The sequence below is a fragment of the Rhodoferax bucti genome (assembly GCF_005876985.1).
Classification (GTDB): Bacteria; Pseudomonadota; Gammaproteobacteria; order Burkholderiales; family Burkholderiaceae_C; genus Allorhodoferax; species Allorhodoferax bucti.
Map to the genome: position 1 here is coordinate 1 of NZ_VAHD01000005.1, position 56,582 is coordinate 56,582.

At 63.5% G+C, this 56,582-nt stretch carries 51 protein-coding genes, 1 rRNA gene and 1 riboswitch (1 of these 53 running past the window's edge); of the genes, 41 read left to right on the top strand and 11 right to left on the bottom strand.

Annotated elements, in window-relative coordinates; translation table 11 throughout:
• A 5S ribosomal RNA gene (gene rrf / locus FDM28_RS15830) occupies window positions 1–111 on the top strand; the annotation flags it as partial.
• Window positions 112–171: 60 nt separating this feature from the next.
• Here the strand turns inward: rrf and FDM28_RS15835 are convergent.
• Entirely contained in the window at window positions 172–894 is a 723-nt protein-coding gene (locus FDM28_RS15835) for an FFLEELY motif protein (RefSeq protein WP_138516869.1), read from the bottom strand.
• Window positions 895–1,165: 271 nt separating this feature from the next.
• On the opposite strand from FDM28_RS15835, the gene FDM28_RS15840 reads away from it, so the two are divergent.
• The 9 genes from FDM28_RS15840 (at window position 1,166) to chrA (ending at window position 11,129) form a co-directional block, all read left to right on the top strand.
• Complete coding sequence (locus FDM28_RS15840; protein ID WP_240792048.1) at window positions 1,166–1,702, top strand: GNAT family N-acetyltransferase; 537 nt, start codon at window positions 1,166–1,168, stop codon at window positions 1,700–1,702.
• 83 nt (window positions 1,703–1,785) lie between these two features.
• Complete coding sequence (locus tag FDM28_RS15845) at window positions 1,786–2,661, top strand: HlyC/CorC family transporter (protein WP_138517192.1); 876 nt, start codon at window positions 1,786–1,788, stop codon at window positions 2,659–2,661.
• Window positions 2,661–4,223 (top strand): apolipoprotein N-acyltransferase, encoded by a 1,563-nt coding sequence (gene lnt / locus FDM28_RS15850; protein ID WP_138516871.1) that lies wholly within the window; start codon window positions 2,661–2,663, stop codon window positions 4,221–4,223. The genes FDM28_RS15845 and lnt overlap by 1 nt, the downstream gene beginning before the upstream one ends.
• 113 nt (window positions 4,224–4,336) lie before the next feature.
• Window positions 4,337–5,242: a glycine--tRNA ligase subunit alpha gene (glyQ, locus tag FDM28_RS15855; protein ID WP_087495186.1), complete on the top strand. Its 906-nt coding sequence runs from the start codon at window positions 4,337–4,339 to the stop codon at window positions 5,240–5,242.
• 20 nt (window positions 5,243–5,262) lie between these two features.
• A complete protein-coding gene (gene glyS, locus FDM28_RS15860; protein ID WP_138516873.1) occupies window positions 5,263–7,383 on the top strand; it encodes a glycine--tRNA ligase subunit beta in 2,121 nt (706 codons plus the stop codon).
• A gap of 14 nt (window positions 7,384–7,397) precedes the next feature.
• On the top strand, window positions 7,398–7,946 hold the full coding sequence (gmhB, locus tag FDM28_RS15865; RefSeq protein WP_138516875.1) for a D-glycero-beta-D-manno-heptose 1,7-bisphosphate 7-phosphatase: 549 nt from the start codon (window positions 7,398–7,400) through the stop codon (window positions 7,944–7,946).
• Between the two features lie 53 nt (window positions 7,947–7,999).
• Window positions 8,000–8,743 carry a lysophospholipid acyltransferase family protein gene (locus tag FDM28_RS15870; RefSeq protein ID WP_138517194.1) on the top strand — a complete coding sequence of 248 codons (744 nt, stop codon included), beginning with the start codon at window positions 8,000–8,002 and terminating at the stop codon, window positions 8,741–8,743.
• 12 nt (window positions 8,744–8,755) lie between these two features.
• Window positions 8,756–9,727: a M48 family metallopeptidase gene (locus FDM28_RS15875; protein WP_138516877.1), complete on the top strand. Its 972-nt coding sequence runs from the start codon at window positions 8,756–8,758 to the stop codon at window positions 9,725–9,727.
• 40 nt (window positions 9,728–9,767) lie between these two features.
• Window positions 9,768–11,129 (top strand): chromate efflux transporter, encoded by a 1,362-nt coding sequence (gene chrA / locus FDM28_RS15880; protein ID WP_138516879.1) that lies wholly within the window; start codon window positions 9,768–9,770, stop codon window positions 11,127–11,129.
• On the opposite strand, the gene FDM28_RS15885 is transcribed toward chrA, so the two are convergent.
• Window positions 11,126–12,331, bottom strand: coding sequence for an MFS transporter (locus tag FDM28_RS15885; protein WP_138516882.1), 1,206 nt, complete (start codon window positions 12,329–12,331; stop codon window positions 11,126–11,128). The genes chrA and FDM28_RS15885 overlap by 4 nt on opposite strands.
• Before the next feature lie 151 nt (window positions 12,332–12,482).
• Between FDM28_RS15885 and FDM28_RS15890 the strand changes: the two genes are divergently transcribed.
• The 11 genes from FDM28_RS15890 (at window position 12,483) to thiD (ending at window position 25,197) form a co-directional block, all read left to right on the top strand.
• Window positions 12,483–12,944 carry a MerR family transcriptional regulator gene (locus FDM28_RS15890; RefSeq protein ID WP_138516884.1) on the top strand — a complete coding sequence of 154 codons (462 nt, stop codon included), beginning with the start codon at window positions 12,483–12,485 and terminating at the stop codon, window positions 12,942–12,944.
• 66 nt (window positions 12,945–13,010) lie between these two features.
• Complete coding sequence (locus FDM28_RS15895; protein ID WP_138516886.1) at window positions 13,011–14,192, top strand: isovaleryl-CoA dehydrogenase; 1,182 nt, start codon at window positions 13,011–13,013, stop codon at window positions 14,190–14,192.
• Between the two features lie 5 nt (window positions 14,193–14,197).
• On the top strand, window positions 14,198–16,201 hold the full coding sequence (locus FDM28_RS15900) for an LTA synthase family protein (RefSeq protein ID WP_138516888.1): 2,004 nt from the start codon (window positions 14,198–14,200) through the stop codon (window positions 16,199–16,201).
• A gap of 9 nt (window positions 16,202–16,210) precedes the next feature.
• A complete protein-coding gene (gene can / locus FDM28_RS15905; protein ID WP_138516890.1) occupies window positions 16,211–16,879 on the top strand; it encodes a carbonate dehydratase in 669 nt (222 codons plus the stop codon).
• Between the two features lie 67 nt (window positions 16,880–16,946).
• Entirely contained in the window at window positions 16,947–18,770 is a 1,824-nt protein-coding gene (aceK, locus tag FDM28_RS15910; RefSeq protein WP_138516892.1) for a bifunctional isocitrate dehydrogenase kinase/phosphatase, read from the top strand.
• Between the two features lie 27 nt (window positions 18,771–18,797).
• The gene (locus FDM28_RS15915) at window positions 18,798–19,319 is read left to right on the top strand and encodes a hypothetical protein (protein WP_138516894.1); all 522 of its coding nucleotides are present in this window, start codon (window positions 18,798–18,800) and stop codon (window positions 19,317–19,319) included.
• Between the two features lie 63 nt (window positions 19,320–19,382).
• Window positions 19,383–19,483, top strand: a riboswitch (TPP riboswitch).
• An 87-nt stretch (window positions 19,484–19,570) separates the two neighbouring features.
• Complete coding sequence (thiC, locus tag FDM28_RS15920; RefSeq protein ID WP_138516896.1) at window positions 19,571–21,460, top strand: phosphomethylpyrimidine synthase ThiC; 1,890 nt, start codon at window positions 19,571–19,573, stop codon at window positions 21,458–21,460.
• 2 nt (window positions 21,461–21,462) lie between these two features.
• Complete coding sequence (locus FDM28_RS15925; RefSeq protein ID WP_206021994.1) at window positions 21,463–22,506, top strand: FAD-dependent oxidoreductase; 1,044 nt, start codon at window positions 21,463–21,465, stop codon at window positions 22,504–22,506.
• Window positions 22,503–22,742 carry a sulfur carrier protein ThiS gene (gene thiS / locus FDM28_RS15930; RefSeq protein ID WP_138516897.1) on the top strand — a complete coding sequence of 80 codons (240 nt, stop codon included), beginning with the start codon at window positions 22,503–22,505 and terminating at the stop codon, window positions 22,740–22,742. The genes FDM28_RS15925 and thiS overlap by 4 nt, the downstream gene beginning before the upstream one ends.
• Window positions 22,743–22,745: 3 nt before the next feature.
• Entirely contained in the window at window positions 22,746–23,639 is an 894-nt protein-coding gene (locus FDM28_RS15935) for a thiazole synthase (RefSeq protein ID WP_138516900.1), read from the top strand.
• Window positions 23,640–23,646: 7 nt separating this feature from the next.
• Window positions 23,647–25,197: a bifunctional hydroxymethylpyrimidine kinase/phosphomethylpyrimidine kinase gene (thiD, locus tag FDM28_RS18025; RefSeq protein WP_138516902.1), complete on the top strand. Its 1,551-nt coding sequence runs from the start codon at window positions 23,647–23,649 to the stop codon at window positions 25,195–25,197.
• Here the strand turns inward: thiD and FDM28_RS15945 are convergent.
• Entirely contained in the window at window positions 25,181–26,656 is a 1,476-nt protein-coding gene (locus tag FDM28_RS15945; RefSeq protein WP_138516904.1) for a Do family serine endopeptidase, read from the bottom strand. The genes thiD and FDM28_RS15945 overlap by 17 nt on opposite strands.
• A 120-nt stretch (window positions 26,657–26,776) precedes the next feature.
• Between FDM28_RS15945 and FDM28_RS15950 the strand changes: the two genes are divergently transcribed.
• The 8 genes from FDM28_RS15950 to FDM28_RS15985 all read left to right on the top strand — a co-directional run bounded on the left by FDM28_RS15950 (window position 26,777) and on the right by FDM28_RS15985 (window position 33,492).
• A complete protein-coding gene (locus tag FDM28_RS15950; RefSeq protein WP_138516906.1) occupies window positions 26,777–27,958 on the top strand; it encodes an acetyl-CoA C-acyltransferase in 1,182 nt (393 codons plus the stop codon).
• A 157-nt stretch (window positions 27,959–28,115) separates the two neighbouring features.
• Window positions 28,116–28,799: an SDR family oxidoreductase gene (locus FDM28_RS15955; protein ID WP_138516908.1), complete on the top strand. Its 684-nt coding sequence runs from the start codon at window positions 28,116–28,118 to the stop codon at window positions 28,797–28,799.
• Between the two features lie 42 nt (window positions 28,800–28,841).
• Window positions 28,842–29,969 carry an acyl-CoA dehydrogenase family protein gene (locus FDM28_RS15960; RefSeq protein WP_138516910.1) on the top strand — a complete coding sequence of 376 codons (1,128 nt, stop codon included), beginning with the start codon at window positions 28,842–28,844 and terminating at the stop codon, window positions 29,967–29,969.
• On the top strand, window positions 29,969–30,889 hold the full coding sequence (locus tag FDM28_RS15965) for an MBL fold metallo-hydrolase (protein ID WP_138516912.1): 921 nt from the start codon (window positions 29,969–29,971) through the stop codon (window positions 30,887–30,889). The genes FDM28_RS15960 and FDM28_RS15965 overlap by 1 nt, the downstream gene beginning before the upstream one ends.
• A gap of 21 nt (window positions 30,890–30,910) precedes the next feature.
• On the top strand, window positions 30,911–31,948 hold the full coding sequence (locus FDM28_RS15970) for an amidohydrolase family protein (RefSeq protein WP_138516914.1): 1,038 nt from the start codon (window positions 30,911–30,913) through the stop codon (window positions 31,946–31,948).
• Window positions 31,949–31,962: 14 nt separating this feature from the next.
• A complete protein-coding gene (locus FDM28_RS15975; RefSeq protein WP_138516916.1) occupies window positions 31,963–32,385 on the top strand; it encodes a rhodanese-like domain-containing protein in 423 nt (140 codons plus the stop codon).
• 31 nt (window positions 32,386–32,416) lie between these two features.
• A complete protein-coding gene (locus FDM28_RS15980; protein ID WP_138516918.1) occupies window positions 32,417–32,824 on the top strand; it encodes a YchJ family protein in 408 nt (135 codons plus the stop codon).
• Window positions 32,821–33,492 (top strand): HAD family hydrolase, encoded by a 672-nt coding sequence (locus FDM28_RS15985; RefSeq protein ID WP_138516920.1) that lies wholly within the window; start codon window positions 32,821–32,823, stop codon window positions 33,490–33,492. Before FDM28_RS15980 ends, FDM28_RS15985 begins: the two co-directional genes overlap by 4 nt.
• Here the strand turns inward: FDM28_RS15985 and FDM28_RS15990 are convergent.
• Genes FDM28_RS15990 through FDM28_RS16000 form a run of 3 tightly spaced genes read right to left on the bottom strand, consistent with a single transcriptional unit; the run spans window position 33,489 to window position 36,884 of the window.
• Window positions 33,489–34,157, bottom strand: a complete 669-nt coding sequence (locus tag FDM28_RS15990) for a glutathione S-transferase family protein (protein ID WP_138516922.1) — start codon at window positions 34,155–34,157, stop codon at window positions 33,489–33,491. The genes FDM28_RS15985 and FDM28_RS15990 overlap by 4 nt on opposite strands.
• Before the next feature lie 12 nt (window positions 34,158–34,169).
• On the bottom strand, window positions 34,170–35,798 hold the full coding sequence (locus FDM28_RS15995) for an AMP-binding protein (protein ID WP_138516924.1): 1,629 nt from the start codon (window positions 35,796–35,798) through the stop codon (window positions 34,170–34,172).
• A 54-nt stretch (window positions 35,799–35,852) separates the two neighbouring features.
• Window positions 35,853–36,884, bottom strand: coding sequence for an AraC family transcriptional regulator (locus FDM28_RS16000; protein WP_240792049.1), 1,032 nt, complete (start codon window positions 36,882–36,884; stop codon window positions 35,853–35,855).
• Window positions 36,885–37,006: 122 nt separating this feature from the next.
• Here FDM28_RS16000 and FDM28_RS16005 point away from each other — a divergent pair, with 122 nt between their 5' ends.
• From FDM28_RS16005 to FDM28_RS16025, 5 genes are read left to right on the top strand one after another with little or no spacing between them, the layout of a single operon-like run.
• Window positions 37,007–38,614, top strand: coding sequence for a carboxyl transferase domain-containing protein (locus FDM28_RS16005; protein WP_138516926.1), 1,608 nt, complete (start codon window positions 37,007–37,009; stop codon window positions 38,612–38,614).
• Between the two features lie 10 nt (window positions 38,615–38,624).
• Complete coding sequence (locus FDM28_RS16010; RefSeq protein WP_138516928.1) at window positions 38,625–39,404, top strand: enoyl-CoA hydratase/isomerase family protein; 780 nt, start codon at window positions 38,625–38,627, stop codon at window positions 39,402–39,404.
• Window positions 39,405–39,422: 18 nt separating this feature from the next.
• Entirely contained in the window at window positions 39,423–41,459 is a 2,037-nt protein-coding gene (locus FDM28_RS16015) for an acetyl/propionyl/methylcrotonyl-CoA carboxylase subunit alpha (RefSeq protein ID WP_138516930.1), read from the top strand.
• Between the two features lie 36 nt (window positions 41,460–41,495).
• On the top strand, window positions 41,496–42,425 hold the full coding sequence (locus tag FDM28_RS16020) for a 2-hydroxyacid dehydrogenase (protein ID WP_138516932.1): 930 nt from the start codon (window positions 41,496–41,498) through the stop codon (window positions 42,423–42,425).
• 5 nt (window positions 42,426–42,430) lie between these two features.
• Entirely contained in the window at window positions 42,431–43,108 is a 678-nt protein-coding gene (locus FDM28_RS16025) for a nitroreductase (protein WP_138516935.1), read from the top strand.
• A gap of 6 nt (window positions 43,109–43,114) precedes the next feature.
• Here the strand turns inward: FDM28_RS16025 and FDM28_RS16030 are convergent, their stop codons facing one another.
• Genes FDM28_RS16030 through FDM28_RS16050 form a run of 5 tightly spaced genes read right to left on the bottom strand, consistent with a single transcriptional unit; the run spans window position 43,115 to window position 47,657 of the window.
• The gene (locus FDM28_RS16030) at window positions 43,115–44,290 is read right to left on the bottom strand and encodes a thiolase family protein (RefSeq protein ID WP_138516937.1); all 1,176 of its coding nucleotides are present in this window, start codon (window positions 44,288–44,290) and stop codon (window positions 43,115–43,117) included.
• Window positions 44,269–45,687 (bottom strand): AMP-binding protein, encoded by a 1,419-nt coding sequence (locus FDM28_RS16035; RefSeq protein ID WP_138516940.1) that lies wholly within the window; start codon window positions 45,685–45,687, stop codon window positions 44,269–44,271. The genes FDM28_RS16030 and FDM28_RS16035 overlap by 22 nt, the downstream gene beginning before the upstream one ends.
• Window positions 45,687–46,253 (bottom strand): biotin transporter BioY, encoded by a 567-nt coding sequence (locus FDM28_RS16040; RefSeq protein ID WP_138516946.1) that lies wholly within the window; start codon window positions 46,251–46,253, stop codon window positions 45,687–45,689. Before FDM28_RS16040 ends, FDM28_RS16035 begins: the two co-directional genes overlap by 1 nt.
• A gap of 33 nt (window positions 46,254–46,286) precedes the next feature.
• Entirely contained in the window at window positions 46,287–46,880 is a 594-nt protein-coding gene (locus tag FDM28_RS16045) for an energy-coupling factor transporter transmembrane component T family protein (protein WP_138516948.1), read from the bottom strand.
• Between the two features lie 3 nt (window positions 46,881–46,883).
• Window positions 46,884–47,657 carry an energy-coupling factor ABC transporter ATP-binding protein gene (locus FDM28_RS16050; protein ID WP_138516950.1) on the bottom strand — a complete coding sequence of 258 codons (774 nt, stop codon included), beginning with the start codon at window positions 47,655–47,657 and terminating at the stop codon, window positions 46,884–46,886.
• Window positions 47,658–47,745: 88 nt separating this feature from the next.
• Here FDM28_RS16050 and FDM28_RS16055 point away from each other — a divergent pair, with 88 nt between their 5' ends.
• The 7 genes from FDM28_RS16055 to FDM28_RS16085 all read left to right on the top strand — a co-directional run.
• Window positions 47,746–48,654 (top strand): hydroxymethylglutaryl-CoA lyase, encoded by a 909-nt coding sequence (locus tag FDM28_RS16055; RefSeq protein WP_138516952.1) that lies wholly within the window; start codon window positions 47,746–47,748, stop codon window positions 48,652–48,654.
• A 25-nt stretch (window positions 48,655–48,679) separates the two neighbouring features.
• The gene (locus tag FDM28_RS16060) at window positions 48,680–49,432 is read left to right on the top strand and encodes a YbaK/EbsC family protein (RefSeq protein WP_240792050.1); all 753 of its coding nucleotides are present in this window, start codon (window positions 48,680–48,682) and stop codon (window positions 49,430–49,432) included.
• A gap of 37 nt (window positions 49,433–49,469) precedes the next feature.
• On the top strand, window positions 49,470–50,126 hold the full coding sequence (locus tag FDM28_RS16065) for a 2-hydroxychromene-2-carboxylate isomerase (RefSeq protein ID WP_138516956.1): 657 nt from the start codon (window positions 49,470–49,472) through the stop codon (window positions 50,124–50,126).
• A gap of 171 nt (window positions 50,127–50,297) precedes the next feature.
• Window positions 50,298–52,034, top strand: coding sequence for an MFS transporter (locus FDM28_RS16070; RefSeq protein WP_420853035.1), 1,737 nt, complete (start codon window positions 50,298–50,300; stop codon window positions 52,032–52,034).
• A 96-nt stretch (window positions 52,035–52,130) separates the two neighbouring features.
• A complete protein-coding gene (locus FDM28_RS16075; RefSeq protein ID WP_138516960.1) occupies window positions 52,131–52,319 on the top strand; it encodes a hypothetical protein in 189 nt (62 codons plus the stop codon).
• Window positions 52,320–52,403: 84 nt separating this feature from the next.
• Window positions 52,404–52,898: a hypothetical protein gene (locus FDM28_RS16080; protein WP_138516962.1), complete on the top strand. Its 495-nt coding sequence runs from the start codon at window positions 52,404–52,406 to the stop codon at window positions 52,896–52,898.
• Window positions 52,899–52,944: 46 nt separating this feature from the next.
• Window positions 52,945–56,582: the 5' portion of an excinuclease ABC subunit UvrA gene (locus tag FDM28_RS16085; RefSeq protein WP_138516964.1), read on the top strand. The gene runs 2,863 nt beyond the window's last position; 3,638 of the gene's 6,501 nt are visible here — the first part of the coding sequence; its start codon is at window positions 52,945–52,947; the stop codon falls past the right edge of the window.

Below are 56,582 nucleotides of genomic sequence, written 5' to 3' on the forward strand. Positions count from 1 at the left end.
TGACGACCATAGCGACTTGGTACCACTCCTTCCCATCCCGAACAGGACAGTGAAACGAGTCAGCGCCGATGATAGTGCGGATCCCCGTGTGAAAGTAGGTCATCGTCAGGCTATTTACAGTGAGAAAAGGTCCACCAGTTTTGGTGGGCCTTCTTCGTTTTGGCGTTCGCTTTACGATTGTTGATGGTCACAAGACATATCACGTATCCAAAGCGTTTCTCGTGTTTGAACGGTATCTAAAAACTGTTCAACACCATTGGATACTCGCGCAAGGTCGGCGAATGTATCAAAACCGATTTCCAAAAACGCCTGCAAATGCGCGAGCTTTGCCGCTTTGGCCGGGCCTCGCATGGCCCTCAGGGTGAATCGAATGCCCGGTAGGCGGACCGCAGACTGAAGACCTTGACCTAGCTCCAGCACACTATTCAACTGCTGCTGGCGTTTGTCGATTACGCCTACATGTTTCCAAGCTGTTCGGTAGAGCGCTTCAGACAGAGGAGCGTTGTCGAGAGACGCGACTTCTGAAGCCAAGGCTGCCGCCATTTGCATGTCCAAGTGTTCCGTGAGGAAGTGCAATTCTGCCAGCGCGACTGCGATCGCCACGATTGATTGCGGGAAGAGGCGTTCCATAGCACCAGCAATTCTCGAGAACTCCGCATCCCGTTGCTCAAAGTCTTTGGCGCTATACAACTCCTGCAAAAAGAAGGTACATGCGGGAGCAAAGACGGGCTGCGCCAAAAGATCTCCATAGCTGGATGCGAAACGCGCACATTGGAATGTTTTGATTTGATGTACTGCGACACGGAGCTCAGGTCGTTGCGCTGAAAGCTGCCGCAAAGCCTGTACTTCATCGATGGCTGCGCGAATTCTTGCAGCGCCAAGAGCGTGATTCATGTGCATCAGTGTAGAGAACGGCTTCCTTTCTGGATGGGCGGCGTTTGAATTAAAGCGGTTGGCCTACAAAAACCAAGGGAAAACCCTTATATTTGTAGCCATGCATGCCTTAAATGAACCGGTCGAATACGATGAGCCTCACGTCCCGCTACGTGGAGCTCCCGCCTATCTCGCGGGGTATTCTTCCTGGGTCAGTATCCGCAGCTTGGGAGCAAATCACCGCAATCGTGTTCTGACGCATTTGCGGAGTCTGGATAGTCAAGATCGGATGATGCGCTTCGGCTACGTGGCGAATGATGTGCAGATTGAGGCATACGTAGACCGGCTCGACTTCCATCACGATGCGGTGTTTGGGGTGTTCAACCGCAAGCTGCAGATCGTGGCGCTGGCGCATTTGGCGATATGTCGCTTGCCAGGCTCAGAGCCCGTGGGGGATTTCGGCGTGTCGGTGTTTCCTGCGTGGCGGGGGCGGGGACTTGGCGGTCGTTTGTACGAGCGGGCCGCATTGCACGCACGTAACGAAGGTGTGGAAGTACTGCAGATCCAAGCGCTCGCATCCAATGTGCCTATGCTCGCCATTGCCCGAAAGCATGGCGCTACGGTACAGCGCATGGGCAGTGAGTCTGAAGCCTGTTTGCGCTTGGCCAAACCGAGCTTGGAGTCCCGCCTGCAGGAAATACTGGAGGAGTACTGGGCCCATCTGCACTACACCGCCAAGGCGCAAGCGCGGGCTTGGTCGGATTGGCTTGCCATATTTCAGTCGATCCGGCAGCGCGCTATTTCAGCAACCACCATCTGCTCTCCGTGAATGCTACTGCCGCCAGGTAGTGTGAAATACAAATCCGCTATCCTAGAGGCTTTGCAACCATGGCCCTATCGGGCGCCTTCCTAGTGTCTGACCCGCATCCCGCGCGAAGCTTTGAAAAAGAAGACAAGCGCACCTTCCTCCAGAAACTCGCTGAATTTATCCATCCCGGCCCAGACTCCACGGCGGAGCTGATCGAGACTTTGGCAGAAGCAGAAGACAACAACATCATCGGCGCCGAGTCCCGGGTGATGTTGGAGGGCGTGATTCGCATGGCGGACATGACGGCGGGTGACGTGATGGTGCCCGCCACGCGCATGGATTTGCTCGACATTCAGTCTTCACCCGATGCGTTGATGCACGCGGTGATCGATACCGCGCACTCCCGCTTCCCGGTATTTGATGGCGAGCGGGAAAACATCATCGGCATTCTGATGGCGAAGGATCTGCTCAAACTGCAGCGCGCGCCAGAGCTCAATATTCGCGCTCTGCTGCGCCCCGCCGTCTTCGTGCCCGAGTCCAAGGGCTTGAACGACTTGCTGCGCGATTTCCGCGGTAATCGCAACCATTTGGCCATCGTGATCGATGAATTCGGCCGCGTGGCAGGCCTGATCACCATTGAAGACGTACTGGAGCAGATCGTCGGTGAGATCGAAGACGAGTTCGATATTGCCGAGGACGAAGGTGACATCTTCGCGTTGGCCGACAAAACATACCGTGTCAGCGGCGACACCCCTTTGGAGCGCATCAACGAGGCTTTCACGGTGCAGATGCAGGCGTCTGACCCGGAAGACAGCTTTGACACCATTGGCGGCCTGATTGCGCACGAGATGGGCCATGTTCCCAAACGCGGCGAGCGCCACTCCCTCTGCGGGCTGGACTTTGTGGTGCTGCACACCAAAGGCGGTGCGGTGAAATGGTTCAAGGTGTCCTACACGCCTGATACCGCTTTGCCGGCCTGATGCGGGGGGCGCTGTTCGGCCTGCTTGGTGGGCGTATCTCCGCCGGATGGTCGGTTGCTATAGTTTTCATAGCTGCTTGCGCACAAGCTACGGGCGCTGGATGGCCATTTAGCACTGTATTTTCGCAAGGGCAGACCTTTTGGTGGCTACAACTCATCAGTTTGTCGGTGTTCTTGGTCGTAGTGTCTGGCTCGACGACTCCACATCAAGCGGCGTGGCTCGCTTGGGGCTTTGCAACTGCATGGCTCGGTAGTACCTTTTGGTGGCTGTTCGTGGCCATGAACACCTACGGAGGCCTGCCTGCTTGGTTGGCCGCATTCGCGGTTCTGGCCTTGGCGGCGGCATTGGGTGGCTACTACGCACTGGCCATTTGGGCTTGGCGCCGCTACGTTCCGGCTGGCGGATGGCTATCTGTTTCAGCCTTTGCCGCGTTATGGCTGATGGCGGAAATGGCTCGCGGCACCTGGCTCACCGGTTTTGGGTGGGGCGCGATCGGGTATGCGCATGTAGACGGGCCGTTGGCGGCGTATCTGCCTTGGGTGGGCAGCTACGGCGTGTCTGCCATCGTGGCCGCGTGGGCCGCTGCGTGGGGTTTGGCGTGGGTGCGGGAGCGCTGGCTAGGTGCCGTCGCGCTGAGCGCGTTGTTGATGACGCCCTCAGTCATGCCCGCTGACTGGAATGCGTGGACCACGCCCACGGGTACCTTGCAGGTCACGCTGCTGCAAGGAAATATTCCGCAGGATGAGAAGTTCGAGGCGGGTAGTGGCGTGCCGCTGGCGTTGCAGTGGTACCGCGACGCCTTGCTGCAAACGACGGGCGATTTGGTGGTTGCGCCAGAAACCGCCATTCCGCTACTGCCCCAGCAATTGCCGGACGGCTACTGGAATGCGTTGGCCGCACGCTTTAGCCAAGGCCACCCCTCCGCGCTCATCGGCATACCGTTGGGGAGCTTTCAGGCGGGTTACACCAATTCCGTCATTGGCCTGAGCCCCAGCGCGCCCGGCGGCTGGCAGTATGACAAGCACCATCTGGTGCCGTTCGGGGAGTTCATTCCGCCGCTGTTCAAATGGTTCACGCGGCTGATGAATATCCCTTTGGGCGACTTCAATCGTGGCCCGCTGGGCCAAGCCTCTCTGCCTGTGCAAGGTGAGCGGGTGGCCCCCAATATTTGTTATGAAGATTTGTACGGTGAAGAGTTGGCCACACGGTTTGCCGACGCGGCGACCGCTCCCACGGTGTTCGCCAACGTCAGCAACATGGGTTGGTTTGGTGGCACGGTGGCTTTGCAGCAGCACCTCAACATCTCGCGGGTCCGCGCCTTGGAGTTTCAGCGCCCGTTTGTGCGGGCGACCAACACGGGCGCGACCGCATTTTTGTCCTATCGGGGAGAGGTGTTGCAGATGCTGCCGCCCCAGACCCGCGGCGTGCTGCAAGGCGAGGTGCAGGGTCGCACCGGCATGACGCCGTTTGCCTGGTGGGCCTCGCGGTTCGGCTTGTGGCCGCTGTGGATTGCGAGCCTGTTGCTGCTCGGGTGGGCTTGGCGCCGCCGCGAGCATCCTTAAAGCCGCCCCAGGTGCCTCAGGGTGCCGCCAGCCACGCGCTCGGCCCCGTAAAATGCCGGGTTTACTTGAACGCTTGCCCTGCACCGGCCGTTGCCGGAGATTGCTCTCACACCATGCTTACTTTTCAGCAAATTATTCTTCGCCTCCAGGACTACTGGGATCGCCAGGGTTGCGCACTCTTGCAGCCGTATGACATGGAAGTGGGCGCAGGCACTTCGCACACCGCGACCTTTTTGCGCGCTATCGGCCCGGAGCCTTGGAAGGCCGCGTATGTTCAGCCCAGCCGCCGTCCCAAGGATGGCCGCTATGGCGAGAACCCTAACCGCCTGCAGCACTACTACCAATACCAGGTGGTGCTCAAGCCCGCACCCGCCAACATCCTTGAGCTGTACCTCGGCTCCTTGGAAGCACTGGGTTTCGACCTCAAGAAAAACGACATCCGCTTTGTGGAAGACGACTGGGAAAACCCCACGCTGGGCGCATGGGGCCTCGGCTGGGAAGTCTGGCTCAACGGCATGGAAGTCACCCAGTTCACTTACTTCCAGCAGGTAGGCGGCATCGATTGCAAACCCGCCACTGGCGAGATTACCTACGGCCTTGAGCGCTTGGCCATGTACCTGCAAGGCGTGGACAACGTCTACAACCTGCAGTGGACAGAAACCATGAAGTACGGGGATGTGTACCACCAGAACGAAGTGGAGCAGTCCACCTACAACTTCGAGCACAGCGACGCCGATTTCCTTTTCACCGCCTTCAACGCGCACGAGAAGCAGGCCAAATACCTGATGGAGCAGCAACTTGCACTGCCCGCCTACGAGCAGGTACTGAAATGCGCCCACAGCTTCAACCTGCTGGACGCACGGGGCGCCATCAGCGTGACTGAGCGCGCCGCCTACATCGGCCGCATCCGCAATTTGGCGCGCAGTGTGGCGCAGGCCTACTACGAAAGTCGGGAGCGATTGGGCTTCCCCATGGCGCCGCGCGAGTGGATTGAACAGATGCCCAAGAAGGCCGCGTAAGCGCACGGAGAAACTAAGACATGACAACAAAAAACCTTCTGGTAGAACTGTTTGTAGAAGAGCTGCCCCCCAAGGCATTGAAGAAATTGGGCGAAGCGTTTGCCACGGTGCTGGCGGACTCTCTCAAGGCCCAGGGCCTGGTGGCAGCAGATGCGGCCGTGACGCACTTCGCATCGCCCCGTCGTTTGGCTGTGCACGTGGCTGCGGTCGCCCCCCAAGCTGCAGACAAAGCGGTCTCGCAAAAGCTGATGCCCGTGGCTGTGGGCCTGGACGCATCCGGTAACGCCACCCCCGCCTTGCTCAAAAAGCTGCAAGCCCTGGGCGCGGATGCCAGCGCCGTGCCAGCTCTCAAACGCGCCATGGATGGCAAGGCTGAAGCTTTGTTCTATGACAGCATGGTCAAGGGTGCCACTCTGGTGGATGGCCTGCAGAAGGCCTTACTGGAGACCATCGCCAAGTTGCCCATCCCCAAGGTCATGAGCTACCAGCTGCAAAGCGGTTGCGAGCTGCCCGGCTGGACCAGCGTGAGCTTTGTGCGCCCCGCGCACGGCCTGGTGGCTTTGCATGGCAGCGATGTGGTGCCGGTGCAAGCACTGGGCCTGCATGCCGCTAACAGCACCGAAGGCCACCGCTTTGAAGCGGCGGTGTCTCCCGTGGTGATCGCAGATGCCGATGCCTACGCCGCTACCTTGGCCAAAGACGGCGCCGTGATCGCCAGCTTCGCCGAGCGCCGCGCTGAGATTGCTCGCCAGTTGGACGCTGCAGCCGCCCATGTGGGCGGAGGATGCAAACCGATTGAAGACGACGCCCTGCTGGACGAAGTGACCGCATTGGTCGAGCGCCCGCATGTGCTGATTTGCGAGTTCGAGGCCCAGTTCCTTGAAGTGCCGCAAGAGTGCCTGATTCTCACCATGAAGGCCAACCAGAAGTACTTCCCGCTGCTGGATGCTGCAGGCAAGCTCACCAACAAGTTCCTGGTGGTGTCCAACATCAACCCGGAAGACGCCAGCTTCGTCATCGGCGGCAACGAGCGCGTAGTGCGCCCCCGTTTGGCCGACGCCAAGTTCTTCTTCGACCAAGACCGCAAAAAGACACTCGCTTCGCGTGTAGAAGGTCTGGGCAAGGTCGTGTACCACAACAAGCTCGGCACCCAAGGCGAGCGCGTGGAGCGCGTGCGTGCGATTGCCAAGGCCATTGCGGCCCAACTCGGCGACGCGACCTTGGTAGCGCAAGCCGACCAAGCGGCTCAGCTGGCCAAGACCGATCTCGTCACCGACATGGTGGGCGAGTTCCCTGAGCTGCAAGGCATCATGGGCGGCTACTACGCCCTGAACGATGGCCTGGGCGACACCGTGGCCCACGCGATTGAGGACCACTACAAGCCCCGCTTTGCCGGCGACGCTTTGCCCCGCAACACCGCCGGTCTGGTCGTCGCCTTGGCCGACAAGCTCGAAACCCTGGTGGGCATGTTCGGCATCGGCAACTTGCCCACCGGCGACAAAGACCCGTTTGCCCTGCGCCGCCACGCCCTGGGTGTGATTCGCATGCTGGTCGAGAAGGACTTGCCACTGGATGTGTCCGCACTGGTGCAAAGCGTGGTGCCCGCATTCGGCAGCTTGATCACGGATGCGTCCGGTGCGCTGGTCGACTTCATGTTTGACCGCCTGGCCGGTTCCCTGCGCGAGCAGGGTTACAGCGCGCAAGAAGTTGATGCCGTGTTGGCCCTGCGCCCGCAGCGTCTGGGCGATGTGGCCAAGCGACTTGCCGCGGTGCGCGCTTTTGCTGCATTGTCCGAAAGCCCTGCTTTGGCTGCCGCCAACAAGCGCATCAGCAACATCCTGAAAAAGACGGACGATGTGGATGCGCACGTGAGCGAAGTGTTGCTGCAAGAAGCGGCAGAAAAAGCCCTCTTCGCCGCCATGCAAACCGTGTTGCCTCAAGCCCAAAGCCAATGGCAGGCGGGGGACTACACCGCCTCGTTGCAATCGCTGGCCGCCTTGCGCGCGCCGGTGGACGCCTTCTTTGAAGATGTGATGGTCAACGCCGAGCAGATGGACCTGCGCCTCAATCGTTTGGGCCTGCTCAAGAGCCTGCACGTGGCCATGAACCGCGTGGCTGATTTGTCCAAATTGGCAGCTTGACCTGAAGTCTTCCCATGAAACTCTGCATTCTCGACCGCGACGGCACCATCAACGAAGACAGTGCGGAGTTCGTGAAGTCTCCCAACGAGTGGCGCCCTCTGCCCGGCGCGCTGGAAGCCATTGCCAAGCTCAACCACGCCGGCTGGCATGTGGTGGTGGCCACCAACCAGAGCGGCTTGGGGCGGGGCTTGTTTGATGTGGTGTCGCTTAACGCCATGCACGCCAAGATGCACACCATGCTCGCAGCAGTCGGCGGCAAGGTGGATGCGATTTTTTACTGCCCCCACGCCCCGGACGACAACTGCCACTGCCGCAAGCCCGAGCCGGGCTTGTTTGAGCAGATTGGCGAGCGTTTTGGGATCGACCTCAAGGGCACGCCCTGTACGGGCGACTCCCTGCGCGACTTGATCGCCGGCGCCGCAGTGGGCTGCGAGCCGCACCTGGTGCTTACCGGCAAGGCTTTGTCCCTGCGCGGCAAGCCCCTGCCCGACAACTATCCCCCCGGCACCCACGTCCACGAGGACTTGATGGCCTTTGCTGATTACCTGGTAACCCGATCATGAGCGGCATGCCCCCTTACACCGCAGTCCCCACCCAAAAGCGCCCCAACTGGTTCATGGCGGTGCTGCGCTCGTGCCTGCACATGCTGTGGATGCTGGTGACGGTGATTCCCTGGGGCATCATCATGTTGGTGGCGTCCATCCGCGTGCGCGGCAAGCCGCTGTGGTGGATGGCGGTGCGCTGGCTGAGCTGGGCCATTGGCGGCGCGCGCGTGCTGCTGGGCATACGCACCCACGTCATCGGCTGGGAGAACCTGCCTACCGGCGACACCGCACCCGCGATTCTGCTGGTCAAGCACCAGTCCACTTTTGAGACCTTTTTGATGCCCACGCTCATGCCGCATCCGCTGGCGTATGTATTCAAAAAGGAGCTGCTGTATGTGCCATTTTTCGGCTGGGCCATGGGGCGCTTGGACATGATCCACATCGACCGCAGTCAGCGGGCCGAGTCGTTCAGCAAGGTGGTGGCACAGGGCAAGCGGCTGTTGGCGCAAGGCATTTGGGTGATCATGTTCCCCGAGGGCACGCGCATTCCCCGTGGGCAGACGGGCACCTACAAACTGGGTGGCACCCGCTTGGCGGTGGCCACGGGCGCACCGGTGATTCCGGTGGCAGTGACCAGTGCCAAATGCTGGCCGCGCAAAGCCTTTATCAAAACGCCGGGGGTGGTAGAGGTGTCGATCGGCAAGCCCATTCCCAGCGAAGGTCGCGACCCCAAAGAGCTGATGGCCGAGGTGCAAGCCTGGATCGAAGCCGAAATGCGCCGCCTGGACCCTGAGGCCTACCCCGCCAAAGCCTAAGCCGCACGCGCCATGCACCCGCTGCTGCGCTTTACGCTCGATTTGTTTGAGCCTTTTGAGGCTCCAGCGCCCGTCGATAGTGCGCGAGCAGCTCCTAAAAAAGTAGCAAAAAGACGCGCCCCTCCTGCTCCCACTGGCGAGCTGGTGGTGCCCAAGCCTGCGCAGCCCCCGGTGCCAGCGGGCCCCTTCGAGCCCGGCCAACCCCTTCCCCACGCCATTGCGCCGGTGAGCTACAGCCATCCGCAAGCGACGCGCGAGGTGCGGCTGGACGGCGCCGTGGTGCGTTACGCCTTTGCCCGCGGCAAGCGCCGCACCATTGGCTTCATGGTGGGGCCGGATGGCTTGGCCGTCCGCGCGCCCCGCTGGACGCCGTTGATGGAAGTGGACGCCGCCCTGCAAGAAAAAGCCGGCTGGATTCTGCGCAAGCTGCATGAAACCCGCGAGCGCGTTGCCCGCCAGCAGCATGCCCAGGTGGACTGGGCGCAGGGGGCCGAGTTTCCGTTTCTGGGCGATACCGTGCGCATTGCTTTGGACGCCACCCACGGCTTCAGCGCCAAAGGTGCGGCGCTGGACGACGTTGCTGATGCCTCCGGTGTGCGCTGGCTGCGCGTCGCTTTGCCGCAAACGGCAAGCACCGCCCAAATCCGCGATGCGGTGCAAGCCTGGCTGATGCGCGAAGCCAAAGCCCTGTTTGTGCAGCGGCTGGAGCACTTCGCACCTTTGCTGCAGGTGCGCTGGACCAAGCTGAGCCTGAGCAATGCCGGCACCCGCTGGGGCAGCGCCAAAAGCGATGGCTCCATTCGCCTCAACTGGCGGCTGATCCACTTCCGGCCGGCGGTGGTGGACTACGTGGTGGCCCACGAACTGAGCCACCTGCGGGTGATGGACCACAGCCCCCGCTTTTGGGATACGGTGCGCACCGTGGTGCCCGACTACGCCACCCTGCGCCACAGCCTCAAAGACCCGGCCATTCCCAAGTGGTAGCCGCATGGCTACCTTTTGCACCTCTTGATTGGAACTCTCCATGCCGCCTGACGCCCACCTGCCCACACCCCCCGCCAGCCCGCCGGAGCCGGTGTCGTTCTGGCAGGCCTTGTTGTTTTGGTGGAAGTTGGGTTTCATCAGCTTTGGCGGGCCGGCCGGCCAGATTGCCATCATGCATACCGAGTTGGTGGAGCGCCGGCGCTGGATTTCAGAAAAGCGTTTTTTGCACGCGCTCAACTATTGCATGGTGCTGCCCGGCCCCGAGGCCCAGCAGCTGGCCACCTACATCGGTTGGCTGATGCACCGCACCTGGGGCGGCGTGGTAGCTGGTGCGCTGTTTGTGCTGCCGTCGCTGGCGATTTTGATTGGCTTGTCGTGGGTGTACATCGCCTTCGGGCAGGTGGCGTGGGTGGCGGGCTTGTTTTATGGCATCAAGCCGGCGGTGACGGCTATCGTGGTGCATGCGGCGCACCGCATCGGCTCGCGGGCGCTCAAGCACAACGCGCTGTGGCTGGTGGCGGTGGCATCGTTTGTGGCCATCTTTGCCTTGAATGTGCCATTTCCGGTGATCGTGCTGGCGGCTGCACTGGTGGGTTACGCCGGTGGCCGGTGGGCGCCGCAGTGGTTCCGGGCTGGTGGCGGGCATGGTGCGGCAGACAAGTCGTTTGGTGCTGCCCTGCTGGATGACCACACCCCCACGCCGCCCCATGCGCAGTTCCGCTGGAGCCGGCTGGCCTGCGTGTGCGCGGTGGGGCTGGCGCTGTGGGCGCTGCCCATGGCCGGCCTGGCGCTGGCGTATGGCTGGCAGCACACCCTGACACAAATGGGCTGGTTCTTCACCAAGGCCGCCTTGCTCACCTTTGGCGGTGCGTATGCGGTGCTGCCCTATGTGTACCAAGGGGCGGTGGAGAGCTTTGCCTGGCTCAACCCCACCCAAATGATGGACGGGCTGGCCCTCGGGGAAACCACCCCGGGGCCGCTGATCATGGTGGTGGCGTTTGTCGGCTTTGTGGGGGGCTATACCAAAGCGGTGTTCGGGCCGGACAGCCTGTTTCTGGCCGGTGCCATGGCTGCGTGCGTGGTGACCTGGTTCACGTTTTTGCCGTCGTTTGTATTCATCCTGGCCGGAGGCCCGGTGGTGGAGAGCACCCACAAGCAGCTCAAATTCACAGCGCCTCTCACGGCCATCACGGCAGCGGTGGTGGGGGTGATTGTCAATCTGACCCTGTTCTTCGGCTACCACGTGCTTTGGCCCCAGGGCTTTGCCGGGCGCTTTGACGCGGTGTCGGCGTTGATTGCGGTGGCAGCCGGCGTCGCCCTGTTCCGCTACAAGCGCAATGTGATGCACGTGATTGCCGCGTGCGCACTGCTGGGGCTGGCCAGCAGCATGGTGGCGCGCTAAGCCTTGGGGCTGGCGGCGTGCCGCCACATCCACAGTACGGCGCCGCCTATCAAGCCCATGCCCAGCACCAGCGCCGTGATCACGCCGCGCGCATCGGCACCCTGTGCGCCCAGGCCCACGGCCAGGCCGGCCAGGGGCTGGGTGAGGTTGTTAAGCAACACCACCACGCCGCTGGTTTTGCCGAAGTCTTGCGGCGGAATGATGCGTTGGCGCCCGGCACGGATGTAGACGCTGAACATCTTGTCAAACCCGATCACCAGCAAAAAGCCCAGCGCATAGATCCCGGGGTGCACGGCCCACGCCGTCATCAGACCGCCGGCAAACAGCAGGGTGTAGGACCACACGCCCAGCGCATGGCCGCGCCAGTGCACGCGCGCAACCCAGGCCAACACCAGCACGGTGACCACCGCGCCAGCGGTTTGCAGTTGTGCATACGCCGCATCGCTTTGGCCCAACATGCCGGTCACCATGGCCGCCACCGTGGCCTGCGTCACGCCGACCACGAGGTTCACCCCGGCGGCCAGGGCAATCAGGGGTTTGAGACCGGGGAGGTGGGCAATGTGTTGCAGTGCGGTCCCCAGCGGCACCCACCAAGACTCCCCCTGCGTGTGCTGCCCTTGGGGTAGAGGGCCCGTGTGCTGGCGCTGCCACCAGGCGAGCCCTGCATCTGCCGCCACAAACAGCAAGGCGCTGCAGCCCAGGACCCCTTGCCAGGGCCATAGCGCCAAAGCCGCTGCGGCCACGACCGGCCCTGCCACCATGCCGAGCTGGTCGGCGATTTGCGCATGGGCAAGCACCCGCTCAAACCGTTCGCCAGGAAAGATGTGGGGCAGTAGCACTTCGCGCGCCATCACGCCCTGGGTGGTGAACACGCCACAGGCGGCAGACACCAGCACCAGCGCCACTAAGGCCGCATGCTGCGCTAGCGCAAAACCTGCCGCCAGCCCTGCGATGCAGCTCAGCGCCCGCAAGGCCTGGCTCTGGCGCAGCAGGCGCATGGGCGGTCGCCGGTCGCTCAGCACCCCGCAAACGGGGAAGGCGACAAAGCGGGTCAATGTCTCCACAAAAAAGGCAACCCCGGTCCACGACGCGCTGCCTGTTTGCTGGTACACCACCAGCGGCACCAGAAACAGCAAGACCTGATCCGCCAAGCGGGAGAGTAGTAGCGAGCCGTAAAAACTGAGGTGGTGGGAGCGGGGCATGGCAGCACTCTAGCGCGGCAAAGGCCGTTTGGTGTGTGCCGGCGGGGCGCGGGAGCGGCGTTCTGGTTTAGTAACCCGCTTTTCTTTTGCTTCATAATTGACGTTTACGTAAACGTCAACTTTTCAGGCCTGCCAAGCCCCCGAATTCACCATGAGCACCACCTACAGCATCAGCGATCTGGCCAAAGAGTTTGACCTGACCACCCGCGCCATCCGCTTTTATGAAGATCTGGGGCTGCTGCAACCCGAGCGCACCGGCCCCGGCGGCCGCAACCGGGTGTACAGCGGGCGGGACCGCACCCGCCTCAAGCTCACGTTGCGGGCCAAGCGCCTGGGCCTGAGCCTGACGGAGGCCAAAGACATCATTGAGATGTACGACAGCCCGCGCGACACCGGCGCACAGTTGCAAAAGTTTCTGGACGTTCTGGCCGCCCACCGCAAGCAGGTGGAAGAACAAATGGCCGACCTGCAAGCCAACCTGGACGAGATCAAGGTGCACCAGCGTGAGGCCAAGGCCTTGCTCGCCAAGAGTGAACTCAAGATCAGCAAACCGGTCGCCAAGGCCCTGGCTACCAAGCCCGCAGCCAAAGCGGTCGGCAAAAAGGCGGCATAAGGGCTGCATAGAGGCCCTGCGCGTCACTGCGCTTTCACACAGACACACTACAACGAGGAGACCACCATGAGCAACCTGCCCGGACTGAACTACCAACTCGGCGAAGACATTGACGCCCTGCGCGATGCCGTGCGCGAGTTCGCCCAAGCCGAAATCGCCCCCCGTGCCGCTGAGATCGACCGCACTGACCAATTTCCCATGGACCTGTGGCGCAAGATGGGCGACCTGGGCGTGCTCGGCATCACCGTGGGCGAGGAATATGGTGGCGCCAACATGGGCTACCTGGCCCACATGGTGGCCATGGAAGAAATCAGCCGTGCCAGCGCCTCGGTGGGCCTGAGCTATGGTGCGCACAGCAACCTGTGCGTGAACCAGATCAAGCGCAACGGCACACCCGAACAGCGTGCTAAGTACCTGCCCAAACTCATCACCGGCGAGCACGTGGGTGCATTGGCCATGAGTGAGCCCGGCGCCGGCAGCGATGTGCTGAGCATGAAGCTCAAGGCCGAAGACAAAGGCGGCTACTACCTGCTCAACGGCAACAAGATGTGGATCACCAACGGTCCGGATGCGGATACCTTGGTGGTCTATGCCAAGAGCGAGCCCGAGCTGGGCGCGCGTGGAGTGACCGCTTTCCTGATCGAAAAGTCCATGCCCGGCTTCAGCATTGCGCAAAAGCTGGACAAACTGGGCATGCGCGGTAGCCACACCGGCGAGCTGGTGTTCAACAACGTGGAAGTGCCGCTGGCCAACGTGTTGGGGCAAGTCAATGGCGGCGCCAAGGTGCTGATGAGCGGCCTGGACTACGAGCGCGCGGTGCTCTCCGGCGGGCCGCTGGGCATCATGCAGGCGGTGATGGACAACGTGATTCCCTACATCCACGACCGCAAGCAGTTCGGCCAAAGCATCGGCGAGTTCCAGCTGATCCAGGGCAAGGTGGCAGATATGTACACCGTGCTGCAAGCCGGCCGGGCCTTTGCCTACACCGTGGCGAAGAATCTGGACTTGCTGGGCGCGGAGCATGTGCGCCAGGTCCGCAAGGATTGCGCTTCCGTGATTTTGTGGACGGCCGAGAAGGCCACCTGGATGGCGGGCGAGGGCGTGCAGATTTTCGGTGGCAATGGCTACATCAACGAGTACCCGCTGGGGCGCTTGTGGCGCGATGCCAAGTTGTATGAAATCGGGGCGGGTACCAGTGAGATCCGCCGCATGCTCATCGGACGGGAGCTGTTCGCTGAGACAATGTGAGGCTTATGAAACATGCCATTGCCCGCACCCTGACCACACTCCTCCATGGCGCCCTGCGCGGCCTGATGCGCGCGTGGGTGCTCATCGTGCCCCTGGTGGTGGCGCTGAGTGTGATTCGCTGGGGGCAACTGGCATATTTCTGGCCGCAGGGCTACCAAGCCCCTGGCAGCGATGTGGCAGCGGTGGCGCTGCAGGGTTTCCGGTTTGACCTGAAGGTCAGCGCGATCGCCGGCTTTCTGTTGCTTCTGGTGTTGCCCTGGGTTTCCGGCCGGGTGCAGGGGCGGGTGGTGGCAGGGCTGGCATTGCTGTATGTGATGCTCTCGCTGGTCAACCTGCATTACTTCGGGTTTTATAAAACGCCTATCGACTCCCTGGTTTTCGGGATCGCGGAGGACGACACCTCAGCTGTGCTCAAGACGATTTGGCACGACTTCCCGGTGGTGTGGACGCTGTTGCTGGCGGCGGCCCTGACCTGGGGCTCGGTGGCTTTGCACCGGGGGCTGGTGCGCCGTATCCAGCCGGACACGCTGCTGCACACTCGCCACGCTGTGGTCAAGCTGGTGGTGGTAATCGTGGCCTTGTTTGCGCTGCTGTTTGCGGGCAAAGGCACGGTGCGGCAGATGGCCTTGCAGCGCCAGCACTTGACGGTGACTACCTCCCAGTTCCTCAACGACATGGTGCCCAACGGCGTCATCGCCCTCAAATATGCGTGGGACAGCCGCTCGGAGTCCCAAAACCTGGCGGACCCGAACGTGGGCGTCAAAGCCATGGGCTTCCGCTCCCCGCTGGCCGCTGCCGAGGCGCTGGGCTTGCCGCACGACGACGATGCGCAAGTCAAGGCCGCGCTCTTCGCGCACGAGGCCTTGCCTGCGGGGGCTACCAAAAAGAACCTCGTGTTTTTTCTGATGGAGTCGTGGAGTGCCGAGCCACTGCTCTACCAGTCGCCCCAGTTTGATGTGATGGGCCGCTTGGCGCCCACGCTGGAGCGGGCTTGCCACTTCAAAAACTTTGACTCTGCGCACGCGGGCACCCACCCGTCGCTGGAAGCCATTTTGTATTCCACCCCCATCACGCCGCTCACGCTGGGCGATGCGGGGCGCCGGCCGATTCCGTGGGCGGTGGCGAATGTGGCCAAGCAGGCGGGTTACCAAACGCTGTTTCTCACTTCCGGCCGTGCCGGGTGGCGTGACCTGAACCGCGTGCTCAAGGTACAAGGCTTTGACGAGGTGGTGGACGCCAACAACCTCAAAGAGGCTTACCCCGAAGCCACGCTGGGCATCTGGGGCGTGTGGGACAGCTACATCTTCAAGTACCTGAAAAAGCGCATGGCCGCCCAGCCGGCGGACAAGCCCTTGATGGTGTTTGTGCTCACCATGACCAACCACCCGCCGTACGACCTGCCACCGGACTACCAGCGCGTGCCGCGCGACATGAGCCTGTGGAAAGGGGAAGCGAGTTCAGAAACCCTGATTCCCAACCTGGACACCTATCACTACGCCACTGACCAGCTGGGTGGATTTATCCAGGATTTTCAGAAAACTCCGCAGTTTGCCCACACCATTCTGGCTGCCACGGGCGACCACAATGTGCGCTCCTTCGGCGTGTATGCCGAGGCCAGTCGCCGCCACTTGGTACGCAAGGTACCGTTTGTGATCTGGGGCGACAAGTTGCAATGCGGCAACCAGCAAACCCTGCCCGCCAGCCACCGCGACATGTTCACCACCCTGTTCCCCTTGGCGGGTGTCGATGCCGGCTACATCAACGCCGGGCGCAATCTGCTCAAGCCGCTACCCGCGCAGCCTGACCCGATGAATGCGCCGCGCGCCATGTTTTTCACCGGCGAGGCGCGCAATGCGCAAGGCATGTGGCAGCTGGGCAACCCCAAGTCATTCGTGTGCACCTCGGCCACGCCGCAGACGCAATGCGAGTTCAATGCCCTGGACGACCAGCAGGAACGTGCCCGGTACGCACTGCTGGACTGGAATGTGCGCACCTCGCTTCATAAATAATCACGCCCTATGACTGACAAACTCAACGACCTTTTTTCCAGCAACCGCGCATGGGCCGCCGAGATGGAGCGCACCCGCCCCGGCTTCTTTACCGGGTTGGCCAACCAGCAAAAGCCCAAGTACATGTGGATCGGCTGCTCCGACAGCCGGGTGCCTGCCAACGAAATCATCGGCTTGGCGCCGGGGGAAATCTTTGTGCACCGTAACGTGGCCAACGTGGTGGTGCATTCGGACCTGAATGCTTTGTCCACCATCCAGTTCGCGGTGGAGCGGCTCAAGGTTAAGCACATCATGGTCGTGGGCCACTACGGTTGCTCGGGCGTGCAGGCCGCGCTGGAAGGCGCTCGCATCGGCCTGGCCGACAATTGGTTGCGCCATATCCAGGACGTGCGGGACCGCCACCGCGACATCCTGGACGCCATTCCCGACCACGGCAAAGCCGCTGCGCTGTGCGAGCTGAACGCGATTGAGCAAGTGATCAACGTGGCCCAAAGCACCGTGTTGCAAGACGCTTGGGCTGCGCAGCAGGAGGTCACGCTGCACGGCTGGGTGTACGGTGTGCACGACGGCTTGGTGCAAGACCTGCACATGACGGTGGGCCGGGGCGACGACCTGGAGCAGCTGTACCGCGAAGCCATCTCCGGCGTGCGCCTCATGCCGCGCATGCAGCGTTCTTGATCAAATAGGCCTCTGGCGCCCGTGAAATATGCGCGAGCAGCTATCAAAACCATAGTAACTGCCGCGCATGTTTCCCACCCGCCTCGACTCCTCGGTTGCCTACGACATTGCGCGGGCGCTGCTTGATGGCTTCAACCGCCACTACCAGCTCTTTCGCACCGAGAGTGCGCGCGCCAAGCACCGCTTTGAAACCCGCGACTGGCACGGCCAGCAGCGCGCCCAGCGCGAGCGCATCGAGTTTTACGGCCTGCGGGTGCAGGAGTGCTCGCGCCGGCTGGAGCGCGAGTTCAAAGCGGGCGAGCAGGGCGCGGAGGTGTGGCAGCAAATCAAGCTGCACTACATCGGGCTCTTGGTCAACCACCACCAGCCCGAGCTGGCCGAGACGTTTTTCAATTCGGTGACCACCCAGATCCTGCACCGCAGCTACTTTCAGAACGACTTCATCTTTGTACGGCCGGCGGTGAGCACCGAGTACATCGAAAACCTGGACGTGCCCGGCGGGCGGGCGCCCTCGACCTACCGCTGCTATTACCCCACGCCGGACGACGTACACCCCCAGCTGGTGCGCATGGTGCAGGACTTTGATTTGCGCGTGCCCTTTGAAGACCTGGAGCGCGATGCCCGCCATGTGCTGGCGGTGATGAACCGCCAGCTGGGCGATGCCAAGCTGCTCGCCAACTTTCAGGTGCAGGTGCTCTCCAATCTGTTTTTTCGCAACAAGGGTTGCTACATCATCGGCAAGCTCATCAATGGCTACACCGAGGCTGGTTTTGCCTTGCCGGTGCTGCACAGCAAAGAGGGCCGCTTGCGCATCGATGCGGCGTTGTTCGGGGAGCAGGACCTGCTGCGCCTCTTCAGCTTTGCGCGTGCTTACTTCATGGTGGATATGGAGATTCCCAGCGCCTACGTGCAGTTTTTGCGCAGCATGATGTCGCGCAAACCCCGCAACGAGCTCTACAACGCGCTGGGGCTGGCCAAGCAGGGCAAGACCCTGTTTTACCGCGACTTTGTGCACCACCTGCAGCACAGCACCGACAAGTTTCGCATCGCCGCCGGCATCAAGGGCATGGTGATGCTGGTGTTTGACTTGCCGAGCTACCCCTATGTGTTCAAGGTCATCAAAGACTTTTTTCCCCACCAGAAGGAAACTACCCGCGAGCAGGTCAAGGCCAAATACCAGCTGGTGAAGCAGCACGACCGGGTGGGCCGCATGGCCGATACCCTGGACTACGGCGATGTGGCCTTTCCGCGCGAGCGTTTTAGCGAGGAGCTGATTGCCGAGCTGCAGCAGTTTGCGCCCAGCCAGTTGGAAATCAGCGACCGCGATGGCGATGGCCACCTGGAGGTCATCCTCAAGCACGTGTACATCGAGCGGCGCATGATCCCGCTCAATATGTACCTGCAAGAGGCGTTTGATGCCGGGGGCGCCAACCCAGCCAACACCAGCCCGGCTGCCTTGCGCGCACGGGAGCAGATTGCCCGCGCCGTGATTGACTACGGCTACGCCATCAAGGACATGGTGGCCGCCAATATCTTCCCCGGCGACATGCTGTGGAAAAACTTCGGCATCACCCGCAACAGCCAGGTGGTGTTCTACGACTACGACGAGATCGAATACCTCACCGACTGCAACTTCCGCAAGGTGCCTGAGCCGCGCAACGAGGAAGAAGAAATGTCCGGCGAAGTCTGGTACGCCGTGGGCCCGCGCGATGTGTTTCCCGAAACCTTTGCCCCGTTTCTGCTGGGCAACCCGCTGGTGCGCGATGTGTTTTTGCAATACCACGCCAACCTGCTGGACCCGGCTTTTTGGCAAATGCAAAAAGAGCGCATTGCGGCGGGCTATGTGCATGATGTGTACCCGTATGAGAAGGACAAGCGGTTCTTGCGTTGAGGGGCGCAGAACTAGAAGGGGGACTTGATGAATACGATCATCCGCGTTTTGCTGGCCGGCAGCATTGCTATAGCTTCTTTGGGCGTTCTTGCGCGTCCACCCGATGGAGTTTGGCTTCCTGATTTAGCACTCACTCAAGAAAAACTGACTCGAAGTGACCCTGCCAGCTTGGCGAAGATATGCAGCAATATTCGGCGCGATGGCTTCTACTTACTGTCCCTGCTACTCATCGTGCAGATTGATGGGGATACATTGCAGGTCCGCAGTGTCGGGGGCGGCCCAAGCCAAACAGCTCATTTGCAGAGTGAGGATACGGAGTCCGGTCGTTTGCTGTACAGGAGTCTCCCTAATGCGTCTGAGGTGCTTGAGGTCGCGGTCTTGCCGTCCGCAACTGGTTTGATTCAAGTGCATGTCGCACAACGCAACAACCCTGAGCTGAACTTCCTGTACTGGGTGCCAAAGACCAAAGTGGAAGTTGCGCGGATGGATGCCGATCTGTTGGCGGGTCGTACAGGGATTCTGAGTAGCATGGCGACGGTATGTCCCTGATTTCTCTTCTCCATCAGCTCCATACAGGCGATGTCGTACCAGCTTCTGCACATGTCGTACACTCCGCCCTGCCCGGGGTGCGCAGTGGTTGCGCTGAGATGGATACCAAACCCGTGAACTTGATCTGGTTCATACCAGCGTAAGAAGTGCAGAGCAATGCCCCAGGCCGTGTGCCGTGCGGGCGGTCTCATTTTGAAGTTTGCGGGGCGGTGGCTTTCTCTGTCTTCGGGCGTTAACCCGGAGATTTCCCAGTGAACGCACCCGACAAACTCGCCCAGTTCATCCGCCTCACGCGCGAACCGCTTCCTGCTTCCACCAAACGCTATTTGCAAGGCAGCCGCCCTGACATTCAGGTGCCGTTGCGCGAAATCATGCAGAGCAATGGCGAGGCCGTGACGGTGTACGACACCTCTGGCCCCTACACCGATCCGCAAGCCCATATCGATGTACGCGCCGGCCTGCCTCTGGTGCGTCAGGCGTGGGTCGATGGACGTGGTGACACCGAGCTCTACGAAGGCCGCAAGCCCTTTGCGCTGGACGATGGCCTGAAGAACGGCGAGACAGACGCTTTGGCCGCCCTGCGTGCCCAAGCCGCCGGACTGCAGCGTCAGCCGCGCCGCGCCAAGAGTGGCGCCAACGTCACGCAAATGCACTACGCCCGCAAAGGCATCGTCACCCCCGAGATGGAATACGTCGCTCTGCGTGAGAACCAGAACCTCGAGTGGCAAGCGCAGTACCTCAGCAACGCCGACCGCGAGAAGCGTCTGGCGGGCAACAGCTTTGGGGCCAGCGTTCCCAAAATCGTCACCCCTGAGTTTGTGCGTGACGAAGTGGCCCGTGGCCGCGCCATCATCCCGGCCAACATCAACCACACCGAGCTGGAGCCCATGGCCATTGGCCGCAATTTCCTGGTGAAGATCAACGCCAACATCGGCAACTCGGCAGTGACCTCGAGCATCGAAGAGGAAGTGGAAAAACTGGTCTGGTCCATCCGCTGGGGTGCCGACACCGTGATGGACTTGTCCACCGGCAAAAACATCCACACCACACGCGACTGGATCGTGCGCAACTCGCCCGTGCCCATCGGCACCGTGCCGATTTACCAGGCGCTGGAAAAGGTGGGTGGCATTGCCGAAGACCTGACCTGGGAAATCTTCCGCGACACATTGATCGAGCAAGCTGAGCAGGGCGTGGACTACTTCACGGTGCACGCTGGCGTGCGCCTGCCCTTCATCCACCTCACGGCCAATCGTGTGACGGGCATCGTGTCCCGTGGTGGCTCCATCATGGCCAAGTGGTGCATTGCCCACCACAAAGAAAACTTCTTGTACACGCACTTCGACGAGATGACCGAGATCATGAAGGCGTACGACGTGAGCTACTCGCTGGGCGATGGCTTGCGCCCCGGCTCCGGTGCGGACGCCAACGACGAGGCGCAATTTGCAGAGTTGCGTACCTTGGGCGAGTTGACCAAAAAAGCCTGGCAGCAGGATGTGCAGGTGATGATCGAAGGCCCCGGCCACGTGCCCATGCACATGGTGCAGGCCAATATGACCGAGCAGTTGAAGCACTGCGACGAGGCCCCGTTCTACACCCTCGGGCCGTTGACCACCGACATCGCGCCGGGCTATGACCACATCACCAGCGGCATTGGTGCCGCCATGATCGGCTGGTTCGGTACCGCCATGCTGTGCTACGTGACACCCAAGGAACATCTGGGCCTGCCCGACCGCGAAGACGTGAAGACCGGCATCATCACCTACAAGATTGCTGCCCACGTGGCCGATGTGGCCAAGGGTCACCCCGGTGTACGGGCGCGGGATGATGCGCTCTCCAAAGCGCGCTTCGAGTTCCGCTGGATGGACCAGTTCAACTTGTCTCTGGACCCCGACACTGCACGCAACTTCCACGACGAAACCTTGCCTAAAGACTCGGCCAAGGTGGCGCATTTCTGCTCCATGTGCGGCCCCAAGTTCTGCTCCATGAAGATCACCCAAGAGGTGCGCGACTACGCCAAGAACCTGGGCGTGAGCGAGGAGCAGGCCCTGCAGTCGGGCATGGACGTCATGTCGGACGAGTTCAAAAAGGTGGGTGGGGAAATCTACATCCCCATCAGCAAAGCCGAAGACCTGAAGGGCTGACCATGGCGCTGCGCATAGGCATTGCCGGTGCGGGCGTGCTCGGGCGGCTGCTGGCGTACACGCTCAGCCGCGCGGGCCACGCGGTGCAGGTGTTCGACCCCGCCAGTGGGCCGGGTCCGCGTGCGGACTCGGGCTCGCTGGCCGCGGGCTGGACGGCTGCGGGCATGCTGAGCCCGGTGGCCGAACTGGAGCGCGCGGGCAACGAGGTGTTTGCACTGGGCCTGCGCTCCTGCCAGCTCTGGCCGCAGATCGTGCAGAGCCTGAGTCAGCCGGTGGCCTTGCACATGCAGGGCAGCCTGCTGTTGGCGCACCGCAGCGATGCAGGCGCAGCGCAGCGCGTGGTCGGGTTGCTGCAAGCCAAGGCCGATGCGCCCTACCAGCCGCAACCCTTGTCGCTGCCACAGCTGTGCGAGCTGGAGCCGAGCATCAGTGGCCCGGCGCTGGCCTGGCTGCTGCCCAGCGAAGGGCAGATCCACCCGATCCAAACCCTGCAAGCATTGGCCGCACAGGCCACAGCCCAGGGCACGCAATGGCACTGGGGCCGCACGGTGACGGCCGTGGACGTGGGTGTGATTGGTGTGGGCGAAGTGCAGCACCGCTTTGACCATGTGTTCGACGTGCGCGGCGCAGGCGCCAAGCCTGCGCTGCCGGTGCGCGGCGTGCGCGGCGAGGTGTTCTGGTTGCACGCGCCCGGTGTGCCCCTGCACCGCCCGGTGCGCTTGCTGCACCCGCGCCACTCCATCTACATGGTGCCGCGCCCGGACGATGTGATCGTGATCGGTGCCAGCGAAATCGAAAGCGAAGACCGCTCGCCCGTGTCGCTGCGCAGCACCGTGGAGCTGCTGAGCGCCGCACACAGCGCCATGCCCGCGCTGGCGGAGGCACGCGTGGTCCACACCGAGACCAACCTGCGCCCCGCGCTACCCGACAACCTGCCCGTGATCCGTCACCGCGCAGGCACCACCGAAATCAATGGCCTCTTCCGCCACGGCTGGCTCATCGCCCCCGCGCTGGTGGAGCAGGCCTTGCACGAGCTAAAGCTATGAGCACGATCGACAACGCCGCAGACGCCACGCTGCACACCATCACCGTGGTGGTGAACGGCCACCCGGAAAGCACTACCGCCACCACCCTGCACGCCTGGGTGGAAGCGCGCGGCGTGCAGCCCGCAGGCCTGGCCACCGCCGTCAATGGCAACTTCGTGCCCCGCAGCCTGCGCGCCCAGCAGCCGCTGGCCGAGGGCGACACCATTCTGACCTTCCAACCGATTGAAGGAGGTTGAATCATGAGCACCGCACAAAGTGACTGGGCGACTGGCCGTTCTGCGCAGGTCAAGGAGGAGCCCGCAAAGCGGGCGGGGGACACGGAGCAGAGCGGCCAGTCGGCCAGTCGCGCTGACCGAAGCGAATGGCACATAGGCGGCCGCACCCTCACTAGCCGCTTCTTCCTAGGCACCGCCAGCTACCCATCCCCCCAAGTCCTGCAAGACGCCATTGCAGCCTCCGGCGCCCAAGTCGTCACCATGGGCCTGCGCCGCCAACTCGCCCATGGAGCCGAGGCAGGCGACTTCTTTGCCCTCATCAAAGCCACCGGCGCCCACCTGCTGCCCAACACCGCCGGCTGTCACACCGCCCGCGAAGCCATCACCCTGGCCCACATGGCACGCGAGCTGTTCGACACGACGTGGATCAAACTCGAAGTCGTGGGTGACGCCCACACCCTACAGCCCGACCCGTTTGAGCTGCTGACTGCCGCCACGCAACTGGTGAAGGACGGCTTCGACGTCTTCCCCTACTGCATGGACGACCTCGTGAGCTGCCAGCGCTTGCTGGACGCGGGCTGCAACATCCTCATGCCTTGGGGGGCACCCATAGGCTCGGGGCAGGGACTGGTCAACCCCGGTGCACTGCGCACCTTGCGTGCGCGCTTGCCCGGCGTGCCCCTCATCGTGGATGCGGGCATAGGCTCGCCGGCCGACGCGGTGCAGGCCATGGAGCTGGGGCTGGACGCGGTGCTACTCAATAGCGCCGTGGCCCACGCGGTAGACCCGGTGCGCATGGCCCGCGCGTTCAAGCTGGGTATTGAATCTGGCCGCCTCGCGTTCGAGGCCGGTGTCATGGCGCGACAGGACATGGCGGTGGCGTCTACGCCGGTCGCGGGCCATCCCATTCTGTTGTGAGATTGCTATGAAAAAAGAAGCTGCTTGCGCACTACCTACAAAGGCTAGAAGCACTTTTGGTACTGAATTGGGTGTCGTGGCCGATGGCAAACGCCCCGTAGTCTGGAGCATTGCCGGTTCCGACTCCGGTGCCGGTGCCGGCCTGCAGGCCGACCTCAAAGCGCTGCAAGCTTTTGGCGTGCACGGCTGCACGGCTGTGGCCGCCATCACCGCCCAAAACTCGGTAGCCGTCACGCGGGTGGAGCCCATCGGCGCAGAACTACTGGATGCGCAACTGCATACGCTGGCGGCGGATATGCCGCCGCAGGCCATCAAAACCGGTTTGCTCGGCAGTGTGGACAACGTGCATGTCGTCTGCCAGTGGGTGGACCGCCTGCGCGCGCAGGGCCAGCCTGTGGCGCTGGTCGTCGACCCCGTGCTGGGGTCCACCACCGGCGCCGCCTTTGCTGACGACGCGGTGCGCCAGGCCTATGTCACCGAGCTGTTGCCCCGCGCCACACTCGTGACGCCCAACCAGGTCGAGGCACAACGCTTGGGGTTGACTGAACCTGCCGCGCAGCAAGCCTTTCTCCAAAAAGGTGTGTCCCTCTGCATCACCGGTGGCGATGCGGACGGTGCGCTGGCCAGCGACTGGTTTACTAGCCCGCAAGCCAGCGGTTGGCTCAGCCTGCCGCGTGTGGACACGCCCCACCACCATGGCACCGGCTGCACCTTCGCATCTACCGCCGCCGCCGCGCTGGCCAGCGGCTACTGCGTGGCCGATGCCGTGGTGCTGGCCAAGATGGCCACCACCCACGCCCTGCGCCACGCCTACGTCGCAGGGCAGGGCGCAGGCCCGGTGCAGGTGCTGCCGGACTTTGCGCAGCACATCGACAGCCTGCCCGCTTTCACTTTGCCGGGAGCCTCTGCTGCGCTGGATGTGCAAGCGTTGCCAACCTTCGCAGCACTCAGCAATCCCTCGTTGGGTGTCTATGCCGTGGTCGACAGCGCCGCCTGGGTGCGCCGCGTGCTGGAGAGTGGCATCCGCACCGTGCAACTGCGCATCAAAGACCCCGCTGAGCCCACGCTGTCGGCGCAGATAGCTGAGAGCATTGCCGTAGCCAAGGCCACTCCCGGTGCGCAACTCTTCATCAACGACCACTGGCAGCTCGCCCTGCAACACGGCGCTTACGGCGTGCATCTGGGGCAAGAAGATTTGGAGCAGGTGGACCTGCACGCGCTGCGCCAAGCCGGCGTGCGCTTGGGGCTCAGCACCCACAGCTACTGGGAAGTCGCCCGTGCCTGGGCGCTGCGGCCCAGCTACATCGCCTGCGGCCCCATCTTCGCCACGCAGAGCAAAGACATGCCTTGGATTCCCCAGGGGCTGGACAACCTGCGCTACTGGGCCGGTGTGCTGCCGCTGCCCGTGGTGGGTATCGCAGGCATTGACGCGAACAATGTGGCAGCGGTGGCCGCCACCGGCGCGGCAAGTGCGGCGGTGATTTCTGCCATCACCCGCGCAGCCGACCCGGAGGCGGCGTGCCGGGCCTTGATGGCGGGTTTCAGCCGCCCGTCTTGAGGGCCAGGGTCACAAAGCCCTTGATGCCCTCGTGTTGCACCAGCAGCGCCACGGTGCCTTTGGCTTGCACCAGCAGGGCGCGGGCTTGCTCTACCGAGGTCACGGGCACCTGGTTGATGGCCAGCAGGATGTCGCCGGGGGCGATGCCGGCCTTGTCGGCTGCGGGCTGCACGCCTTCCACCATCAAGCCGTAGCGCGCCCCGGCCACCCGCTGCTCCACGGGGAGCAGGGGCCGCACCGCCAGACCCAACTGGGGTAGCACCGGCACTTGGGGCTGGGCGTTGGCTGCGGGCTTGCGCTGCTCGGGGTCGTCCATGGTGGCGCGGGCATGCACGAGGCTGCCGTTGCGCACCACGTCGAGCTGCACTTGCTGGCCGGGCACGGCCATGGCAATCCACAGCGGCAGGTCGCTGGAGGCCTCGACCGGGTGGCCGTCCACCATCACGATTACATCGCCTAATTGCAAGCCGGCCTTGGCGGCAGCGCTGTCAGCATGCACCTCGGCAATCAGCGCGCCGCGCGGGCGTGGCAGCTTGAAGGCGTCGGCGAGCGCCTGGGTTACCTCTTGGGCCGAGACACCCAGCACCCCGTGCGAGGCATGGCCGGTCGCCACAATCTGGCGCGCGACCGATTGCGCCAGGTCGATCGGGATGGCAAAGCTCAGGCCCTGGTAGCCGCCGCTGCGGGTGTAAATCTGCGAGTTGATTCCGACTACTTCGCCGCGCGCATTGAACAGTGGGCCGCCAGAGTTGCCGGGGTTGATGGCCGCATCGGTCTGGATGAAGGGCACGGTGTAGTCCTCCGGCAGGCTGCGGCTCTTGGCGCTGACCACGCCGGTGGTGACCGTGTTGTCCAGCCCGAACGGCGAGCCAATGGCCAGCACCCACTCGCCCACGCTGAGCTCGGAAGGCTGGCCGATGGCCACGGTGGGCAGGTCATGGGCGTCGATTTGGAGCACGGCGATGTCGGTTTGGGTGTCACTGCCCAGGAGCTTGGCCTTGAACTCGCGCCGATCGGTGAGCTTGACGGTGATGTCGCTGGCGTGCGCCACCACATGGGCGTTGGTCAGCACCAGACCATCTGCACTCACTACGAAGCCCGAGCCCCTGGAGTTGACAGGAATCTGCATGCTCGCCCCCGTGGCGCCGAACTGCTCCTGGAATTTGCGCAAAAAGAGTTGCGTGGGGTCTTCGTTGTCCGCGCCCTTGGTGGCGTTGCTGCTGTCTTTGCCGTCGGCGGTGACCAAGCGGGTGCCGGTGACGCTGAAGTTGACCACTGCCGGGCCGTAGCGTTGCACGATCTGGGCAAAGTCGGGCGTGCCGATGTGGCGGATGGCGGGCGTTGCTACAGGGGTCTCCCCGGCGGCATGCGCCACCGGTGCGCAGAGCAGGGTGGTGGCAGACAGGGCCAGCAAGGTGGTGGCGAGGCGGAAACGGAGAGGGATGCTTCGGGTCAACATGGTGCCATCCTGTCACTCCGGAGTGAAGCCGCGGCGATTGCCGCGTGAAGCAGGGGTAAAGATGCCGCAAGCCTTCTTCTGGCAGAATTGACGTTTACGTAAACGTCAACAAGGATTGCCATGCCAGAAACCGTCGTAATCGTCAGCGCCGCCCGCACCCCCATGGGGGGCTTTCAAGGCGACTTCTCCAGCCTTGCCGCCCATGACCTGGGCGGTGCCGCCATCCAGGCCGCCGTGCAGCGCGCAGGTATTGCCCCTGAGTTGGTGACGGAAGTGATTTTTGGCAACTGTCTGATGGCCGGCCAGGGCCAGGCGCCTGCGCGGCAGGCGGCGTTCAAGGGCGGTCTGCCCAAGAGCGCGGGCGCTGTCACCCTGAGCAAGATGTGCGGTTCCGGCATGCGCGCGGCCATGTTCGCCCACGACATGCTGCTGGCCGGTAGCCACGATGTGCTGGTGGCGGGTGGCATGGAAAGCATGACCAACGCGCCCCACCTGCTCTTGAAGGGCCGCAGCGGCATACGCATCGGCCACGACCGTGTGATGGACCACATGATGCTCGACGGCCTGGAAGACGCCTACGAGGCCGGCCGCTCCATGGGTACCTTTGGCGAAGACTGTGCTGCCAAATACAGCTTCACCCGTGAACAACAAGACAATTTCGCAACAGCCAGCGTGCAGCGTGCGCAAGCAGCTATCCAATCAGGAGCATTTGAGGCGGAAATTACGCCTGTCACGGTCAAGACCCGTGCCGGCGAAGTGCAGGTAAGCATGGACGAAGGCCCTGGCAAGATCAAGCTGGACAAGATTCCCACGCTCAAGGCTGCGTTCAAAAAAGACGGCACCATCACCGCCGCCAGCAGCAGCTCCATCAACGACGGCGCGGCCGCCATGGTGTTGATGCGCGAAGGCACGGCCAAAGACCTCGGCTGCAAGCCGTTGGCCAAAATCGTGGCCCACGCCACCCACGCGCAAGAGCCCAACTGGTTTGCCACCGCACCGGTGGGCGCCACCCAAAAGGTGCTGGCCAAAGCCGGCTGGAAAGTGGAAGACGTAGACCTGTGGGAAATCAACGAAGCCTTTGCCGTGGTGCCCATGGCGCTGATGGCCGAGCTGAACATTCCGCACGACAAGGTGAACGTCAACGGCGGCGCCTGTGCGCTGGGCCATCCCATCGGCGCCTCCGGTGCGCGCATCATGGTGACGCTGATTCACGCGCTGAAGGCACGTGGGCTCAAGAAAGGTGTGGCTACGTTGTGCATTGGTGGTGGTGAGGCCACCGCGCTGGCGCTGGAACTGCTATAAATTCAGGAGCTGCTCGCGCATATTGGATGGGCGCTAGAGCGTCAAATGACCATGCGGGGGTGCAGAGTGCCGGGGGCCGATTTCTGCGCGTTTGGCAGTATGAGGCCCCCGGCACTCTGCATTCCTGCATAGCGAGAGCCACAAACTTGGAGTGAGCATGACTGTTTTTGTAATCGGCGCATCCCGCGGCATCGGCTTGGAGCTGGTGCGCCAGTACCTCGATGCAGGCGACCGCGTGATCGCCACAGCACGCGACGAGGCCGGTCTGCAGCGCCTGCGCGACCTGGGTGCGCAGGCCATGAAGCTGGATGTGACCAACCCCGCCAGCGTGAGTGGCCTGAGCTGGCAGCTCGATGGCGAGAAGATCGACGTGGCCTATTACGTGGCGGGCGTGTTTGCACAAGAAGACGCCAAGTCGCCCCCCACCCAGCAGGCCTTTGACGCCATGATGCACGCCAACGTGCTGGGCGCCATGCAGGCCCTGCCGCAGGTGGCACCCTGGGTGGAAGAGGCGCGCGGGCAGTTTGTGTTTTTGACCAGCGACTTCGCGCAGATCGGTGCGGTGCAGAGCAGCCGCGCCTGGGTCTACCACGTGAGCAAAGCCGCGCTCAATATGGCGGTGGTGGCCGCGCAACCCGACTATCCGAACGCACAGTTTCTGCTGATTCACCCTGGCTGGGTGCGCACCGACATGGGCACCGCCCACGCGCCCTTGCTGCCCGAAGAGAGTGTGGCGGCCATCCGTGCCACCGTAGCCGCCCGCAAAACCGAGACGACGGCTTTTGCCTGCGCCGATGTGCCCTACCTGCGCTGGGATGGCACGGCCTTCAGCAGCTGGTAGACCACGCAACACCGACCACAACGAGAGAGACAAGGAATTCCCATGCTGCTGACCCAAGACCAGGAAATGATCCGCGACGCCGTACGCGCCTTTGCCCAAGCCGAGCTGTGGCCGCATGCGGCGAAGTGGGACAAGGAGCACACCTTCCCCAAAGCCGCCCACCAGGGCCTTGCTGCGCTGGGCGCCTACGGCATTTGCGTGCCGGAGGACTTGGGTGGTGCGGGGCTGGACTATGTGACCCTGGCCTTGGTGCTGGAAGAAATTGCCGCGGGCGATGGCGGCACCAGCACGGTGATCAGCGTGACCAACTGCCCGGTTAACGCCATCCTCATGAAGTACGGCAACGCGCAGCAAAAGAAGCAGTGGCTGGAGCCGCTGGCGCAGGGCCAGCTGCTGGGCGCTTTTTGTCTGACCGAGCCGCATGTGGGCAGCGACGCCTCGTCCCTGCGCACCACAGCCGCGCGCGACGGCGACAGCTACGTCATCAACGGCGTCAAACAGTTCATCACCAGCGGCAAGAACGGCGATGTGGCCATCGTCATCGCGGTCACCGACAAGGGCGCCGGCAAGAAGGGCATGAGCGCCTTCCTGGTGCCCACCAATGCGCCGGGCTATGTGGTCGCGCGGCTGGAAGACAAGCTCGGCCAACACAGCAGCGACACCGCCCAGATCAACTTTGACAACTGCCGCATCCCTGCCGAGAACCTGATCGGCAAAGAAGGCGAGGGTTATGGCATCGCGCTGGGCGGGCTGGAGGGCGGGCGCATCGGCATTGCCGCGCAAAGCGTGGGCATGGCCCGCAGCGCGCTCGATGTGGCCATTGCCTATGCCAAAGACCGCCAGAGCTTTGGCCAGCCCATCTTCAACCACCAGGCAGTCGGCTTCCGGCTTGCGCAAGCTGCTACGGAAATAGAAGCAGCGCGCCAACTCATCTGGCATGCCGCTGCCCTGCGCGATGCGGGTCGCCCTTGCCTGAAAGAAGCCGCCATGGCCAAGCTGTTTGCCAGCGAGATGGCCGAGCGGGTGTGCAGCGCCGCCATCCAGACCCTGGGCGGCTACGGCTATGTGAGCGATTTTCCGGTGGAGCGCATTTACCGCGACGTGCGCGTGTGCCAGATTTACGAAGGCACCAGCGACGTGCAAAAAATCATCATCCAGCGGGCCTTGTAATGGCCGTCGCATTGCCTGCTGGCGTTACCGTTTTTGAGCGGGGCTGGCTGTCCAGCAACAACATCCTGATTCAGGGCGAAGACGACAGCGCCCTCATCGACAGTGGGTATTGCACGCATGCCGAGCAGACGCTTGCGCTGGTGGACTCTGCGCTGCAAGGCCGGCCGCTGGACTTGCTGCTCAACACCCATTTGCATAGCGACCACTGCGGCGGCAACGCTGCGCTGCAGGCGCGCTACCCCGCGCTGCAAACGCACATTCCCCCGGGTCACGCCGACTATGTGCGCGTGTGGGACGCCCATGCCCTGAGCTACACGCCCACCGGCCAGCAGTGCCCGCGTTTCCAGTTGAATGCCACGCTGCAGCCGGGCAGCGAGATGCGTCTGGGTGACCTGCAGTGGCAGGTGCACGCGGCCCCCGGCCACGACCCGCATTCCGTCATCTTGTTCGAGCCGCAAAGCCGCACCCTGGTGTCGGCCGATGCCTTGTGGGAAAGAGGCTTTGGCGTGGTGTTTCCCGAGCTGGATGGCGAGGACGCCTTCGACGAAGTCGCTGCCACGCTGGAGGTGATCGAGCGCCTGAACCCCGCCACGGTCATTCCTGGCCATGGTGCGCCGTTTACCGACGCACCGCAGGCCATTGCCTACGCCCGCCAGCGCCTCAACGGCTTTGTGCAAAACCCGGCCAAGCACTTGCAGTACGCGGCCAAGGTGCTACTCAAATTCAAGCTGCTCGAAGCCCGGCATTTGCCCCTGCCCGCGCTCATCGCGTGGGCGCGCAACACCAGCTATTTCAACCACACCTTCCAGAGCCACTTTGCCGGCGCCACCTTGGAAGAAGCCATCCGGCAACTGGTGCAGGACCTGGTGCGTTCTGGTGCTGCAAAGTTGCAAGATGGCGTGGTGTACAACCTCGGGTGAGTTGTTTGATTGGGGGCGCTGATGATGAAGCTTGTTTCTATCTTGCTGGTTTACTTGTTTGGTTTTTGGAGCTGGAATGCTTCGGCTCAGCCTGTAGAGTGGGTGGATGTGCATTTCCACTACACGATGGACGATGCCAGCAGCACCAAAGAGTTGGCCGAAAAGTCTCTCGCTTTGATGCAATCCGAAAACATGCGGACCATGGTGGTGTCATCGTCACCACGTCCCGCGCTCAATGGGCCGAATTTTCTGGAAGTCCAGAAGATCCTGGCTCAGCATGGCAAACGCTTTGCCGTGTTAGCGGGGGGGAATTCTCTCAATCCCATGATGCATCACCTGCACGAGGGCAAACTTCCGCCTGATGCAGCGGAGAAATTCCAGGCGCTGGCAGAGCGTTCTGCCCAGAGCGGCGTGAAAGGCTTTGGCGAAATCGCGTTGCATCACATTTCTCTGAATGAGCAACATGCATACGAGGTGATTCCTGCGGATGATGCCTTGGTCAAAATCCTGGTGGATACCGTGGCGAAGTACGACCTGGTGCTGGATGTTCACTTTGACCCTGTATTGGCCAAAATGGTGAAACCATCAACCCTGACATCGTCCCGCAACCCGGGGGAGTTTGAGCCGAACTTCGAGGCCTTTGAGCGCCTATTGGCGCATAACCGGAAAGCCAAAATCGTCTGGGCTCATGCCGGCGGTACCGACATGCTCGGCAACTTTACCCCGCAATTGGCCGCGACCATGTTGGCCAAGCATCCGAATCTGTATATGAGTTTGCGTCCGCGCGGACAGCAACCCAGTGTGATGTTGCCTGCTCGTGGCAAGCTCAACAGCGAGTGGGTGGCAGTGGTCGAGAAATACGCCGATCGATTTGTCATGGGAAGTGACAGCTTCCTGGTTGCAGACAGCTTTCAAGGGGGTGGTGCGGCGCGCATTTTTGCCGAACGTTCGGCCAACCAGCGGCAGGGTATCCAGATGGTGTTGGCGGCTTTGCGTCCTGAGGTTGCCCGAAAAGTGGGCTCGGAAAATGCCATACGCCTTTACAAACTTGAACCCTGAGGATACTTTTTGACATGCCCATTACCAAAGGATTCCGCGCACTCGTCGACGAGGCCATGGCGCAGGTCACCACCTACGGCGTGGCCGAAGTGCAAGCCCGGTTGCAAGACCCGCACGTACAGATCGTGGACATCCGCGATATCCGTGAGCTGAACGATGGCACGGTGCTGGGCGCCTTTCATGCGCCGCGCGGCATGCTGGAGTTCTGGGTGGACCCGGAGTCGCCGTACCACAAGCCCTTGTTTGCGGACGAGTCCAAAGAGTTCATTCTGTTTTGCGGCGCGGGCTGGCGCAGTGCGTTGGCTGCCAAAGCGCTGCAGGACATGGGCATGACCAACGTGGCCCACATCGATGGCGGCTGGGGTGCGTGGGTGAACGCCGGCGCGCCCACCGAAACCCTGGAAGCGCAAAAGGCGCGCCGACAGGCCAAGGGCTGATGCTCGTCAAACCCGAGGCATGATGGAGGGCATGAAGCCCTTTGTGATGACCGATGCCTGCCCCTGCGGCCGGCAACAGCAGAAAAAACCACTCCCCTACGGCCAGTGCTGTGGCCGATGGCTGGAGACCGACACTCCCGCCGCCGATGCCGAAAGCCTGATGCGCAGCCGCTACAGCGCCTTTGTGTTGGAGCGCGAGGCCTACCTGCTCAAGACTTGGCAAGCCGGCAAGCGGCCGGAGCGTATCGAGTTCGACCCTGGCGTCAAATGGCTGGGGCTGGAGGTGCGTAGCCATACGCTGCAGGACGCCACCCATGCGGAGGTCGAATTCGTCGCCCGCCAGAAGCCTGCCAGTGGCCCGGCGGTGCGGTTGCATGAGCGCAGCCGCTTTGTGCGGGAGGCTGGGGCGTGGTTGTATGTGGATGGAGACCAACAATGAAATTTGAAGCCGTATTGTTTGACTGCGATGGGGTGCTGGTGGACAGCGAGCCCATTACCAACGGCGTATTGCGCGACATGCTGGCCGAGCAGGGCTGGCAGCTCAGCGTGCAAGAGTGCATGGACATCTTTGTGGGCAAGGCCGTGATTGATGAGCGCGCCCTGATCGAGGCCAAAACCGGCAAGCCCCTCACGCCCGAGTGGATGGCCGATTTCCGCAGCCGGCGCAATGTGGCGCTGGATGCGCGCGTGCAAGCCATCGCGGGCGCGGTGCAGGCGGTGGCGGCGGTGCATGGCACGGCGCAAGGGCGCATTGCCTGTGCCTCGGGGGCCGATCGCATCAAGGTGGAAATGCAGCTGCGCAAAGTGGGCTTGTGGCCGTATTTCGAGGGCCGTGTGTTCAGCGGCCACGAAATGCCACGCTCCAAGCCTGCGCCGGATGTGTACCTTGCCGCTGCGGCTGCTCTGGGGGCTGACCCGGCGCGCTGCGCGGTGGTGGAAGACACGGTCACCGGCGTCACGGCCGGTGTGGCTGCGGGCGCCACGGTGTTTGCCTATGCGCCCACCGGGCAGGGCGACGCCTTGCTGCAAGCGGGTGCGCAGCAGGTGTTCACCCACATGGATGCGCTCCACGCCAGCTTGTTGGGCGCAGAGCCGCGCAGCCGTTAAGGGCGGATATCGGGCGAGGGCGTGGTGGGCACGCCTTGGTCCCGTGCTGCGTGGTGCTGCTTTTCCAGCGCGCGCTGGTAGGCCGGCCGGGCCTGCAGGCGCTGCCAGTAAGCGGCCACTGCGGGGGGGAACTGTGCCGACAAGCCCAAGTGCTGCGCCAGCAACAGGGCGTAGCCCACGGCCACGTCGGCCGCCGTAAACCGGTCAGCGCACAGGTAGTCCGCTGTTTGCAATGCGGTATCCACAGCGCGCAAGCGCGCCAAAAACCAGCGGGCGTAATCTGCTGCCACCTGGGGCTGCAGCCGCTCGGGAGGCTCGAAATAGGTGTAGCGCAGCACCAGGGTTTGCGGGAAGGTGAGGGTGGCGTCGCTCATCTGCAGCCAGTTGAGGTAGCTGCCATAGGCGGCATCGTCTACCGGCACATCCAGCTGCCCCGCGCTGTGGCGGGCCGCCAGGTACTGGCACATGGCGGCCGATTCGCTCATGCGCGTGGCGCCATCTTCCAGCCAAGGCACGGTGCCCAGCGGGTTGTCCTCCAAAAACTGCCGGGCATGCACGCGGGGCGGAAACGGCAGCATGCGCAGCTGGTAGGGCAGGCCCAGCTCTTCGAGCATCCACAAGGGGCGGAAGGAGCGGGCGCTGACGCAGTGGTGCAGGATGATCATGGCAATGCCTTGTCAGCGTTTTTTGAAGGCGCGCAGGTCATGCATGCCGGGCAAGGTGCGTGGGTCTGCGCCCTCGGGGAAGATGCGGTGCTTCTGGATCTTTTGCGTGCCGGTGGTGGGGATTTCTGCTGCAAACCAGAGCCAGCCCGGCGCCTTGTAGTAGGCCAGTTGCTGGTGGCAAAAGTCGAACAGCGCGCGTGCGGTGTCTGCCGTTTCCCCTTCGCGCCCGGGCTTGAGCACCACGCAGGCCAGCACCTCTTCCTCGCGCACCTCATCGGGCAGGGCCATGACGGCGGCGTTGGCCACCAGCGGGTGGGTGAGCAGCAATGCCTCCACCTCGGCGGCGGCAATGTTTTCGCCGGAGCGGCGGATGATGTTTTTGCGCCGGTCCATGAAGTGCAGCATGCCATCAGCCTCGCGCACCACCACATCACCGGTGTGGAACCAGCCACCGCGCCAGGCCTCGGCCGTGGCCTCCGGGTTGTCGAGATAGCCACTGAAAAAGTGCCGCCGGGGCGTGGCCTCCGAGTGGCGGATCACCAGCTCGCCGGGCGTGCCGTCGGGCACCACGTGGCCGGCCTCGTCCATCACGCAGGCGTCCAGCCCGGGGCGGGCGCGGCCGAAGGCGCGGGTGCCCACTTGCCGGGGCGCGTGGCAGTCGCACAGGGGGCGCACCATCTCGGTCATGCCCCACAGTTCCAGCAGGGGAAAGCCGTAGCGGGCTTCAAACTTGGCGTGCAGCTGGGGCTCTACCCCGGCGCCATAGCCAAAGCGCACGCAGTGCGCGCGCTCCAGCGGGCTCTCGGCTTGGTTGAGCAGCATGGGCACCACCACGCCCAGGTAATGCACGATGGTGGCGCGGCTTTGCACCACCTCGGCCCACCAGCGGCTGGGCTGGAAGCGGTCCGTCTGCACCTGGCAGCCGCCGCTGAGCAGCATGCAATAGAAGGACAGGATGGACGCATTCACATGGAACAGCGGCAGCGGGTTGTACAGCCGCTCCTGCCCCTCGCGCACCGCGCCCAGCCCGCCCTGTTGGGCGTACCAGTGGCCGGCCGCCAGCTCGTAGGTGTGTGAGAGCACGCAGCCCTTGGGCTGGCCCGTGGTGCCCGATGTGTAGAGGATGCTGGCCGGTGTGTCGCCCACCGGCTCGCCCGCTGGTGCGAGTGCGGCGGGGGCTGGCAGGGCCTCTTTCGCAAAGGCTTCCAGCAGACGCACGGGAGGCTGGTGTCGGGCCAAGGCCAGCGCGGCCTGCACGGCCTCCTGGCGGCTGCTGAGCACCACGACCAGGTCCACACGCGCATGGTCGATCAGGTAGGCGAGTTCACGCGGGCGGTAGTCGGGGTTGATGGGCACGCAGCACACGCCCAGGCTGTTGAGCGCCAGCTTGTGCAGCATGTGCTCCGGCCGGCTCTCCAGAAACAGGCCCACCCGGTGCCCCAGGCCGTAGCCGGCCGCACGGTAGTGCGCCATCAGCCCCCGCACCGTGTCGGCGGCGTCGGCATAGCTGATCTCGCGGCCCTCGGGGTCGTAGGCGCGCGCCGGGTTGGCCGGCACGGCCAAGAGGCTGTGGGTGGCATAGCGCGCGCAGGCAGCGAGGAAGGCCTGAGGGATGGTGGTGGTGTCGTCGATCTCGATCATGGACCCCTAGTCTATGAATGGCCGGGGCGCAGCATGTGCCAACAAGGCCACAAATCACGCCAGCGGCGTGGCGCCGCGCCGGAACTCGGCGGGGGACTGGCCGGTCCAGCCCTTAAAGGCGCGGATAAAACTTTTCTCGTTCTGAAAGCCCGCCGCCTCGGCCACCTGCTTGACGGGACGCTGGGTGCGCAGCAGCAGCTCGGTGGCGCGGCTGCGGCGCACCTCGTCCTTCAGGGCCTGCAGTGTGGCGCCTTCTTCTTTGAGTTGGCGGTGCAGGGTGCGCGGCGACAGGTGCAAGAGCGCGGCCAGCGCCTCGGCGCCATGCGTGTCCTGCGGCTGGGCGCTGAGCAGCTGGCGCACGCGTTGCACCAGCAGGCGGTCGCGGCGGTACTGCAGCACGGTCAGCGGCAGGGCGTGCTGCAGCATTTGCTGCAACGCTTTTTCGTCGCGCCGCAGCGGCAGTTGCAGGTACTGCGCATCAAAACTGATAGCAGCCTGCGCTTGTCCGAAGCGGGTGGGGCCTGAAAACAACACCTGGTAGGCCTCGGCATGCGGTGGCGCTTCAAACGGAAACTGCGCGTGCAAGAGCGGAATGCGCGAGTCCACCAACCAGCAGGCCAGGCCCAGGATGTTGCGCAACACCGAGACCAGGCAGAATTCGCGCAGCGCGCCTTCTTCACCCAACTCCCCGTGCTCGGCAATGCTGATGCTGGCCGTGGCGCCGCTCACCTGCAGCGTGAGGGTGATGTCGTCCGCAATCAGGCTGTGGTGGCGGCACCAGCGCTTGACGGCCAGCGCCAGCGTGGGCGCGCTGATGGAGGCGCGCGCCAGCATGCCGTAGCTGCCCCACGGCAGGCGGCGGCTGAACCAGCCCAGCGCTTCGTCGTCCAGCTCGCGCATGGCCAGCTCGGAGATACGCTCCATCTGCCAGGCGGTGATGCGGGCGCCGGCCTGCTGCAGCTGGTCTGGCGCGATCTGTGCCTGCGCCAGTGCGCCGGACGGGTCCTGTCCGTAGCGCGCATAGGCGCCCACAATCGCTTGGACAAAGGCCATGGGCGTGGCGGCAATGGGGGCGGAACGGGTCATGGCTGCAGTGTGCCAAAAAATGCCCTATCTGTGGCAGGATTTGCAACCTCGGTGGCTTTCCGTCTGCGGCACGGCGGACGCACAATGCCTGCTGACTGTCCAACCCCTGACCGGATGCGCCCATGACGATTCTGGAATCCCAGCTCAACCCCCGCTCGGCCGACTTTGCGGCCAACGCCAGCGCCATGCGCGTCCTGGTGGACGACCTGCAGGCCCAGGTGGCCCGCATTGCCGAAGGCGGTGGCGAGGCGGCCCGCGCCAAGCATGTGGCACGCGGCAAGTTGCTCCCGCGCGACCGCGTGGCCATGCTGCTGGACCCCGGCACCCCGTTTCTGGAGCTGGCGCCCCTGGCCGCGCTCAATGTGTACGACAACGCCGCGCCCGGCGCCGGCATCGTGGCGGGCATTGGCCGTGTGAGCGGGGTGGACTGCATGATTGTCTGCAACGACGCCACCGTGAAGGGCGGCACCTACTACCCGCTGTCGGTCAAAAAGCATTTGCGCGCGCAGGAGATCGCGGCGCAAAACAACCTGACCTGCATCTACCTGGTAGACAGCGGCGGCGCCAACCTGCCCAACCAAGACGAAGTCTTCCCCGACCGCGACCACTTTGGCCGCATCTTCTTCAACCAGGCCAACATGAGCGCGCAGGGCATTGCGCAGATCGCCGTGGTCATGGGCAGTTGCACGGCCGGTGGCGCCTATGTGCCGGCCATGAGCGACGAGACCATCATCGTCAAGAACCAGGGCACCATCTTCCTGGGCGGCCCGCCACTGGTGAAGGCGGCCACGGGCGAGGTGGTGACCGCCGAAGACCTGGGCGGTGGCGATGTGCACACGCGGCTTAGCGGTGTGGCCGACCATTTGGCGCAGAACGACCTGCACGCCATTGCCCTGGCCCGCCAGGCGGTCGCGCATTTGAATAAAAAGAAGCCTCCAGCGCTCGCCACGCTTGCGCCAGCAGCTCCTAAATATGTAGCGGAAGAGTTGTACGGCGTGATTCCCGCCGACACGCGCAAGCCCTTTGACGTGCGCGAGATCATTGCCCGCATCGTGGATGGCAGCGAGTTCCACGAGTTCAAGCCGCGTTACGGCGCCACGCTGGTCACCGGCTTTGCGCACATCGAGGGCATGGCGGTGGGCATCATTGCCAACAACGGCATCCTGTTCAGCGAATCGGCCCTCAAGGGCGCGCACTTCATCGAACTGTGCTGCCAGCGCAAGATTCCGCTGGTGTTTTTGCAGAACATCACCGGCTTCATGGTGGGCCGCAAGTACGAGAACGAGGGCATCGCGCGCAACGGCGCCAAGATGGTGACGGCCGTGGCCACGGCGAGTGTCCCTAAATTCACCATCATCATTGGCGGCAGCTTTGGTGCCGGCAACTACGGCATGTGCGGCCGCGCCTACAGCCCGCGTTTCCTGTGGATGTGGCCCAACGCGCGCATCAGCGTGATGGGCGGCGAGCAGGCGGCCAGCGTGCTGGCCACCGTCAAGCGCGATGGCATCGAGGGCAAGGGCGGCGCCTGGAGTGCCGACGAAGAAGAAGCCTTCAAGGCCCCCATCCGCCAGCAATACGAGGAGCAGGGCCACCCCTACTACGCCACCGCCCGCTTGTGGGACGACGGCATCATCGACCCGGCCGACACCCGCCGCGTGCTGGCCTTGGGCCTGAGTGCAGCATTGAACGCGCCGATTGAAGACACCAAGTTCGGTGTCTTCCGCATGTGAGGGGCTGGCCATGACCGCACTGACCCTGACCCACACCGGCGCGCTGCTCACCATCACGCTGAGCCGCCCCGAGGTGCGCAACGCCTTCAACGACGAGGTGATTGCCGAGCTGACCCAGGCCTTCCAGACCGCAGCAGCGAGTGCCGAGACGCGCGCGGTGGTGCTGGCCGCCGAAGGCCCGGCCTTCTGCGCCGGCGCCGACCTGAACTGGATGCGTCGCATGGCGGACTACACGCGCACCGAGAACCTCGCGGACGCCGCCAAGCTGGCCGAGATGCTGCGCGTGATGTACGCCTGCCCCAAACCCACCATCGCCCGCATCCAGGGCGATGTAGTGGCCGGTGGCATGGGCCTGGTGGCGGCCTGCGACATGGCGGTGGCGGCAGACAGCGCGGGCTTTTGCCTCAGCGAGGTGAAGCTGGGCCTGATCCCCGCCACCATCAGCCCCTATGTGATCCGCGCCATGGGCGCGCGTGCCGCGCACCGCTACTTTCTGACGGCCGAGCGCTTCAGCGCGCAGGAGGCGCACCGCATCGGCTTCGTGCACGAGGTGGTGCCGGCCGAGCAGCTGGATGCCAAGGTGGCCGAGCTGGTCAAAGCCCTGGTCAACGCCAGCCCGAATGCCGTGCGCAGCTGCAAGGAGCTGGTGCAGACCGTGGCAGCGCGCGAGATTGATGGGGCCCTGATTGCCCACACGGTGGAAGGCATTGCCGACATCCGCAGCAGCAGCGAAGGCAAGGAGGGCGTGCAGTCCTTCCTGCAAAAACGCAAGCCGAATTGGCTGGTCTGAGTTCCCGAGGAAAACAATATGTTCACCAAAATTCTGATCGCCAATCGTGGAGAAATTGCCTGCCGCGTCGCCGCCACCTGTGCGCGGCTAGCTATCAAAACCGTAGCGGTGTACTCCGATGCGGATGCCTCTGCCAAACACGTGGCCGCCTGTGACGAAGCCGTGCACATCGGCGGCAGCGCGCCCAGGGACAGCTACCTGCGCTGGGAAAAGATCATTGCTGCTGCCCAGGCTACCGGTGCACAGGCCATCCACCCCGGCTACGGTTTTTTGAGCGAGAACGAAGAGTTCGCCCAGGCCTGCGCCCAGGCGGGGCTGGTGTTCATCGGCCCGCCCGCATCGGCCATCCTGGCCATGGGGCTGAAGGCGGAGTCCAAACAGCTCATGGAAAAAGCGGGCGTGCCGCTGGTGCCGGGCTACCACGGCAAGGACCAGGACGCTGCGCTGTTGCAGCGCGAGGCAGACCGCATTGGCTACCCCGTGCTCATCAAGGCCAGCGCCGGTGGCGGTGGCAAGGGCATGCGTGCGGTGGACAAGGCCGAGGACTTTGCCGACGCCCTGGCATCGTGCAAGCGCGAGGCCATCAACAGCTTTGGCGACGACGCGGTGCTGGTGGAAAAGTATGTGCAGCGCCCGCGCCATATCGAGATTCAGGTATTTGGCGACACGCTGGGCAATTACGTCTACCTGTTCGAGCGCGACTGCTCGGTGCAGCGCCGCCACCAGAAGGTGCTGGAAGAGGCGCCTGCACCCGGCATGACGCCCGAGCTGCGCGCCCGCATGGGCCAGGCCGCGGTGGAGGCGGCGCGCGCGGTGAACTACGTGGGCGCCGGCACGGTGGAATTCATCGTGGAGCAGCCGGGTGGCTACGCCCATCCCGAGCAGATGAAGTTCTACTTCATGGAGATGAACACGCGTCTGCAGGTGGAGCACCCGGTGACCGAAGCCATCACCGGACTGGACCTGGTCGAGTGGCAACTGCGCGTGGCATCGGGTGAGCCACTGCCCTTGCAGCAGGACCAGCTGCAGATCCAGGGCCACGCCATTGAGGCACGCATCTGCGCCGAGAACCCCGACAACAACTTCCTGCCCGCCACCGGCACGCTGCAGGTCTACGGCCTGCCCGCGCATGTGACCTTTGAGCGCGCCAGCCATGGCACCCGGGTGGACTCCGGTGTGCGCCAGGGCGACACCATCAGCCCGTTTTACGACTCCATGGTGGCCAAGCTCATCGTGCACGGCTCCACGCGTGAAGAGGCTTTGGCACGCATGGATGCGGTGCTAGCGCAAACCCATATCGTGGGGCTGGCGACCAATGTGCAGTTCCTGCGCCATGTGACCACCAGCACTGCATTTGCCAAGGCCGAGCTGGACACGGCGCTGATTCCGCGCGAAGCCGCAGTGCTGTTCCACCGGGACAAGCTCGGCCTGCCGCTGGCCGCCGCCGCTTTGGTGGCGCACACGCTGCAGTCCGAGCTGGACCACGGCGCGCAGACAGATGCTGCGGGCTGGCGCGACCCTTGGGCGCAGCGCGATGGCTGGCGTTCGCACGGCCCCTCGGTGCGCAGCTTCGCGCTGGAGTACGCCGGAGAGCCTCACACCGCCGTGCTGACGACGGTGCGCGGTAACTACACGCTGGCCGTGGCGGGGCAGAGCCTGCCGCTGCAGTGGGCCGTGGGCGCCACAGGTGCGCTGGACCTGCAGCTGGGTGCGCAGCGTGTCGTGGCAAATATCTATCAAAATGCCGATGTGGCGCACGTATTCACTGCGCAAGGCGCTATACAAATCGTAGCAATTGACGCGCTGGCGCATGCTGGTGAAACCCATGCAGAGGGGGGGCGCCTGACCGCGCCCATGCCCGGCAAGGTGGTGTCCTTTGCGGTCAAGGCGGGTGACGCGGTGACCAAGGGCCAGGCCTTGGCTGTGATGGAAGCCATGAAAATGGAGCACACCATTGCCGCGCCTGCTGACGGTACCGTGGCCGAGCTGCTGTTTGCGCCAGGTGACCAGGTGACTGAAGGGGCTGAGCTGCTGCGCCTGGACGTGGCCGCCTGATCGCGGCACGGCCTGCCGTGCGGCGAGAATGCAGGCATGTCTTCTTTGCGCATTACCTATTACTCGGCCGATTTCGACGAAGCGGCCTGGATCCCCGGTCTGCAAGCCGCTCTACCCGGTGCAGACGTGACCCTGTGGACGCCCGGTGCCCCGGCGGCGGACTACGCTGTGGTGTGGAAGCCTCCGCAGCAAATGCTCGATGAGCAGCAGGCTCTCAAAGCCATCTTCAACACCGGTGCGGGGGTGGACGCTCTGATGAAGCTGCGCCTGCCCGCCGGCGTGCCGGTGATCCGGCTGGACGACGCCGGTATGTCGGTGCAAATGGCCGAATACGTTTGCCATGCGGTCATCCGCCACTTTCGCGAATTCGATGGCTACGAGGCGGACATGGGCAACGGCAAATGGTCTTTCCGCAAGCCGCGCAGCCGCTTGGACTACCCCGTGGGCATTCTGGGGCTGGGGGTGCTCGGCGAGCGTGTGGCCAAGGCGGTGGCGCAGTTTGACTTCCCGGTGAATGGCTGGAGCCGTTCCCCCAAGGAGTTGGAGGGCGTGCAGTGCTTCTATGGCGAGGCGCAGTTGCAAGATTTTCTGGCTGCGAGCCGCATCGTGGTGTGTTTGCTGCCGCTCACGCAGGAGACCGACAGCATTCTCAATGCACGCACCCTGGCCTGCATCCGCCCCGGCGGCTACCTGATCAACGTCGCCCGGGGTGCCCATGTGGTGGATGCGGATTTGCTGGCCGCCATCGATAGCGGCCACCTCGCCGGTGCCACGCTGGATGTGTTTCGTGTGGAGCCGCTGCCGCAAGGCCACGTGTTCTGGAACCACCCCCAAATCACCGTCACGCCCCACACCTCCGCCCGCACTTTGCGCAGCGAGAGCATTGCCCAGATCGCCCGCAAGATTGCGGCGTTGCAGAGCGGGCAGCGGGTGGCCGGCTTGGTGGATGCCGGGCGGGGTTACTGAGCCGCATGACAGCGCCTGACGCCTTCGCCACCCTGGCGCGCGCGCGCACCTCGGTGCGCGGTTTCACTGATCAACTCGTGCCGGACGACATGTTGCGCGAGCTGCTGGTGAGCGCGCGGCTGGCGCCCAGCGGCGCCAACCTGCAGCCGGGCAGCTTTATCCAGGTGCGTGGCGCGGTGCGCGAGGGGTTGTCCCAGGCCATGTCTGCGGCCTACCGGGATGGTAGTGCCGAGGCGGAGGACTACAGCTACTTCCCCGACCCCATGCCTGGCCACTTGCGTCGCCGGCAGGTGGCAGCGGCCCGTGCGCTGTACGACAGCATTGGCATTGCCCGCGAAGACCGCGGCGGGCGGGACCAGCAGTTTGAGCGCAACTTCCGCTTCTTCGACGCGCCGGTGGCGCTGGTGGTCACCATCGAACGGGGCTTGGGCAGTGGCAGTTTTATGGATTTGGGCATGGCGTTGTACGGCTTGTTGCTGGCTGCGCAGTCCCGCGGACTTGCGAGCTGCGCGATTGGCGCATTGGCGTCGTACCCCGGGCTGGTGCGGGCGCATCTGGGCCTGGGGCCGGAGGCGCATATCGTGTGTGGCGTGGCCCTGGGCTATGCGGATGCGGACGCGCCGGTGAACCGCACACGTACCAGCCGCGTTGATCTGGATGCTTTTTTCAGGGTGGTGGGCTAAGCCAACCTAAGCACGCCACCGCACCAGCGTGGCGGCACCTATGCCTCCCGCGCCGGCGATGGCGGCCAGGCCCCGTGCACCCGCGCGCCCGAGCTGCTGCAAATCCGCCAAGACGCGCACCAGCGCAATGGCGCCGGAAGCCCCGATGGGGTGCCCCCGCGCGATGCCGCCGCCCCGGCGATTGAGGCGGGTGACATCGAGATGCAGCGCCTCACAAAACGCCAAGCCTTGCACGGCAAACGCGTCGTGCAGCTCCACCACCTCGCAGGCCTGCAGGGCTAGCCCTCCGGCGCGTTGCAGCACGGCCCGCGTGGCTGCCTCTGCCGCGAGCAAGGGCATGGCCGGGTCGCTGCCCACCGACGCACTGGCCTGCCATTGCGCCACCGGGCGAATGCCCCGTTGGCGGGCTGCCGCTTCCGTCATCATCAGCACCATGCCCGCACCATCGGCGCGGGTCGAAATGGCCAGCGTGCTCACGGCGCAGCCCACAGGCGTTGCCGCTGTATCGCCCGCTGCGCCTACCGCTTGCACTGGCAGCCTTGCCGCCATGGCAGGGCGCAGGGCGCGCGGGTAGGCATCGTGCTGCAGCCCTGCAATGGGCACGATCTCGCCGGCCAATGCATCGCGCTGGGCCAGCGCCTGCGTGTGGCTGTGCAGGGCGTAGGCATCTTGTTGTGCCCGGCTGATCTGGTGTGCGGCTGCGTAGTCGGCAGCAGCTTGCAGCAAGTCGGGGTCGCGCGCCGGGTCGGGGGCGAATGCGGGGCGTTCATACGCCACCGGTGCTTCGTCAAGGGTCAGTGGGCGGTGTTGGCGGATGGGCGCGCGGCTCCAGGCTTCGACGCCACCGGCCACCACCACCTGCGCTTGCCCGCTGGCGAGCAGGCCTGCAGCCATGGCGACGGCGTCCAGCCCGGCGCAGCATTGGGTGTCCACCGAGTAGGCTGCGCAGCGGTCCGGCAAGCCGGCCGCCAACGCCACCATGCGTGCCGGGTTGCCGCCAGCGCCCAAGGCGTTACCCAGGACCACGGCATCCACATCGCCGGCTTGCAGGCCAGCGCGCTGCAGCAGGGCGTGCAACACAGGGGCCCCGATATCGTGGACATGCAGTGCCCGGAATGCACCGCCATGCGGGGCTATCGCGCTGCGGGCCCATGCGGCGATCAGTGCAGGGCGGTCAGGCATGGCGAGGTCTCTTGGGCGTGCGCAATCAGGGCCCGGCCCAGCGCAGGGTGGTCTGTCTTGCCGCTGGCGGTCCAGACCCAGTGGGGGTGGACCCAGATCTGGCGCGGCACCTTGAAGGCCTCCAGCCGTGCGCGGCACCAGTCTTGCAGCGCCTGCAAGGACGGGTGCCCGGAGGGGGCGGCCCATTGAAGGATGGCGACGATGTGTACACCCCGCTGGGCATCCGGTACCCCGTGCACGGATGCCCGTGCGACGGCCGGGTGCGCTTCGAGCACGGCCTCCAGCTCTTCGGGAAACAGCTTTTTGGCCTTGGTGACCAGCATGCGGCTCTCACGGCCGGCGACCCACAAGCGGCCTTGGGCGTCTTGGTGCCCGAGGTCGCGCACGCAAACCCAGTCGCCATCGCGCAGCGCGGCGGTGTGGTCGTGGGGGGCGCCCACGTAATCCATGAACACCATGGGGCTGCGCACAAAAATCAGTCCGTCCGGGCTGTCGGGCGTGGCGCCACGTACCTCCAGGTCCACGGTGTCAAACGGCTGCCCTACCATCGCATCTGGCAGGTCGGGGTGCGATTCGGTCCAGGCGATGAAGCTGGTTTCAGAAGCGCCATAAAACTCGATGATGCGTGCGTCTGGAAACAGCGCCTGCAACTCCGGCGTGCGGCTGCGCGACCAGCGTGCGCCGCTGATCAGGATGAGGCGCACGCCACGCACCGGAGGCAATTGGCGGTGCTGGGCCCACTCCAGCATGAGCAACAGCTGGCTGGGTACGGCCACCAGGCAAGGCGTTTGCCCGGATGCCAGGGTGCCCAGTGCGGCGGGCGCCGAAAACTGCTCTTGCACCACCACGCCGGCACCCGTCCACAGGCCCAGTAGCATGCCGAACAGAAACAGGGAGTGCGAGTCGCGCCCGGGCGCAAGAATGCGCGCCGAAGCCGCTTCTCCGAAGGTGCGCAGGCACACGTCAAAGCTCTCCGTCCAGGAGCGGTGGTGCCGCCGGAAGCCTTTGGGCAGGCCGGTGCTGCCGGAGGTGAAGCCGGTGTAAAACGGGCTCAGGGGTGTGGGGGGCGCGCTGTCGCAAGGGGCGCGGGACAGCGTGGCCTGCACGGCGTCCAGCACCTGAGGGGGCCACGCCGGGTCACTGACCGCGGCGCAGCGGCCACTGGTGATGGTGCCCAAAAAAGCGACCAGGCGTTGCAGCAGGGTCTGGTGCGCATCCAGCAGCACGGTGGCCGGTGCCCGTGCTGCATGCAGGGCCTGGGCATGGGCCCGCACTTGCTGGGCGAGTGCTTCAAAAGTGAGGTTGCCGGCCTCACTCTGGATGGCCAAGGCGGCGCCCCGGTCGTGGGCCCAGTGGTCCAGCCGGCTATGCACCAGCTCCGGGGCGGCTGTGGGCATCAGGCGCCTTGTTTGCCGAACTTCCAGTCGGGCAGGCCGCGCGCCACGGTATGGCACACCACGGCGGTGAGCACGCACTTGATCAGGTCACCGGGTACAAAGGCGCTGGTGCCGATCAGGGCTTGGGTGAGGCTCATGCCGGCAATCTTCATCAGGCCGACCACACCGCAAGCGTGGATCACCAGCAGACCGCCCAGCGCCGAGGCCACAAAGGCACTCAGCGCCACGCGGTGGGGGGAGCCGGCGGGCATGGTGTGCATGACCAGGCCGGTGACGAAGGCGCCCAACGGCCAAGCCAGCAGGTAGCCAGCAGAGGGTGTCATGAACACGCCAAAACCGCCGCGTCCACCGGATAGCAAGGGCAGGCCGATGGCCACGGCCGCCAGAAACAGCAGCAAGGCCTGCACGGCGAGGCGAGGCCCCAGCAGGCAGCCCGCCAGCATCACGCCTAGCGTTTGCAGGGTGATGGGCACGCCCAGAGGCAGGTCAATTTTGGGGATCAGGCCCAACACCGCCATCAGGGCGGCAAACAGGGAAACGAGTGCGAAAGAGTGGTTGCGTTGCATGGTCTCTGACTTTCTTGTTATAGAGGAAGGGGCTTACTCGCCCAAGCGGACGTCGAGTGTATCGGCTACGCGGCGCGCGGTTTGCAGCATCTGGATGGTCAAGGGCGCCAGCAATTTGAAGCCTCCGCCTTTACCGGTGCGCAGGCGGTGGGAGTCGTCCAGCCGCTTCCACACCACAAAGAAATGCTCAATGAATCGCAGCATCAAGGCCACTTGCAGGGCAAAGCGGTCGGTGCGCACGCCCAGGCGCTGCAAGGGGGTGAGCAGCCGCTCCAGCACGTCTTGCAACTCGCTGCTGCGGGTGGTCAGGGTCAGGGCCATGCTCAGCAGCGAGGCGCCCACCATGCGCAGCACACTCACCACGCCGATCAGGGGTTGCTGCATCACGGCGTGGAAGGCCAGCACCAGCGCGGCCGCAATCAGTAGTGCACGCAGCAGCCTGCGGCCCTGCGCCATGGCCTTGCCGAGTGACAGGTACAGGCCGGTGCAGAGGGCGCAGGCCAAGCCCAGCCAAGCGGGGGCGCTGATCCAGAATATGCCGGTGCTCAGCAGCACCAGTAGGCCCAGCTTCCAGCCGGCTGGCACCTTGTGCAGCCAGGTGCGGTGTTCGCTGTAAAGGCTGCCCATGGCTCAGCGGGGGGCTGCCGTGCGGTTGGCGATGCGGGCGGCAACGTCTGCGCGGTAGGCCGCACACACGGCATCGGCAGGGCCATCGGCACGCACCCGGCCTTGGTCCAGCCAGATCACCCGGTCAAAGCCGCGCAGGTGCTCCAGCACGTGGGTGGAGACGATGATGTGCTGCGGCGCTCTGGCCATGTCGTCGTGCAGCAGGGCCTGGCCCGGCAGGTCCAGGCTGGCAAAGGGCTCGTCCATCAGGATGAGCGCGGGTTGGCTGAGCAGAATGGCCAGCCAGCACACATGCTGGCGTTGCCCTTGGCTCAGGCTGCTGATGGCGCGCTCTGCCCAGGCATCCAGGCCCCGGCTTGCCAGAAACACGCGCGCTTGCGCAATGGCATCGCGACGCGGCATGCCGGTGGCGGTCAGCCCCAGCGCAAGTTCCTCTTGCACAGTGGGAAATACGATCTGGTCGTCGGGGTTCTGAAACATCATGCCCACGAGGTTGGGGCGCTGTGCGTTGATGCGGAATGCCGGCAGGCCTTGCACAGTGACGGCGCCGGTGTGCGGAGCCTCCAGCCCGCAGGCCATGCGAAACAGGCTGCTTTTGCCGGCGCCGTTGTCGCCGATGAGCCCGATGCGCGGCTCATGCAGTTGCAGGGTCAGGCCGTCAAACACCGGGGTGGTGCCCCGTGTCAGGCCGGCGTTGGAGATGCTTAGCAAAACGGGCGCCTCATAGGAGTCCGGGCAGGTGCCCCGGGAAAAGCCTGCCACTATAACAACGCCCATATCGCTGCCCCTACCACTGCCCTCCTGTGGGGCTTGCGGGTTCGCGGTTTAATACGAAGCTCTGCGTTTGAACTTGCGAGCACGCTTTATGAACACTCCTTCCCGCGTCAAGATTGTCGACGTCGGCCCGCGTGACGGGCTGCAAAACGAAAAGCAACCCGTGCCGGCCGCCATCAAGGTGGAGTTGGTGCACCGCCTGCAGGATGCCGGCCTGAAAGAGATTGAAGTCACCAGCTTTGTTTCCCCGAAGTGGGTGCCGCAGATGGGCGATAACGCCGAGGTCATGGCCGGGGTGCAACGCCGTGCGGGCGTGCGTTACTCGGTGTTGACACCCAATATGAAAGGCTACGAGGCAGCGGCATTGACGCAGCCCGACGAAATCGTGGTCTTCGGCGCGGCCAGCGAGGCGTTCAGCCAGAAAAACATCAATTGCTCTATCGAAGAAAGCATTGAGCGCTTCCGCCCGGTGGCAGAGGCGGCCAAGGCGGCGGGCATTGCGGTGCGCGGTGCCATCTCTTGCGCGGTGGGGTGCCCCTATGAGGGCGACATTGCGCCGGAGCGCGTGGCGCTGGTCGCGCGGCTGATGCGCGATATCGGCGTGGAGCATGTGGGGGTGGCGGACACCATCGGCGTGGGCACGCCGGTCAAAGTGCAGCGCGCTCTGGAGGCTACCTTGCAGTATTACGGCGTGGACCAGGTGTCCGGCCATTTTCACGATACCTACGGCATGGCGCTGGCCAATACCCTGGCCACGCTGGAAATGGGCATCTGGCACTTTGACACCTCGGTGGCCGGTCTGGGCGGCTGCCCCTATGCCAAAGGAGCTACCGGCAACGTGGCAACCGAAGACGTGGTCTACATGCTGCACGGCATGGGCATCGAAACGGGGATTGATCTCGACAAATTGATCGACGCCGGCCAGTTCATCAGCGACTTTTTGGGCCGCAAGCCGCATTCGCGGGCTGCCAATGCGCTGCTGACGAAACGCTTGGGTTGATTGCAAAAAAATGTGTGGAGCTGAATTGACTGAATTACCCGAAGGCGTGCAGCGCGTAGCTGCCGCGTTGCAAGCTAATAACCATCCCCATGGCCCCGTGATGCTCGATGGCGCTGCACGCACCGCCCAGCAGGCCGCAGACGCACTGGGCGTGGCCGTGGGGCAGATTGCCAAGAGCATCATCTTCAAGCGGGTGGCCGACGAGGCCGCAGTGCTGGTGGTGACCTCCGGTGACCGGCGTGTGGACGAAGCCAAGGTCGCAGCACTCGTGGGCCCCCTGGCGCGCGCCAATGCGGCTTTTGTGAAGGAGCGCACCGGCTTCTCAATTGGCGGGGTGAGCCCGGTGGCGCATGCCATGCCGGGCGTCACGCTGATTGACCGCGAACTCTTCCGCTTTGAGCAGGTGTGGGCGGCGGCGGGGCACCCGCATGGCGTGTTCCAACTGCAGCCGCAAGACCTGGTGGCGCTGACGGGCGCGCCTGTGGCGGATGTGGTGGAGGCGCCTGCGGATGAAAATGCCCTGGACGCGCTGGCTCGCGAGAATGCTATCAAAACGCTAGCTGCTCGCGCAGTATCGGTGGGCGCTATGGCCGAAAACATTCCAAGCCCTTGCGTGAATGTGTGCCGCATGGACACGGGCAGCGGCCTGTGCGAAGGCTGCTTTCGCACCATCGAAGACATCCGTGAATGGGGGCGCAGCGATGACGCCGCCAAGAAGGTCATGTGGGGGCAGATTACCGAGCGCCTGCGCCAGACGCACCCCGGGGCCTTTGCCTGACGCCGCCGGATAGAGCCGCCTTTTCCCCGGAGCCCGCATGAAGCAAATCACTTTTTATCTGGATTTCATCTCCCCCTATGCCTATCTGGCGTTTGAGGAGTTGCCGCGTGCCTTGCAGGGCCTGAGCTACAGCGTGCGCTACAAGCCGGTGTTTCTGGGCGGCTTGCTCAAGCACAACGCGGTGCTGGGCCCGGCTGAGGTGCCGCCCAAGCGCCATTGGATTTACCGCCATGTGCAGTGGCTGGCGCAGCGCCAGGGCGTGGCGCTGGAGTTTCCGGCCACGCACCCCTTCAACCCGCTGGGGCTGCTGCGGCTGGCCATTGCGACCCAGAGTGAAGGTCTGCCCAACCGCTATGTGTGCGAGACCCTGTTCCAGCATGTGTGGCAGGGTGGGGCAGATGCCGCGGATGCCGCCCGCCTTCACGCCGTGACGACATCGCTGGCGCCCGGCCGTAACCCCGGTGATGACAGCGTCAAAGCCCAGCTCAAGGCCCACAGCGATGAGGCGATTGCGCAGGGGGTGTTCGGCGTGCCGAGCTTTGAAGTGGATGGCAAGGTGTTTTGGGGTCTGGATGCCTTGCCCATGCTGCGCGCCTGTCTGGAAGGTGATGCCTGGTTTACGGACCACGACGCTGACATGCGCTGGAATGCAGTGCAAACCCTGCCCTCGGGAATACCCTTGCGAAAGCCCTGATTTGTCATCATGTGAAAGCGCCTCGCAGGGTTAGACCTTAATCTGTCAGAGACGAGTCAGTTCCGCGTCAGAGCAGGGTCAGTGGGGACTCCAAGAATACGTTCAAGCCTTCATGTCGAGGGCTGAACATAATGAATGGAGACACACATGGCAAACGCAGCCCCACGGCCGATGTCTGCGGAAGAGAAGAAAGTTATCTTCGCTTCCTCACTCGGCACTGTTTTCGAGTGGTACGACTTTTACCTGTACGGTTCTTTGGCAGCCATCATTGCCAAGCAGTTCTTCAGCGGTTTGGATGAAGGCTCGGCTTTCATCTTCGCGTTGTTGGCGTTTGCTGCGGGCTTCATCGTGCGTCCCTTCGGCGCACTGGTGTTCGGTCGTTTGGGCGACATGATCGGCCGCAAGTACACCTTCCTGGTGACCATCCTGATCATGGGCTTGTCCACGTTCATCGTGGGTATCTTGCCTAACTACGCCTCCATCGGCGTGGCGGCTCCCGTCATCCTGATCGGTCTGCGCTTGTTGCAAGGCTTGGCGCTCGGTGGTGAGTACGGTGGTGCGGCTACCTACGTGGCTGAGCACGCTCCTCAAGGTAAGCGTGGCGCTTACACCGCCTGGATCCAGACCACAGCGACCTTGGGCTTGTTCCTGTCGCTGATGGTGATCTTGGGTACCCGTACCGTGATCGGTGAAGACGCCTTCGCTGAGTGGGGCTGGCGTGTTCCGTTCATCGTCTCCATCCTGTTGTTGGGCGTGTCCGTCTACATCCGTTTGAGCATGAACGAATCCCCTGCTTTCACCAAGATGAAGGCAGAAGGCAAGACCTCCAAGGCGCCTCTGTCTGAGTCTTTCGGCCAGTGGAAAAATCTGAAGATCGTGATCTTGGCCCTGATCGGTTTGACCGCCGGCCAAGCCGTGGTCTGGTACACCGGCCAGTTCTACGCTTTGTTCTTCTTGACCCAAGCGTTGAAAGTGGACGGCCCTACCGCCAACATCATGGTGGCCATGTCGCTGATCATCGGCACCCCGTTCTTCATCGTGTTCGGCTCTTTGTCTGACAAGATCGGCCGCAAGCCCATCATCTTGGCAGGCTGCTTGTTGGGTGCTTTGACCTATTTCCCCGTGTTCGAAGCGCTGACCAAGGCTGCCAACCCAGACCTGCACGCTGCCCAACAGGCTGCCAAGGTCACTGTGACTGCGGATCCTGCCGAGTGCTCGTTCCAGTTCAACCCAACCGGTACCAAGAAGTTCACATCCAGCTGCGACATTGCCAAGCAACGTCTGGCCGGTGCTTCTGTCTCCTATGACAACGCAGTGGCGCCAGCTGGCACACCTGCAGTGATCAAAGTGGGCGAAACCGTGGTGAACGTGAAGTACAGCCCTGAAGACATCGCTGCTGCCAAGGCCAAGGCCGAAGCCAAGCTGGCTGAAGTGTCTGCAGCCAACCCTGTGGATGAGAAAGCGGTTGCTGCTGCCAAGAAGTCTGTGGCTGACCTGAGCAACGAAAAGACTGCTGGTGCTACCTTGCTCGGCGCTAACCTGAGTGCTGCGTTGAAGGCTGCCGGCTACCCCGCCAAGGCTGACATGGCCAAGTTCGACAAGGTCAAGGTCGTGATCATCCTCACCTACCTGGTGATCCTGGTGACCATGGTGTACGGCCCCATTGCTGCCATGTTGGTGGAAATGTTCCCGACCCGCATCCGTTACACCTCCATGAGCTTGCCTTACCACATCGGTAACGGCTGGTTCGGTGGCTTGTTGCCGACCACTGCATTCGCTATCGTGGCGCAGACCGGTAACATGTACAACGGCTTGTGGTACCCCATCATCATCGCGGGTGCAACCGTGGTGATCGGTGGCCTGTTCATCAAGGAAACCAAAGACGTTGACATCTACGCCAACGACTGATTTTTGCGAGTGAAGTGAGTTAACGCCCCGGCTGAAAATGTCGGGGCAATTTCCAGGCTCTCCGCTCCGGGGGGCTTTTTTTTTGAAAGAAATGGTATGTGGAAAATTGCTGTGGGTTTTGCGTTGTTTGCCGGCTTGGCCTTGTTCATCCTGAGCAAGGGTGGCGATATTGATATGAGTGGTGAGAAGCATGGCGGGGACGCGACACACACCGAAGCTCCTGCTGCCGCTGCACCGGCTTCTGCCGCTGCGCCCGCCGCACCGGCGGCCAGCGAAGCCAAATAATTCGCTTCGTAATAGGGAAAACGAGGGGGCCTGAGGGCCCCCTTTCTTCTGCGCTGGCGGGGGTGCGGTCCTAAAATCTTCGTCATGAAATTAACAAAAACAGACGTTGGACAAAAAGCGTTCAAAGAGCGGTCGGCCTTGTTTTCGGCTCGCCAGCGCTCGGCGTTCATTCTGTTTGACGGTCAGAAAACCGTAGCGCAGGTGCTCGCTGCTACCGCCGGCATGGGGCTGGTCCAAGCCGATGTGGATTACATGCAGGAGCAGGGCTTTTTGGCCCCCGCGCTCGACCAGGCACCGGCACCTGTGGCGCGGCTGGCTTCTGCAGAGCTGGTGGAGCACGCGGAGCAAACCGCTGCCCCGCCCGAACCGCCTAGCAACCGCACACCGCAAGAGCGCTACAGCGATGCCAAACCCCTCGCCACCAAGCTCACCGCAGGTCTGGGGCTGCGCGGTTTCATGCTGAACCTGTCGGTGGAATCTGCCGTCGGGTTTGACGACCTTTTGACGCTGTTCCCCAAGATTCAAGACGCCGTAGGCGCCAAGGCCTGCCGCGAATTGGAGCGCGCCCTGAAAGGGTAATCAAGCGTGCCTAGAATGTCTCTCCCCACTGCAGAGAGCATTCACCATGACCCAGGGCACCATCCGCATTCGCGGGGCGCGACAGCACAATCTCAAGAACCTTGATCTGGACATCCGCACGGGTGAGCTGACCGTGGTTACCGGGCCCAGCGGCTCGGGTAAATCCAGTCTGGTGTTCGACACGCTGTACGCCGAGGGTCAGCGCCGCTACGTGGAGACCTTCAGCGCCTATGCGCGCCAGTTTCTGGACCGCATGGACAAACCGGCGGTGGACAAGGTGGAGGGTGTGCCCCCCGCGATTGCGATTGACCAGACCAACCCGGTGCGCTCCAGCCGCTCCACCGTGGGCACGATGACGGAGCTCAACGACCACCTCAAGCTCCTGTTTTCCCGTGCGGGTAGCCTGTTTGACAAAGACACCGCGCTTCCGGTGCAGCACGATACCCCCGAGACGATTTACAGCACGCTGCTGCAGCGCGCCGCGGCCGAAGGCAATCCCCGCTTGGTGCTAACCTTTCCGGTCGAGCTGCCTGGCAACGCCACCCCGGATGAAGTAACCCAGTGGCTGAGCGCTAGCGGCTTCACCCGGGTACAGGCGGAGCGGGAGGTGTCGACTGTCAATGGCGTGCGCAAGGTGTTGGACGTCGTGGCCGACCGCTTCCGTATCGAGGGTGTGGAGAAAGTGCGGGCCCTGGAAGCCATTGAGACCTCGCTCAAGCGCGGTAGCGGGCGTTTGAATGTTTACGTGTCCAAAGAGGCGGTGGCGCAGGTGGAGTATGCGCAAGCAGCTCCTGAAATCATAGCAAACGCAGCCCCGGAGGTTTGGTGCTTCTCCACGGGCCTGCATTGCCCGCAGAGCGATATCCGCTACACCGACCCGATTGCGTCCATGTTCAGCTTCAACTCGGCGGTGGGCGCCTGCGATGCCTGCCGCGGGTTCGGGCGCGTGGTCGGGGTGGACTATGGCTTGGTCATCCCCAACGACAAACTCACCCTGCGCGCTGGCGCAGTCAAGCCCATGCAGACGCCGGCTTGGCAAGAGTGCCAGGACGACCTGATGCGCCACGCCGAGGCCAGCGGCATACCGCGCGACACGCCTTGGTACAAGCTCACCCAGGAGCAAAAGCACTGGGTGCTCAAGGGCTCACCGAACTGGAACGGCAAGTGGAACCAGCACTGGTTCGGTGTGGACCGCTTCTTTGAGTACCTGGAGACCAAGGCTTACAAGATGCACATCCGTGTGCTCTTGTCCAAGTACCGCAGTTACACGACTTGCCCGACCTGCAATGGCTCGCGCCTGAAGACCGAGAGTCTGCTCTGGCGCATTGGCACCAAGGACCAGGCCGATATGGCGCTGGACCCGACCAAGCGCTTCATGCCTAAGGGCGTGAAGTGGTCTCGTGAGCAACTGGAAGCGCTGCCCGGCTTGTCGCTGCACGATTTGATGCTGATGCCATTGGATCGACTCAAGAGGTTTTTTGATGCGCTGCAATCCGATTTGGGCATTTTTGGGGGGGCGGAGTCCGGGGTGCCGGCAGTGGCCTCATCAACTCGCTTTGCGAGTAGCAAATCGGCCACCGCCGGCACCCCGGACTCCGCGTTGCGTTCGGAAGATGCCGCGCCGGATGCGGTGTCTGCGGTAGTTCTCTCCACTGATGGCGAAGCCGAAGGCAGGGAAGCGCCGGGTGACGATTTGGCAGTTGCGCAGCAAATGCATGAGGAGCTCGGCGCTTCCCTGCCTGCGGCCCCCTCGGAGAAAGCCGCCAACGCACCCACCGCATCTGAAGCCGAGCACAAAACCCTCAAGCTCTTGTTTGAAGAGGTCGGCACCCGCCTCAAATACCTGTGCGATGTAGGCATTGGCTACCTCACGCTGGACCGCCAGAGCCGCACCCTCAGTGGCGGTGAGGTGCAGCGCATCAACCTCACTACCGCGCTGGGCACCTCGTTGGTGAACACCCTGTTCGTGCTGGACGAGCCCAGCATCGGCCTGCACCCGCGTGACATGAACCGCATCATCGTGGCCATGCAGCGCTTGCGCGATGCGGGCAATACGCTGGTGGTGGTGGAGCATGACCCGGCCGTGATGCTGGCGGCCGACCGCATGATTGACATGGGCCCCGGCCCGGGCGAGAAGGGCGGCCAGATCGTGTTTGACGGCACCACCGAGGCCCTCAAGGGCGCAGACACCATGACCGGCGCTTACCTGGGCGGTCGCAAGCAGGTGGGCATGGGGTTCAAGCGCATGGTCGCACCCAACAACCCGCGCCTGATTCTGGAGGGCGTGACCGAGCACAACCTCAAAAATGTCTCGGTGGAAATTCCGCTGCAGCGTTTGGTCTGCGTGACAGGTGTGTCCGGTTCCGGCAAGTCCACGCTGATTCAGGATGTGCTGGCCCCCGCCTTGTTGCGTCACTTCGGCAAAGCCACCGAAACACCGGGCGCCCACACCAGCCTGTTGGGTGCGGAGCAGCTCAGCGACATGGTGTTTGTGGACCAGTCGCCCATTGGTAAAACGGCGCGATCCAACCCGGTGAGCTACGTCGGCGCGTGGGACGCGATCCGCGAGTTGTTTGCTGGCGCCGCCTTGTCCAGGGAGCGCAGCTATACCGCCGCCAAGTTCAGCTTCAACAGTGGTGATGGCCGTTGCCCCACTTGCGGTGGTTCGGGTTTTGAACACGTGGAAATGCAGTTCCTGAGCGACGTGTATTTGCGCTGCCCGGACTGCGATGGCAAGCGTTACCGCCCCGAGATTCTGGAAGTGACGATTGAGCGCAAGGGCCGCAATGTGAATGTGGCTGATGTGCTTGGCTTGACGGTGAGTGAGGCTGCCGATTTGTTTAGTGCGGACCGCGAAGTCATTCGCGTGTTGCAACCTATCGTGGATGTCGGGTTGGAGTATGTGAAGCTGGGGCAGCCGGTGCCTACGCTCTCGGGTGGCGAGGCGCAGCGCCTCAAGCTCGCAGGCTTTCTGGCCGAAGCGGCCAAGAGTTCGAGTGCGAGCAAGCAGTTGCTGGCGCGCAAGGGTTCGCTGTTCATGCTGGACGAGCCGACCACGGGACTGCACTTTGAAGACATCGCCAAGCTGATGCGGGCCTTGCGCAAGTTGCTGGACGCCGGGCATTCGCTGGTGGTGATTGAGCACAACCTGGATGTAATTCGTGCGTCTGATTGGCTGATCGATCTGGGGCCTGAGGGGGGCGATGCGGGCGGGCAGGTGGTGGCCTACGGTACGCCGGAAGACCTGTTGCTGCATGCCACTTCGCACACGGGTAAGGCGTTGCGGGAATACGCAGCGGCCATGGGTGTGGTGCATGAGGTGGCGGAGTCGTCGGCCACCTTCACTTCGTTCGCTGCGGCTGATGGACTTGCGCCCGAAGCCTCATCAACTCGCTTCGCGAGTAGCAAATCGGCCTCGGGCGCAAGCCCATCCACCTCCGGCCCTTTGCTGGCGGACACGTCGAATTCCATTCGTATCGTGAATGCGAAAGAGCACAACCTCAAGTCGCTGTCTGTGGATATTCCGCGAGGCAAATTCAGTGTGGTGACTGGTGTGTCGGGGTCCGGTAAGTCGACCTTGGCGTTTGACATTCTGTTCAACGAAGGGCAGCGGCGTTACCTCGAATCCTTGAATGCCTATGCGCGCTCCATCGTGCAACCTGCTGGCCGCCCCGAGGTTGATGC

Excerpts from the sequence above, each read along its gene's own strand:
- FDM28_RS15835 (WP_138516869.1), bottom strand. The coding sequence starts at position 894 with ATGAATCACGCTCTTGGCGCTGCAAGAATTCGCGCAGCCATCGATGAA.
- FDM28_RS15840 (WP_240792048.1), top strand. The coding sequence starts at position 1,166 with ATGCGCTTCGGCTACGTGGCGAATGATGTGCAGATTGAGGCATACGTA.
- lnt (WP_138516871.1), top strand. The coding sequence starts at position 2,661 with ATGCGGGGGGCGCTGTTCGGCCTGCTTGGTGGGCGTATCTCCGCCGGA.
- glyQ (WP_087495186.1), top strand. The coding sequence starts at position 4,337 with ATGCTTACTTTTCAGCAAATTATTCTTCGCCTCCAGGACTACTGGGAT.
- glyS (WP_138516873.1), top strand. The coding sequence starts at position 5,263 with ATGACAACAAAAAACCTTCTGGTAGAACTGTTTGTAGAAGAGCTGCCC.
- gmhB (WP_138516875.1), top strand. The coding sequence starts at position 7,398 with ATGAAACTCTGCATTCTCGACCGCGACGGCACCATCAACGAAGACAGT.
- FDM28_RS15870 (WP_138517194.1), top strand. The coding sequence starts at position 8,000 with ATGGCGGTGCTGCGCTCGTGCCTGCACATGCTGTGGATGCTGGTGACG.
- FDM28_RS15875 (WP_138516877.1), top strand. The coding sequence starts at position 8,756 with ATGCACCCGCTGCTGCGCTTTACGCTCGATTTGTTTGAGCCTTTTGAG.
- chrA (WP_138516879.1), top strand. The coding sequence starts at position 9,768 with ATGCCGCCTGACGCCCACCTGCCCACACCCCCCGCCAGCCCGCCGGAG.
- FDM28_RS15885 (WP_138516882.1), bottom strand. The coding sequence starts at position 12,331 with ATGCCCCGCTCCCACCACCTCAGTTTTTACGGCTCGCTACTACTCTCC.
- FDM28_RS15890 (WP_138516884.1), top strand. The coding sequence starts at position 12,483 with ATGAGCACCACCTACAGCATCAGCGATCTGGCCAAAGAGTTTGACCTG.
- FDM28_RS15895 (WP_138516886.1), top strand. The coding sequence starts at position 13,011 with ATGAGCAACCTGCCCGGACTGAACTACCAACTCGGCGAAGACATTGAC.
- FDM28_RS15900 (WP_138516888.1), top strand. The coding sequence starts at position 14,198 with ATGAAACATGCCATTGCCCGCACCCTGACCACACTCCTCCATGGCGCC.
- can (WP_138516890.1), top strand. The coding sequence starts at position 16,211 with ATGACTGACAAACTCAACGACCTTTTTTCCAGCAACCGCGCATGGGCC.
- aceK (WP_138516892.1), top strand. The coding sequence starts at position 16,947 with ATGTTTCCCACCCGCCTCGACTCCTCGGTTGCCTACGACATTGCGCGG.
- FDM28_RS15915 (WP_138516894.1), top strand. The coding sequence starts at position 18,798 with ATGAATACGATCATCCGCGTTTTGCTGGCCGGCAGCATTGCTATAGCT.
- FDM28_RS15925 (WP_206021994.1), top strand. The coding sequence starts at position 21,463 with ATGGCGCTGCGCATAGGCATTGCCGGTGCGGGCGTGCTCGGGCGGCTG.
- thiS (WP_138516897.1), top strand. The coding sequence starts at position 22,503 with ATGAGCACGATCGACAACGCCGCAGACGCCACGCTGCACACCATCACC.
- FDM28_RS15935 (WP_138516900.1), top strand. The coding sequence starts at position 22,746 with ATGAGCACCGCACAAAGTGACTGGGCGACTGGCCGTTCTGCGCAGGTC.
- thiD (WP_138516902.1), top strand. The coding sequence starts at position 23,647 with ATGAAAAAAGAAGCTGCTTGCGCACTACCTACAAAGGCTAGAAGCACT.
- FDM28_RS15945 (WP_138516904.1), bottom strand. The coding sequence starts at position 26,656 with ATGTTGACCCGAAGCATCCCTCTCCGTTTCCGCCTCGCCACCACCTTG.
- FDM28_RS15950 (WP_138516906.1), top strand. The coding sequence starts at position 26,777 with ATGCCAGAAACCGTCGTAATCGTCAGCGCCGCCCGCACCCCCATGGGG.
- FDM28_RS15955 (WP_138516908.1), top strand. The coding sequence starts at position 28,116 with ATGACTGTTTTTGTAATCGGCGCATCCCGCGGCATCGGCTTGGAGCTG.
- FDM28_RS15960 (WP_138516910.1), top strand. The coding sequence starts at position 28,842 with ATGCTGCTGACCCAAGACCAGGAAATGATCCGCGACGCCGTACGCGCC.
- FDM28_RS15965 (WP_138516912.1), top strand. The coding sequence starts at position 29,969 with ATGGCCGTCGCATTGCCTGCTGGCGTTACCGTTTTTGAGCGGGGCTGG.
- FDM28_RS15970 (WP_138516914.1), top strand. The coding sequence starts at position 30,911 with ATGATGAAGCTTGTTTCTATCTTGCTGGTTTACTTGTTTGGTTTTTGG.
- FDM28_RS15975 (WP_138516916.1), top strand. The coding sequence starts at position 31,963 with ATGCCCATTACCAAAGGATTCCGCGCACTCGTCGACGAGGCCATGGCG.
- FDM28_RS15980 (WP_138516918.1), top strand. The coding sequence starts at position 32,417 with ATGAAGCCCTTTGTGATGACCGATGCCTGCCCCTGCGGCCGGCAACAG.
- FDM28_RS15985 (WP_138516920.1), top strand. The coding sequence starts at position 32,821 with ATGAAATTTGAAGCCGTATTGTTTGACTGCGATGGGGTGCTGGTGGAC.
- FDM28_RS15990 (WP_138516922.1), bottom strand. The coding sequence starts at position 34,157 with ATGATCATCCTGCACCACTGCGTCAGCGCCCGCTCCTTCCGCCCCTTG.
- FDM28_RS15995 (WP_138516924.1), bottom strand. The coding sequence starts at position 35,798 with ATGATCGAGATCGACGACACCACCACCATCCCTCAGGCCTTCCTCGCT.
- FDM28_RS16000 (WP_240792049.1), bottom strand. The coding sequence starts at position 36,884 with ATGACCCGTTCCGCCCCCATTGCCGCCACGCCCATGGCCTTTGTCCAA.
- FDM28_RS16005 (WP_138516926.1), top strand. The coding sequence starts at position 37,007 with ATGACGATTCTGGAATCCCAGCTCAACCCCCGCTCGGCCGACTTTGCG.
- FDM28_RS16010 (WP_138516928.1), top strand. The coding sequence starts at position 38,625 with ATGACCGCACTGACCCTGACCCACACCGGCGCGCTGCTCACCATCACG.
- FDM28_RS16015 (WP_138516930.1), top strand. The coding sequence starts at position 39,423 with ATGTTCACCAAAATTCTGATCGCCAATCGTGGAGAAATTGCCTGCCGC.
- FDM28_RS16020 (WP_138516932.1), top strand. The coding sequence starts at position 41,496 with ATGTCTTCTTTGCGCATTACCTATTACTCGGCCGATTTCGACGAAGCG.
- FDM28_RS16025 (WP_138516935.1), top strand. The coding sequence starts at position 42,431 with ATGACAGCGCCTGACGCCTTCGCCACCCTGGCGCGCGCGCGCACCTCG.
- FDM28_RS16030 (WP_138516937.1), bottom strand. The coding sequence starts at position 44,290 with ATGCCTGACCGCCCTGCACTGATCGCCGCATGGGCCCGCAGCGCGATA.
- FDM28_RS16035 (WP_138516940.1), bottom strand. The coding sequence starts at position 45,687 with ATGCCCACAGCCGCCCCGGAGCTGGTGCATAGCCGGCTGGACCACTGG.
- FDM28_RS16040 (WP_138516946.1), bottom strand. The coding sequence starts at position 46,253 with ATGCAACGCAACCACTCTTTCGCACTCGTTTCCCTGTTTGCCGCCCTG.
- FDM28_RS16045 (WP_138516948.1), bottom strand. The coding sequence starts at position 46,880 with ATGGGCAGCCTTTACAGCGAACACCGCACCTGGCTGCACAAGGTGCCA.
- FDM28_RS16050 (WP_138516950.1), bottom strand. The coding sequence starts at position 47,657 with ATGGGCGTTGTTATAGTGGCAGGCTTTTCCCGGGGCACCTGCCCGGAC.
- FDM28_RS16055 (WP_138516952.1), top strand. The coding sequence starts at position 47,746 with ATGAACACTCCTTCCCGCGTCAAGATTGTCGACGTCGGCCCGCGTGAC.
- FDM28_RS16065 (WP_138516956.1), top strand. The coding sequence starts at position 49,470 with ATGAAGCAAATCACTTTTTATCTGGATTTCATCTCCCCCTATGCCTAT.
- FDM28_RS16070 (WP_420853035.1), top strand. The coding sequence starts at position 50,298 with ATGTCTGCGGAAGAGAAGAAAGTTATCTTCGCTTCCTCACTCGGCACT.
- FDM28_RS16075 (WP_138516960.1), top strand. The coding sequence starts at position 52,131 with ATGTGGAAAATTGCTGTGGGTTTTGCGTTGTTTGCCGGCTTGGCCTTG.
- FDM28_RS16080 (WP_138516962.1), top strand. The coding sequence starts at position 52,404 with ATGAAATTAACAAAAACAGACGTTGGACAAAAAGCGTTCAAAGAGCGG.